This is a genomic window from Clostridium thermobutyricum DSM 4928, from assembly GCF_002050515.1.
GTDB lineage: Bacteria > Bacillota > Clostridia > Clostridiales > Clostridiaceae > Clostridium > Clostridium thermobutyricum.
Genome location: NZ_LTAY01000022.1, coordinates 1 through 57,671, shown reverse-complemented (window position 1 = coordinate 57,671; position 57,671 = coordinate 1). Strand labels below are relative to the sequence as shown.

58 protein-coding genes, 1 tRNA gene and 1 other RNA gene (1 of these 60 running past the window's edge) are annotated in these 57,671 nt (G+C 26.1%); 8 read left to right on the top strand and 52 right to left on the bottom strand.

Features of this window, described 5'->3' with window-relative positions:
* The 10 genes from CLTHE_RS02980 to glsA all read right to left on the bottom strand — a co-directional run.
* Nucleotides 1-234: the beginning of a type IA DNA topoisomerase gene (locus tag CLTHE_RS02980; RefSeq protein ID WP_080021928.1), read on the bottom strand. 1,959 nt of this gene lie to the left of the window's left edge; only the first 234 of its 2,193 coding nucleotides appear in the window; it begins with the start codon at nucleotides 232-234; its stop codon lies off the left edge, out of view.
* A gap of 103 nt (nucleotides 235-337) precedes the next feature.
* Nucleotides 338-841 (bottom strand): TspO/MBR family protein, encoded by a 504-nt coding sequence (locus CLTHE_RS02975; protein WP_080021927.1) that lies wholly within the window; start codon nucleotides 839-841, stop codon nucleotides 338-340.
* 61 nt (nucleotides 842-902) lie between these two features.
* Complete coding sequence (locus tag CLTHE_RS02970; RefSeq protein WP_080021926.1) at nucleotides 903-2,825, bottom strand: sensor histidine kinase; 1,923 nt, start codon at nucleotides 2,823-2,825, stop codon at nucleotides 903-905.
* A 4-nt stretch (nucleotides 2,826-2,829) separates the two neighbouring features.
* Nucleotides 2,830-4,704, bottom strand: coding sequence for a sensor histidine kinase (locus CLTHE_RS02965; RefSeq protein ID WP_080021925.1), 1,875 nt, complete (start codon nucleotides 4,702-4,704; stop codon nucleotides 2,830-2,832).
* A gap of 111 nt (nucleotides 4,705-4,815) precedes the next feature.
* Nucleotides 4,816-6,966 (bottom strand): YhgE/Pip domain-containing protein, encoded by a 2,151-nt coding sequence (locus CLTHE_RS02960; protein WP_080021924.1) that lies wholly within the window; start codon nucleotides 6,964-6,966, stop codon nucleotides 4,816-4,818.
* Nucleotides 6,967-7,136: 170 nt separating this feature from the next.
* Nucleotides 7,137-8,270, bottom strand: coding sequence for a glycosyl hydrolase family 8 (locus CLTHE_RS02955; RefSeq protein WP_080021923.1), 1,134 nt, complete (start codon nucleotides 8,268-8,270; stop codon nucleotides 7,137-7,139).
* Between the two features lie 86 nt (nucleotides 8,271-8,356).
* Nucleotides 8,357-8,902, bottom strand: a complete 546-nt coding sequence (locus tag CLTHE_RS02950; RefSeq protein WP_080021922.1) for a lytic transglycosylase domain-containing protein — start codon at nucleotides 8,900-8,902, stop codon at nucleotides 8,357-8,359.
* Between the two features lie 17 nt (nucleotides 8,903-8,919).
* Nucleotides 8,920-9,519 (bottom strand): dephospho-CoA kinase, encoded by a 600-nt coding sequence (gene coaE / locus CLTHE_RS02945; RefSeq protein ID WP_080021921.1) that lies wholly within the window; start codon nucleotides 9,517-9,519, stop codon nucleotides 8,920-8,922.
* Nucleotides 9,520-9,534: 15 nt separating this feature from the next.
* The gene (polA, locus tag CLTHE_RS02940) at nucleotides 9,535-12,120 is read right to left on the bottom strand and encodes a DNA polymerase I (protein WP_080021920.1); all 2,586 of its coding nucleotides are present in this window, start codon (nucleotides 12,118-12,120) and stop codon (nucleotides 9,535-9,537) included.
* 113 nt (nucleotides 12,121-12,233) lie between these two features.
* Nucleotides 12,234-13,151, bottom strand: coding sequence for a glutaminase A (glsA, locus tag CLTHE_RS02935; RefSeq protein WP_080021919.1), 918 nt, complete (start codon nucleotides 13,149-13,151; stop codon nucleotides 12,234-12,236).
* Nucleotides 13,152-13,322: 171 nt separating this feature from the next.
* On the opposite strand from glsA, the gene CLTHE_RS02930 reads away from it, so the two are divergent.
* Nucleotides 13,323-14,561, top strand: a complete 1,239-nt coding sequence (locus CLTHE_RS02930) for an aminopeptidase (protein WP_143324021.1) — start codon at nucleotides 13,323-13,325, stop codon at nucleotides 14,559-14,561.
* Between the two features lie 34 nt (nucleotides 14,562-14,595).
* Here CLTHE_RS02930 and CLTHE_RS02925 read toward each other — a convergent pair whose 3' ends face one another.
* From CLTHE_RS02925 to CLTHE_RS02855, 15 genes are all read right to left on the bottom strand, one after another.
* Nucleotides 14,596-15,126, bottom strand: a complete 531-nt coding sequence (locus tag CLTHE_RS02925) for a DUF3284 domain-containing protein (RefSeq protein ID WP_080021918.1) — start codon at nucleotides 15,124-15,126, stop codon at nucleotides 14,596-14,598.
* 207 nt (nucleotides 15,127-15,333) lie between these two features.
* Complete coding sequence (locus CLTHE_RS02920; protein WP_158082648.1) at nucleotides 15,334-16,686, bottom strand: PTS sugar transporter subunit IIC; 1,353 nt, start codon at nucleotides 16,684-16,686, stop codon at nucleotides 15,334-15,336.
* Nucleotides 16,687-16,850: 164 nt separating this feature from the next.
* Nucleotides 16,851-17,162 (bottom strand): hypothetical protein, encoded by a 312-nt coding sequence (locus tag CLTHE_RS02915; RefSeq protein WP_080021916.1) that lies wholly within the window; start codon nucleotides 17,160-17,162, stop codon nucleotides 16,851-16,853.
* Between the two features lie 12 nt (nucleotides 17,163-17,174).
* Complete coding sequence (locus tag CLTHE_RS02910; RefSeq protein ID WP_080021915.1) at nucleotides 17,175-17,486, bottom strand: hypothetical protein; 312 nt, start codon at nucleotides 17,484-17,486, stop codon at nucleotides 17,175-17,177.
* A gap of 344 nt (nucleotides 17,487-17,830) precedes the next feature.
* The gene (locus CLTHE_RS02905; RefSeq protein WP_080021914.1) at nucleotides 17,831-19,039 is read right to left on the bottom strand and encodes an NADP-dependent isocitrate dehydrogenase; all 1,209 of its coding nucleotides are present in this window, start codon (nucleotides 19,037-19,039) and stop codon (nucleotides 17,831-17,833) included.
* 77 nt (nucleotides 19,040-19,116) lie between these two features.
* Nucleotides 19,117-19,548: an MOSC domain-containing protein gene (locus CLTHE_RS02900; RefSeq protein WP_080021913.1), complete on the bottom strand. Its 432-nt coding sequence runs from the start codon at nucleotides 19,546-19,548 to the stop codon at nucleotides 19,117-19,119.
* Nucleotide 19,549: 1 nt separating this feature from the next.
* A complete protein-coding gene (gene moaA / locus CLTHE_RS02895) occupies nucleotides 19,550-20,518 on the bottom strand; it encodes a GTP 3',8-cyclase MoaA (protein WP_080021912.1) in 969 nt (322 codons plus the stop codon).
* 15 nt (nucleotides 20,519-20,533) lie between these two features.
* Nucleotides 20,534-21,010, bottom strand: a complete 477-nt coding sequence (gene moaC, locus CLTHE_RS02890; protein ID WP_080021911.1) for a cyclic pyranopterin monophosphate synthase MoaC — start codon at nucleotides 21,008-21,010, stop codon at nucleotides 20,534-20,536.
* 1 nt (nucleotide 21,011) lies between these two features.
* A complete protein-coding gene (locus CLTHE_RS02885) occupies nucleotides 21,012-22,031 on the bottom strand; it encodes a molybdopterin-binding protein (protein ID WP_080021910.1) in 1,020 nt (339 codons plus the stop codon).
* 10 nt (nucleotides 22,032-22,041) lie between these two features.
* A complete protein-coding gene (gene modB, locus CLTHE_RS02880; protein ID WP_080021909.1) occupies nucleotides 22,042-22,698 on the bottom strand; it encodes a molybdate ABC transporter permease subunit in 657 nt (218 codons plus the stop codon).
* Nucleotides 22,699-23,418, bottom strand: a complete 720-nt coding sequence (gene modA, locus CLTHE_RS02875; RefSeq protein WP_242945608.1) for a molybdate ABC transporter substrate-binding protein — start codon at nucleotides 23,416-23,418, stop codon at nucleotides 22,699-22,701.
* A gap of 38 nt (nucleotides 23,419-23,456) precedes the next feature.
* Nucleotides 23,457-23,948 carry a MogA/MoaB family molybdenum cofactor biosynthesis protein gene (locus CLTHE_RS02870; RefSeq protein WP_002597091.1) on the bottom strand — a complete coding sequence of 164 codons (492 nt, stop codon included), beginning with the start codon at nucleotides 23,946-23,948 and terminating at the stop codon, nucleotides 23,457-23,459.
* 3 nt (nucleotides 23,949-23,951) lie between these two features.
* Nucleotides 23,952-24,443, bottom strand: coding sequence for a molybdopterin-guanine dinucleotide biosynthesis protein B (gene mobB, locus CLTHE_RS02865; RefSeq protein ID WP_080021907.1), 492 nt, complete (start codon nucleotides 24,441-24,443; stop codon nucleotides 23,952-23,954).
* On the bottom strand, nucleotides 24,444-25,013 hold the full coding sequence (locus CLTHE_RS02860) for a molybdenum cofactor guanylyltransferase (RefSeq protein ID WP_080021906.1): 570 nt from the start codon (nucleotides 25,011-25,013) through the stop codon (nucleotides 24,444-24,446).
* A gap of 2 nt (nucleotides 25,014-25,015) precedes the next feature.
* Nucleotides 25,016-26,203 carry a molybdopterin molybdotransferase MoeA gene (locus CLTHE_RS02855; protein WP_080021905.1) on the bottom strand — a complete coding sequence of 396 codons (1,188 nt, stop codon included), beginning with the start codon at nucleotides 26,201-26,203 and terminating at the stop codon, nucleotides 25,016-25,018.
* 599 nt (nucleotides 26,204-26,802) lie between these two features.
* Here CLTHE_RS02855 and CLTHE_RS02850 point away from each other — a divergent pair.
* Nucleotides 26,803-27,765, top strand: coding sequence for a TDT family transporter (locus CLTHE_RS02850; protein WP_080021904.1), 963 nt, complete (start codon nucleotides 26,803-26,805; stop codon nucleotides 27,763-27,765).
* Nucleotides 27,766-27,861: 96 nt separating this feature from the next.
* On the opposite strand, the gene CLTHE_RS02845 is transcribed toward CLTHE_RS02850, so the two are convergent.
* From CLTHE_RS02845 to CLTHE_RS02815, 7 genes are all read right to left on the bottom strand, one after another.
* Nucleotides 27,862-28,728, bottom strand: a complete 867-nt coding sequence (locus CLTHE_RS02845) for a LysR family transcriptional regulator (protein WP_080021903.1) — start codon at nucleotides 28,726-28,728, stop codon at nucleotides 27,862-27,864.
* 82 nt (nucleotides 28,729-28,810) lie between these two features.
* The gene (locus CLTHE_RS02840; protein WP_080021902.1) at nucleotides 28,811-29,110 is read right to left on the bottom strand and encodes a hypothetical protein; all 300 of its coding nucleotides are present in this window, start codon (nucleotides 29,108-29,110) and stop codon (nucleotides 28,811-28,813) included.
* Between the two features lie 278 nt (nucleotides 29,111-29,388).
* Nucleotides 29,389-30,822, bottom strand: a complete 1,434-nt coding sequence (locus tag CLTHE_RS02835; protein ID WP_080021901.1) for an amino acid permease — start codon at nucleotides 30,820-30,822, stop codon at nucleotides 29,389-29,391.
* A 249-nt stretch (nucleotides 30,823-31,071) separates the two neighbouring features.
* On the bottom strand, nucleotides 31,072-32,397 hold the full coding sequence (locus CLTHE_RS02830; RefSeq protein ID WP_080021900.1) for an NCS2 family permease: 1,326 nt from the start codon (nucleotides 32,395-32,397) through the stop codon (nucleotides 31,072-31,074).
* 172 nt (nucleotides 32,398-32,569) lie between these two features.
* Nucleotides 32,570-33,877, bottom strand: a complete 1,308-nt coding sequence (locus tag CLTHE_RS02825) for a hemolysin family protein (RefSeq protein WP_080021899.1) — start codon at nucleotides 33,875-33,877, stop codon at nucleotides 32,570-32,572.
* A 101-nt stretch (nucleotides 33,878-33,978) separates the two neighbouring features.
* A complete protein-coding gene (locus CLTHE_RS02820; RefSeq protein ID WP_080021898.1) occupies nucleotides 33,979-34,980 on the bottom strand; it encodes a GGGtGRT protein in 1,002 nt (333 codons plus the stop codon).
* Between the two features lie 31 nt (nucleotides 34,981-35,011).
* Nucleotides 35,012-35,704 (bottom strand): iron-sulfur cluster assembly scaffold protein, encoded by a 693-nt coding sequence (locus tag CLTHE_RS02815; protein WP_002597079.1) that lies wholly within the window; start codon nucleotides 35,702-35,704, stop codon nucleotides 35,012-35,014.
* 237 nt (nucleotides 35,705-35,941) lie between these two features.
* Here CLTHE_RS02815 and CLTHE_RS02810 point away from each other — a divergent pair.
* From CLTHE_RS02810 to CLTHE_RS02800, 3 genes are all read left to right on the top strand, one after another.
* A tRNA-Leu gene (locus CLTHE_RS02810) sits at nucleotides 35,942-36,025 on the top strand.
* A gap of 195 nt (nucleotides 36,026-36,220) precedes the next feature.
* The gene (locus CLTHE_RS02805; RefSeq protein WP_080021897.1) at nucleotides 36,221-36,550 is read left to right on the top strand and encodes a hypothetical protein; all 330 of its coding nucleotides are present in this window, start codon (nucleotides 36,221-36,223) and stop codon (nucleotides 36,548-36,550) included.
* A gap of 186 nt (nucleotides 36,551-36,736) precedes the next feature.
* The gene (locus CLTHE_RS02800; protein ID WP_080021896.1) at nucleotides 36,737-37,687 is read left to right on the top strand and encodes a polysaccharide deacetylase family protein; all 951 of its coding nucleotides are present in this window, start codon (nucleotides 36,737-36,739) and stop codon (nucleotides 37,685-37,687) included.
* Between the two features lie 120 nt (nucleotides 37,688-37,807).
* Here the strand turns inward: CLTHE_RS02800 and CLTHE_RS02795 are convergent, their stop codons facing one another.
* The 3 genes from CLTHE_RS02795 to CLTHE_RS02785 all read right to left on the bottom strand — a co-directional run bounded on the left by CLTHE_RS02795 (nucleotide 37,808) and on the right by CLTHE_RS02785 (nucleotide 41,650).
* Nucleotides 37,808-39,865: a methyl-accepting chemotaxis protein gene (locus CLTHE_RS02795; RefSeq protein WP_158082647.1), complete on the bottom strand. Its 2,058-nt coding sequence runs from the start codon at nucleotides 39,863-39,865 to the stop codon at nucleotides 37,808-37,810.
* 235 nt (nucleotides 39,866-40,100) lie between these two features.
* Nucleotides 40,101-41,120, bottom strand: a complete 1,020-nt coding sequence (locus CLTHE_RS02790; protein ID WP_080021894.1) for a pyruvate kinase — start codon at nucleotides 41,118-41,120, stop codon at nucleotides 40,101-40,103.
* Between the two features lie 74 nt (nucleotides 41,121-41,194).
* Nucleotides 41,195-41,650 carry an N-acetylmuramoyl-L-alanine amidase CwlD gene (locus CLTHE_RS02785; protein WP_158082646.1) on the bottom strand — a complete coding sequence of 152 codons (456 nt, stop codon included), beginning with the start codon at nucleotides 41,648-41,650 and terminating at the stop codon, nucleotides 41,195-41,197.
* A 109-nt stretch (nucleotides 41,651-41,759) separates the two neighbouring features.
* On the opposite strand from CLTHE_RS02785, the gene CLTHE_RS02780 reads away from it, so the two are divergent.
* The gene (locus CLTHE_RS02780) at nucleotides 41,760-42,242 is read left to right on the top strand and encodes a DUF4883 family protein (RefSeq protein WP_080021892.1); all 483 of its coding nucleotides are present in this window, start codon (nucleotides 41,760-41,762) and stop codon (nucleotides 42,240-42,242) included.
* Between the two features lie 9 nt (nucleotides 42,243-42,251).
* Here CLTHE_RS02780 and folK read toward each other — a convergent pair whose 3' ends face one another.
* Genes folK through CLTHE_RS02745 form a run of 7 tightly spaced genes read right to left on the bottom strand, consistent with a single transcriptional unit; the run spans nucleotide 42,252 to nucleotide 47,624 of the window.
* Nucleotides 42,252-43,067: a 2-amino-4-hydroxy-6-hydroxymethyldihydropteridine diphosphokinase gene (gene folK, locus CLTHE_RS02775; RefSeq protein ID WP_002597058.1), complete on the bottom strand. Its 816-nt coding sequence runs from the start codon at nucleotides 43,065-43,067 to the stop codon at nucleotides 42,252-42,254.
* Nucleotides 43,068-43,074: 7 nt separating this feature from the next.
* Nucleotides 43,075-43,884, bottom strand: coding sequence for a dihydropteroate synthase (gene folP, locus CLTHE_RS02770; RefSeq protein ID WP_080021891.1), 810 nt, complete (start codon nucleotides 43,882-43,884; stop codon nucleotides 43,075-43,077).
* A 20-nt stretch (nucleotides 43,885-43,904) separates the two neighbouring features.
* Nucleotides 43,905-44,381 (bottom strand): HD domain-containing protein, encoded by a 477-nt coding sequence (locus CLTHE_RS02765; RefSeq protein ID WP_080021890.1) that lies wholly within the window; start codon nucleotides 44,379-44,381, stop codon nucleotides 43,905-43,907.
* Between the two features lie 7 nt (nucleotides 44,382-44,388).
* The gene (gene folE / locus CLTHE_RS02760; protein ID WP_080021889.1) at nucleotides 44,389-44,940 is read right to left on the bottom strand and encodes a GTP cyclohydrolase I FolE; all 552 of its coding nucleotides are present in this window, start codon (nucleotides 44,938-44,940) and stop codon (nucleotides 44,389-44,391) included.
* Nucleotides 44,941-44,947: 7 nt separating this feature from the next.
* Nucleotides 44,948-45,688: an aminotransferase class IV gene (locus tag CLTHE_RS02755; protein WP_080021888.1), complete on the bottom strand. Its 741-nt coding sequence runs from the start codon at nucleotides 45,686-45,688 to the stop codon at nucleotides 44,948-44,950.
* Complete coding sequence (gene pabB / locus CLTHE_RS02750) at nucleotides 45,685-47,040, bottom strand: aminodeoxychorismate synthase component I (protein WP_080021887.1); 1,356 nt, start codon at nucleotides 47,038-47,040, stop codon at nucleotides 45,685-45,687. The genes CLTHE_RS02755 and pabB overlap by 4 nt, the downstream gene beginning before the upstream one ends.
* 5 nt (nucleotides 47,041-47,045) lie before the next feature.
* Nucleotides 47,046-47,624: an anthranilate synthase component II gene (locus tag CLTHE_RS02745; protein ID WP_080021886.1), complete on the bottom strand. Its 579-nt coding sequence runs from the start codon at nucleotides 47,622-47,624 to the stop codon at nucleotides 47,046-47,048.
* 156 nt (nucleotides 47,625-47,780) lie between these two features.
* Here CLTHE_RS02745 and CLTHE_RS02740 point away from each other — a divergent pair, with 156 nt between their 5' ends.
* Entirely contained in the window at nucleotides 47,781-48,614 is an 834-nt protein-coding gene (locus tag CLTHE_RS02740; protein WP_080021885.1) for a PHP domain-containing protein, read from the top strand.
* Between the two features lie 28 nt (nucleotides 48,615-48,642).
* Here CLTHE_RS02740 and CLTHE_RS02735 read toward each other — a convergent pair whose 3' ends face one another.
* The 4 genes from CLTHE_RS02735 to CLTHE_RS02720 all read right to left on the bottom strand — a co-directional run bounded on the left by CLTHE_RS02735 (nucleotide 48,643) and on the right by CLTHE_RS02720 (nucleotide 51,591).
* Nucleotides 48,643-48,867 (bottom strand): phage holin, encoded by a 225-nt coding sequence (locus tag CLTHE_RS02735; RefSeq protein ID WP_080021884.1) that lies wholly within the window; start codon nucleotides 48,865-48,867, stop codon nucleotides 48,643-48,645.
* A 153-nt stretch (nucleotides 48,868-49,020) separates the two neighbouring features.
* Nucleotides 49,021-50,400: an aminopeptidase gene (locus CLTHE_RS02730; RefSeq protein WP_080021883.1), complete on the bottom strand. Its 1,380-nt coding sequence runs from the start codon at nucleotides 50,398-50,400 to the stop codon at nucleotides 49,021-49,023.
* A gap of 59 nt (nucleotides 50,401-50,459) precedes the next feature.
* Nucleotides 50,460-51,371, bottom strand: a complete 912-nt coding sequence (gene hprK / locus CLTHE_RS02725; protein WP_002597048.1) for an HPr(Ser) kinase/phosphatase — start codon at nucleotides 51,369-51,371, stop codon at nucleotides 50,460-50,462.
* 13 nt (nucleotides 51,372-51,384) lie between these two features.
* Entirely contained in the window at nucleotides 51,385-51,591 is a 207-nt protein-coding gene (locus CLTHE_RS02720; RefSeq protein WP_002597047.1) for a DUF896 domain-containing protein, read from the bottom strand.
* A 294-nt stretch (nucleotides 51,592-51,885) separates the two neighbouring features.
* On the opposite strand from CLTHE_RS02720, the gene CLTHE_RS02715 reads away from it, so the two are divergent.
* Nucleotides 51,886-52,092, top strand: coding sequence for a hypothetical protein (locus tag CLTHE_RS02715; RefSeq protein WP_002597046.1), 207 nt, complete (start codon nucleotides 51,886-51,888; stop codon nucleotides 52,090-52,092).
* 124 nt (nucleotides 52,093-52,216) lie between these two features.
* On the opposite strand, the gene ssrS is transcribed toward CLTHE_RS02715, so the two are convergent.
* The 6 genes from ssrS to CLTHE_RS02685 form a co-directional block, all read right to left on the bottom strand.
* Nucleotides 52,217-52,414: non-coding RNA, 6S RNA (ssrS, locus tag CLTHE_RS02710), on the bottom strand.
* A gap of 67 nt (nucleotides 52,415-52,481) precedes the next feature.
* Nucleotides 52,482-52,877, bottom strand: a complete 396-nt coding sequence (locus tag CLTHE_RS02705) for a hypothetical protein (protein WP_002597045.1) — start codon at nucleotides 52,875-52,877, stop codon at nucleotides 52,482-52,484.
* Nucleotides 52,878-52,888: 11 nt separating this feature from the next.
* Nucleotides 52,889-53,137 (bottom strand): DUF1292 domain-containing protein, encoded by a 249-nt coding sequence (locus CLTHE_RS02700; protein WP_002597044.1) that lies wholly within the window; start codon nucleotides 53,135-53,137, stop codon nucleotides 52,889-52,891.
* Between the two features lie 184 nt (nucleotides 53,138-53,321).
* Nucleotides 53,322-55,610 carry an RNA polymerase recycling motor HelD gene (helD, locus tag CLTHE_RS02695; protein WP_080021882.1) on the bottom strand — a complete coding sequence of 763 codons (2,289 nt, stop codon included), beginning with the start codon at nucleotides 55,608-55,610 and terminating at the stop codon, nucleotides 53,322-53,324.
* Between the two features lie 125 nt (nucleotides 55,611-55,735).
* Nucleotides 55,736-56,284, bottom strand: a complete 549-nt coding sequence (locus tag CLTHE_RS02690; protein WP_080021881.1) for an ECF transporter S component — start codon at nucleotides 56,282-56,284, stop codon at nucleotides 55,736-55,738.
* 112 nt (nucleotides 56,285-56,396) lie between these two features.
* Complete coding sequence (locus CLTHE_RS02685; protein ID WP_080021880.1) at nucleotides 56,397-57,470, bottom strand: pyridoxal phosphate-dependent aminotransferase; 1,074 nt, start codon at nucleotides 57,468-57,470, stop codon at nucleotides 56,397-56,399.
* Nucleotides 57,471-57,671: the final 201 nt, after the last annotated feature.

Sequence of the window (57,671 nt, the reverse complement as noted above, 5' to 3'; positions counted from 1 at the left end):
ACTTTTTATTTTATACATAAATGTATCTGGTATAAAAGGGAACTTCTCCATTCTCCATCCCTTCATATTTTCATCATAGTCTTTTGCATCATAAAGTTGCAAAAGATGACCAAATGCCCAAGTTATTATGTAATCTTCACCTTCAAAATATCCATCTTTACGTCCTTTTATTTTAAAGGCATCTGCAATATTTTTAGCTACTGATGGTTTTTCTGCTATTATAACTTTCTTCAAATTATCAGCTCCTAAATATTTTTCAAAAAATAAGGCCCTCTTAAAACTTAGAGGGTCTTATTAAAATTATACTATTATTTTTTTAAAATTCCAAATCTATTGATTACATTTCATTTAAAAACCATACTCCAAAGTTTAAATATCCTGCAAAAATAGTCCAAAGTAAATATGGCAATAATAATAATCCTGCTAATTTATCAACTTTATAAAATTTAATTGTTGTAATTATTATAAAAATAAATAATATTATTAGCTCTATAAATGCTATTCCATATAATCTTAACCCGAAAAATAATATTGGCCAAAGTAAATTTAACAATAGTTGAATTCCGTATATAAAAATACTATTGCTACCTTTTCCAGTTATCTCTTCTTTCATGTAAACTCTATAACAAGCTATTCCCATTAATAAATACAGAATTAGCCAAACTACCGCAAAAATCCATTCTGGTGGTGATAAAGGTGGCCTTTTCAAAGTAGAATAGAATTCTCCCATGTTACCGCCACTTATAAGTATTGATAATCCTGCACCTATAAAGGGAATTAATATTGATATTAATAATGGTTTTAATTTAAATTTTCCTTCAACTTTAAATATGTTAGTCATTTTTTCTCCCTAAAACAATTACTTACATATTATTCTATACGTTTTTTCTTTAAATTATTCTTTAAATAACATCAGAAAATTCAATATTAACTTTTTCTTTTAAATCATTTATTGAATAACCACTTTTATAGTCAACAGTTAATCCTTCCTCTATAGGAAGTTCTATTATAAAAATATTATTAGCTTTATCTTTAGAATAAAATCTTAATGCTCCAGAATGAGCAAATAACAATTTTTTTGATAAATATAAACCTAATCCACTTCCCTCATTTTCTCTAGTTAAGCTCTTATTTATCTTCGTAAACTCGTCAAATAAATATCCTTCCTCTATTTTATTTATTCTTTGTCCATTATTAGCAACTATTATTTCAACATTTTTATCTGTTTTCCTTATATCAACCTTTATTTGCCCATCATCTCTATTTTTATTTCTATGTTTAACACTATTTGATAATAAATTTAGAATTACTCTTTCAATGGCATCTCTATCTATATTTAATGGAATTTCTTCATGTGTTGAATCAAAAATAATATTCATATTATTTGCCTCTATAGAATCTATACAATGTGTAACAACATTCTCTACAACTTCAACAATATTAAAAATACCTTTATTTATCTTAAAATAACCTTCTGAAAATTTATTTGCATCTATAAAATTATTTATAGTTCTTATAAGTCTTAAACAATTTTTTTTAATTTTTTTATTATTCTCTTTGACTTTATCGAATTCATTTTTTTCTATATCTATTTTATTTAATTCTAAAGCTACATTTATTATATTTATTGGTGTTCTAAGTTCATGCGAAATATTAGTAAAAAACTCATTTTGAATATCTTCATATCTTAAACATGATTCATATTCTCTTATTTTTTCTTCATATATTTTTATCTCAGTAATATCTTTCATATATATCATAAAAACATTGTCACTAATTTTAACTGTATATATTTCTATATATATCCAATTATTTTCTACATATATTTTAGCTCTTCGCTTATTTCTCTCAACCCATTGTATTTTTTTAAAAAAGTTTTTTTCAGAAAAATTTTTATTATCTTCTATTCCTAACATAAATGCAGCACTTTTATTAGCATATCTTATTTTTTCTCCATATAATATTATTCCATCATTAAAATCATCAATTAAGTTATAATATCTTGTTTCTTCATTGCTTTTTTTTATATCAAGCATGTCCATTATATATAATCTTTTCTGTAATTCCTCTAATATTATTCCTTCTTCTTTTTTATTATCTTTAATTTCATTTTTCATACTAGATATTTCTAAAGAATATATATTTTTTGCTATTGCTTCATAAATTACAAAATAAGCAATAGTTTGCAAGCAATTTGGTAAAATATATGCATAATTATTAAATATTAACATTCCTAATGTAATAATTCTAACCGCTGCAATAATTATTAAGTATATATTTATATATTTATTTTCAATATTATCTTCTTTTCTAATCAAAAAAAATAAAAATATAACTAATGCAATATTTAATATTAATACTATATATTTAATCTCGAACTTTCTAATAAAATATATAAATCCCCAAGTTATTAACATAACACTTAAATATCCCATAAAGGCTTTGAAATTAGAAAATTTATTTTTCATAAAAAACATTGCTGCTATAACTATTAATAATTCTAAAGTTAATAAGCAACTGGTTGTATATAAAAATAAATCTGCTTTTATATCTCTATATACATATGTTCCTAAAAATATCTTTGAATATTCTAATATCCCAATTGATATAAACCCAATTCCTAAATATTTATAAAAACTAAAGTTTTTTCTAAATATAGTTAATAAACTTAAAACTACTGCAATAGATCCACAAAAAATATCTGTTAGCTTAATATATAACCATACTCTTTCATTAAAATTAGAGATTATAATAAATATCAAATGAATAATAAAAACTATACCTCCAATAAAAAATATTCTTTTATACTCTCTTAACCAATTCATTTATTTAGTTCTCCCTAATAAATCTCATAACTATTTCAGTTCCTACCCCTTCTTCACTCTCTATAAAAATTTGTCCGTTTTGTGCTTCTATTAAATTTTTTACAACATACATTCCTATGCCACTACTCTTTAATATTGCTTTTTTTGTTTTCTTATCTTTTGAATATCTTTCAAATATCTTATCTAAAAATTCTTTTTTTATTCCAATTCCAGTATCTCTAATAATTATATATACATAATTATTTTCACTTTTTATATCTACAAAAATTTTTCCTATCTCTTTATTATATTTAATTGAATTAGATATTAAATTTATTATTATTCTTTCCATAAAATCATTATTAAATTTAATATAGATCTCTTCTTCTTCTGTATCAAATTGCATTTCTATATTTTCTTCTTTTGCATAACTTACAAGACTTGAAAATACATCTTCTACAAAATATACTATATTCCCTTTTTTTAAATTACATTTTAAAGCTCCTGAATCTATTTTACCGACATCAATTATATTATTAGTTAATCTCTTTAATACCAAATAATTTTGTTTAGAAATATTCATATGATTCTCTAATTCTTTTTTATTTCTATTATTTATAAATATATCCTGAACTTGTGCAGAAGAATATATTACATTTATAGGAGTTTTTAAATCATGACTAATATTAGATAAAAAGCTTCTTTTTATATCTTCTTGAAGTTTTTTTTCTATTATTCTATTTTCTATATTTATATATTTTGTTCTCGATGTCATATCAGTTAATATAATTATAGCTTCCCCTTGTTCTAAACTTCTATCTTTTACTTCTATAGTAACCTTTTTATTATTTTTCTTAATTATACCTATGTTACCTTTTTCGTCTAAATAATTTATGTTTTTATCATCAATTATTTCTATTAATTTATAAAAATTTACCCCAACTAAATCTAAAAATTTTTCCTCATCAAATAAATCTAAACACTGTTTATTTGCATAAACTATATTATTTTTATTCAAGTTTAATATTAATGTTGGAACTGGTATATTTCTAAATAAATTTTTAAATGTTTTTTCTATATCTTTTATAAACATTCTGTTTGATATAATTTTTTGATTTGTTAATTTTAAATCTTCATTTAGATAGCTTACTGATTCTACTGCTTCTTTAAGTTCATTTTCTATTTTCCCATAAGGTAAATTTATTATTTTATATATTAAGCAAAATATAAGTGTTGATTCTGTTAAAATAGTAAAATAAATTAATAAATACGATATAAATTCATTATTTTTATATATAATACTTAAAATTAATACTATCTGTCTAATCAAAAATAAAGTTATATAAATATATATATAGTTTATACTATAATTATTTTTCAATTTTGGTATTTGTGATTTTACTTTAAGAGCATAAAATATACTTATTAATAAAAAAAATAATATAAACTTATATTTTTTTAAAAATACTAGGCAAATAAAAACAGCTAACATTTTTAATACATTATTTTTCTTACTATTTTTTGAATTTATAAAATTAATTACAATATCTACTCCTAATAATATAATCGAAATACGCATTGCATCAATAAAAAAACTATTAGTTAACTCCCAGATATCTTCTAATATAATTTTATAAATATTAGTAGCAGATATTATCATAAATACAATAGCTATATACTTATAATATTTATGCTTATATACATTTTTCATTGAAAAAACTAATAGTATTAATACTAAACTAATTATTAAATAATATATTTCTGATATGTCGTATATATCTATTTTTATATAGTATAAAGAACTTATAATAGTTGATAATATACATAAACAGAATATAACCTTAAAAAAATAAATTTTATTAATATAAATTAATTCAACTCTCTCAATATTCTTTTTCATACAACCCTCCTTCTATAATTTTACTTTATTTTACTTTATTTGTGAAGTTTGCAATTAAATGTTGGTATATAAAATAAAAAAAGAAGTTACTTCTTGTAACTTCTTTTCATTTTAATGTTCTACTATTTCACTTTCAGCTAATTTTTTTATAAATTTCTCACTTGCTTTATTAAGTGGCTTTTTAAGTATAGCTCCAATTACAATACAAGGTATAATTAAAGCTGCTAAAATAGCTAGATCTTTCATAAATAAATCTTGAACTCCACCTGCAACTAAATATCTCATTCCATCTATAGCATATTTAAATGGTAAGAAAGGATTTATTCCTTTAAAGAATCCTGACATAACTTGAACTGGGAATGTTCCTCCTGATGCTGCAACTTGAAGTACTAAGAATATTATACATATTGCTTTACCTATATTTCCAAATACCGATACTATACTATAAATTATTGTTATAAATACTAAACTTATAAACATACCTAAGAGTACAAAGCCAAATTTATTTAAAACATAAGTTTTCAGTATAAATATATCTCCCATTGTTACTACAAATCCTTGCAATATTCCAATAGATATAAATGTTAAATATTTTCCAAAGAATACTTCATGAGGTTTTATATTTTCTTTTTCTTTGTCTATTCCTTTAACTGATACAGTTAAAATAGAAACAAGTATTAATCCTCCAACCCACAATGAAAGTGTAGTATAGAATGGAGACATAGCTGATCCGTAATTAGGAATTTTAAATAATCTATTTTCTTTTATATTTACTGGATTTCCTAAGAAATTACTTTCACTTTCCCAGTTATTAGTTAAAAGACTTAATATACTATCTACATTATCCCCTTTATCAACTTCTTTTATTTTTCCTACTATTTTACTTAAACTTTTTTGCATTTCTGGATAATTATCTTTTAATTTCTTAAGCTCAGTATTAGATAAAGCTGTTCCTTTTTTCAATAATCCTAATGTTTCTTTTACTTTAGGAAGAGCTTCTTTTGTTTTTTGAATTGTTTCTTCTCCATTATTAGCTAAAGTTATTAAGCTATCCATACTTTCATTTATTTTTGGTAGTATTGTGCTGTCATAACTATTTAAAATTTCATTTATTCCACTTGAAACATTTTTAAGCTTAGTTTTTAATTGTTGTATATCAGCTGCATTTATTACTCCATTTCCATTTAGAGTATTTTCTATACTATTTATCACATTCATAGTATTATTTATTCTATCTTTTAAGTTATTTAATTTTCCTATAGTTCCATCTAATTTTCCATTTTGATTTATATTATTTAGTAAATTAGATAAAGTACTCACTATATTATTTGCTGAATTTAATCTATCTTTTATTAAACTTAAATTTTTTATTATTGTATCTTTATCTACATTACTTTCAATTGAATCACTAATTGTCAAAGTACCATCAATAAACTTTTTAGCTAATCCTAAATCTTCTTTTACCATTGGTGATATTTTATTTATAGCTTGCTTAGAATTATTTAAGAATGTTTCACTGCTATTTAAAACATTATCTGCATTATTAAGAGTTTTTTCTAAGCTTGGTACAATAGCATTTACTTTATCTATCATTTGATTTACTGTTATTGTTCCGTTATAAGCTTTATTTATTAAATCTCCAATTTTATCTGAATTATCATTTAAATTATAAAGAAGTTTAACTGCATCTTGTATTTTAGGTCTTTCATTTATATATCCAAATCCTATTTCATTAAATATTTTAAATATTATTCCATTTACAGTTTTAACAATTGTACTATCTACATTTTGCTTTAAGGTTTCTACACCCTTATCTGTTATCTTTGGAGCTATTGCATTAGCTGCCTCATTTACTGTATAAACTAAATCTGGTCTTTTTATGTCTTTTGAAGTTAAAGAAATTATATCTTGTGAGAAATCTTTAGGAATAGTTATACTCGCAAAATATTCTCCTCTTTCCACCCCATATTTAGCCTCTTCACTTGTAACGAAATTCCATCCTAAGTTATCATTTTTCTTAAGTTCATTTACAAGTTCATCACCAACATTTATATTTTTATCTTTATAACTTGCTCCTGTATCTTCATTTACTATAGCAACCTTTATCCCCTTTGTATTTCCATAAGGGTCCCATGATGATTTTATATTAAACCATGCATATAATGAAGGAAGAATTATCAAACCTATTACAACTACTAGAGCAACCCAATTGGTAAATATTTTGACTAAATCTTTTTTATAAATTTTAAAAATATTTTTCATTTATTGTTTCCTCCCCATAATCTATGAACTTATTATAACATTTTTATGACCAAAAGTCATTTATTTTTTATAAATTTTTATTCATCTTAAATTTATAAAAATATTTTTTACATAATAAAAAAATCTATATTAAAGACTTCTATAAATAGAATCTTCAATATAGATACATTTTATTCTACATCTCTATAAGCAAGTAATGCATTTAAATTATCAAATGAATATACTTGCATTGTTTTTTTATCTCCATATCCACCATAAAGCTTACTCTTTTTATCTAAAACTTGATAAGCATTAAGTTTTCTTAGAGCTAGAGTGTAAAGTTCTTTATTATTTTCTATTTCTGCTATTTGTAATAAATTTGCATATATTGATGTTGATTGAATATCAGATGTCTTTTCTCCTGTAGCATCATTATAAGAAACATAAATTGCTCCATCTGTTTTAAATTTATCTATTATCCAATTTAAACTTTCAGAAATATTTTGGCCTACTTCTGCTTTATCTAATAATATTATTGTATTTAAAAGCATATCTACATTTTCATCATTATCATATTTTTTAGTTTTTATATCATAATATTTTCTGTATAGAGGTACTTTATTACTTATAAATCCTCCATTTAGTATTTTCTCTGATTCAACTCTAATACTTTTCCATTTAAAATCTATATTATTTAAATATTGTAAAGCTTCTAAATCAATATAGCAAAGAGTTACTTTATCACTATTAGTTTGACCATCATTAAAATCAACAAGAAGATTTTCTGTTCTTAATTTTCTATATACTCCATTTGCCATTTCTATAGCATAATATCTGTATTTTAAATTATTCCACTTTTCTCCTCCCATAATAAGAGCCTTAATTATTCTTAAATCATCTATGGTTGCTGAGACATCAGATTTTTTATCTCCATCAACTCTCCAACTTATAAGCCCATTTGATAAAAGCATATTATTCTTTATATACTCAAATGTCTTATTAAATCCTTCTTTATCATCCCTTTCAAGATAATATAAAAGCATTAATCCTTCTGATTCAGATAAAACAGAATCTCCTTTTGTTATATCCCCATCATTTTTTTCATTAAGATAATTAGTTTTTATTCCTCCATTAACTGTAGTCATATGATTTTGTATAAAATCATATAAAATCTCTTCTCTACTAGTTGGAGCTCCATTTCCCCAAGTTTGTACTATCTTTACTGGAATAAAATATGGAAGTAATGCTTTTACCCCTATAAGTACTATTAATATTAAGGCTAATCCTAATCCTACTCCTAGTTTTATCCCCATTTTCTTACCCATTATATTTTGCTTTACCCTCTAATAATAACCTATTTATTAAAAGGTAACAGCTTCACCTCCTCTATATAAAGCACATACTATATTTACTAATTATATAGTTTTTTATATATTTTATAATAAATATTTACTTTATCTACATAATTTTTAGTTTCTTTAAAAGGAATATAAGTTAACTTTTTACCATCATCTGAATATTCATTATTCTTAAGCCATTTATTAACATTTCCTCTTCCTGCATTATAAGCAGATACAATTAAATCTCTATCCCCATCAAATTCTTTAGATAAATTATTTAAATACCAACAACCCATTTCTATATTAGTATTTTCATTATATAAGTCATTTACATTAAAATTTTCCATTTTCATTTGTTCTGCTATCCAAGTACCAGTTTCCTTAGTTATTTGCATTAAACCTACTGCATTTTTATGAGAAGTTGCATCAGGATTAAATCCGCTTTCTGCTTTCATAACAGAGAGAACAAATAATGGATCTAAATTATATTCCTTACTATATTTAATTACCGCATCTTTATGGGCATATGGAAAGAAATAATCTTTTATAAGGATTCTCCCACCTATAATAACAATAACTAATACAACTATTGCTATTATCCATTTTTTTAATTTCATTAGTCTTCCCTCATCCTTTACAACATTTCCTTAAAAAATGTAATTATATCTTCTACTTGAACTCTTGTATTTTCTAAATCTTTATTATTATCTATAATTATGTTAGAAAATTCACGTTTTTTTTCTAAAGACATTTGTGCATTTATTCTATTCAAGGCATCATTATTAGCCAATCCATCTCTAGATTTTATTCTTTGTATTTGAGTTTGTGTATCCGCACTTACTAAAACAACATAATCCATTTCTTCATGTAACCCAGTTTCTATTAATATTGGTGCATCAACTATTATTAATTTATTATCTTCTTTTTCTAATCTTTCTATTTCATTGTGTATTTCCTTTTTTATATAAGGCATTACTATTGATTCATACTTTATACGTTGCTTTGGAAATTTAAAAATATGGTTCCCAAATTCTTTACGTCTAAAGTCACCTCTCCAATCAAAAAAACCTTCTCCAAATTCTACTCTTACTTTATTTAATATTTCAGGATATTTTTCAAGAACTTCTCTTGCTATTATATCTGCATCAACTATTTCTATCCCATGCTCTCTAAATATAGCAGAAACAGTTGATTTTCCTGTTCCTATTCCACCTGTAAGCCCTATCTTAAGCACTTTTAAGTCTCCTCTCTACTTCGTATTATACCATGTACTTCCAGTATTAGAATCAACTTCTAATGGAACTTTTAACTCTAATACATTTTCCATTTCTTCTTTTACAAGACTTTTTACTTTTTCTAACTCATCTTTTTTTACATTTAAAATAAGTTCATCATGTACTTGTAAAATTAATTCACTATTAAGTTTTTCAGCCTTTATTCTATTATAGACATTTATCATTGCAATTTTTATTATATCTGCTGCACTTCCTTGAATAGGTGCATTCATTGCAAGTCTTTCTCCTAAAGCTTTAACTATTCTATTAGAAGATTTAATTTCTGGTATAAATCTTTTTCTATTTAAAATAGTTTTTGCTATACCAGTTTCTTTTGCTTCTTCAACTACATTATTAAGATAATCTTTTATCTTTGGATATCTATTAAAATATATTTCCATATAGTTGCTTGCTTCTTTTTTTGTTATTTTTAAGTCTTGAGCAAGTGAAAAATCACTTATTCCATAAACTATACCAAAGTTTACAGCTTTAGCTCTTGATCTCATAAGACTTGTAACTTCTCCTATAGGAACATTAAATACCTCTGAAGCTGTCTTTGTATGGATATCACTATGGTGTTTAAATGAATCTATCATATTTTCATCATCACTAATATGAGCTAAAACTCTAAGCTCTATTTGTGAATAATCAAGAGATAATAATATGTCATCTTTCTCTTGAGGTATAAATATCTTTCTTATTTCTCTTCCCATGTCGTATCTTATTGGAATATTTTGAAGGTTTGGTTCTGTACTTGAAAGTCTTCCTGTTGTAGTAACAGTTTGATTAAAGTTTGTATGAATTCTTCCATCATGATCTATTAATGCCTTCATTCCTTCCACATAAGTTGAATATATTTTACTTATTTGTCTATAGTAAATTATTTTTTCTATTATAGGATGGTCATCTTTAAGTTTATTTAAAACATCAACATTTGTTGAATATCCTGTTTTAGTCTTTTTTATTACTCTTAAATCAAGCTTTTCAAAAAGAATAACTCCTAATTGTTTTGGAGAGTTTATATTAAACTTCTCTTCTGCTAAATCATATATCTCTTCTTCAGTTTTATCTAATTCAGCTTTAAATTTAACTTGAAGTGAATCTAAAACATCTCTATCTATTTTAAATCCTACATTTTCCATATCAGCTAATACAAACATTAATGGATGTTCTATATTATAGTAAAGTTCTTCCATTCCTTCTTTAGCAATTTTATCTTTTAAATCCTTTTCTATTGCTTTTAAATATGATACTCCATTTAAAAGTCTATCTTCTGGTGTTTCACCTTTTATTTCTTCAAAGATTGTAAAAGCTGCAACTTTATCAATAGAATAATCACCTTTTGAAGAATCTATTATATACGCTCCAATTGCTGTATCAAAATTAAATCCTTCTATTTTTATTCCATTATTATCAAGAATTTTTATTAATGCCTTTCCGTCATGAATAACTTTTTCAATATTCTTATCCTCAAAGAAGTCTTTTAACCACTCTAATTCTACTGAATTATTTAATTTTACTACTTTATCTTCTGCAAATAGATATAAGTTATTTATCTTTCTTTCAGAATTTAAAGGAGTATGAATTTCAGAGTAAGTTATATAATATTTATTATATTTTTTTAAGAAGTCTTTAATTTCTTTTTCTTCTTTTAACTCTAAAACTTCAATTTCTTTCTCTTCTTTTTCTTCTTCTTGAACTAATTTATTTATTATATTTCTATTCATACCAAGTTTTAATAAAAGTTCTTTTGCCATATGGTTATTAGGTTCTTTTTCAGCTGTTATTGCGTCCATTATCCCTGTTATAGGAGCATTAATTTCTATTGTAGCTAATCTTTTACTAAAAATCGCTTGCTCTCTATTTTCTTCTAAGTTTTCTTTCAATTTTTTTCCTGCTATATTAGGTATATTTTCTAAAACAGCTTCAATAGAACCATATTCTTTAATTAATTTAAATGCTGTTTTTTCTCCTACACCAGGAACTCCTGGTATATTATCTGACTTATCTCCCATAAGCCCTTTTACATCTATAAATTGTGTTGGAGTAACTCCAAATTCATCAATGAATGCTTTTTCATTATATATTGCTACTTCTGAAACACCTTTTTTAGTTATAACTACATTTATGTTATCTTCAGCTAATTGAAGAGCATCCTTATCTCCTGTAACAACAAATACTTCTATTCCATTTCTACATGCTTCCTTAGCTATAGTTCCTATTAAATCATCAGCCTCAAAACCATCTAATTCATAACAATCTATTCCTAAATAATCTAAAAGTTCTTTTATAATTGGAAATTGTTCATAAAGTTCTGGAGCCATTTTTTTTCTTCCTGCTTTATAATCTTTATATTCCTTATGTCTAAAAGTAGGCGCTTTTTTATCAAAAGTTGCAATTATATAATTAGGATTTATGTCTTCCTTCATTTTTATTAGCATATTTATAAATCCATAAATAGCATTTGTATGTATTCCTTCGCTATTTGTTAATGTCTGTGGAATCGCAAAAAATGCCCTATTCATAAGTGAATTTGAATCTAATATCAATAATTTTTCCATTTTTTCCTCCAGTTATTTTTCTCTCTTTTCATAATTATAACATTTTATAATTAAATTTAGTAACGTATAGTTTACAATAGTTAGTTATATTTCCATATGTACTAAACTTTATTTTAAAATATACTTAAATCTAATTCATTTGATAAATCTTTTAAAAGCTCTATTCCTGCTATACTATTTCCTTTTTCATCTAATGCAGGTCCATAAACACCTATTCCCATTCTTTTTGGAACTGCACCTAAAATTCCTCCACCAACTCCACTTTTAGCTGGTATCCCTATTTTTACAGCAAATTCTCCTGAAGCATCATACATTCCGCAAGTTACCATTATAGTTTTTGCTATTCTACAAATTTCTTTTTCTATTAATATTTCGCCACTCCACGGTATAACTCCATCATTTGCAAGAACAGCCCCCAATCTAGCCAAATCTCTAGCACTTCCTTCTATTGAACACTGTCTAAAATATAAATCTAAAATTTCTTCTATATTACCTTCTAATATTCCATTACTTTTCATGTAATATGCTAAAGCTCTATTTCTGTCACCAGTTAATTTTTCTGAAACATAAACTTCTTCGTTAATTCCTATATTTTCATTGTTCGTTGCTTTTTTCATAAAATCAATTAATTTTTTTAATTTTTCTTCTTCTGTTTTTCCCTTTATTAAAGAAGTTGTTACTATAGCTCCTGCATTTATCATTGGATTATATGGTCTTTTAGTATCTTTTGTCTCTAAGTTAACTATTGAATTAAACCCTTCCCCTGTTGGCTCTACGTTAACCTTTTCTAAAACTTTTTTGTAGCCATTATCTTTTATAGCTAACATTAAGCTAATTACTTTAGATATACTTTGTATTGTAAAAACTTTATCACTTTTTCCTGCTGAAAATTCTTCTCCATTAAGATCTACGATAACTATTCCTAAATCTTCTTTGTTTGCTTTTAAAAGTGCTGGTATATATGAAGCTAATTTTCCTTTATTCCCATATACTTTATTTTTTTCTATTAATTCAGTTAATAGCTTATTCAAATTTAGCACCTCATTTCTATTAATTAAAACATTATTATTAAGTAAATATATTATATTACTTATTATGTACGCATACAATAAATATGTTTTCAAGTTGTTTAAACTTTGTTATCCATTTACTTTACTATATATGGTAAAATAATTTTATTATATTAATTTGGAGGTATTGACATGATTAATAATTTTGACAATATGATAGAAAAATATGCAGATTTAATTGTAAAAAAAGGACTTAATATTCAAAAAGATGGTTTATTATTTATAAATTCTCCAATCGAATGTGCTAGCTTTGCTAGAAAAGTTTCAGAAAAAGCATATAAAGCTGGAGCTAAAGATGTTTATATAAATTATGGAGATGAAAACTTTTCTAAAATAAGATTTGAAAATGCTTCTATGGAAACATTAAAAAATGTTCCATCATTTGAAGTTGAAAAATATCTTTATTATCAAAGAGAAGGTGCGTCATTTCTTTCAATCTCTGCAAGTAATCCTGAACTTCTTAAAGATATAGATTCAAAAAAAGTAGCAGCATTTTCTCAAAGTAGAAGCATAGCTTTAAAAGATTACTATGCAAAAGTTATGAATAATGAAAATGCATGGTGTGTTGTTTCCTTACCAACAGTAGCTTGGGCTAAAAAAGTATTCCCAGATTTATCTGAAGAAAAAGCAGTTGAAGCTTTATGGGAAGCTATATTTAAAATTGTTAGAGTTGATCTAGAAGATCCTAATACTGAATGGACAAATCACTCAAATAACTTAAAAGAAAAAATTAAATCTTTCAAAAAATATAATTTTAAAACTCTTAAATATTCAAACAGTTTAGGTACAGACTTAGAAATTGAATTACCAGAAGGACATATTTGGTGTGGAGGTTCTGATTTTACTTCTAAAGGATTAGAATTTATAGCTAATATCCCTACAGAAGAAATATTTACTTTACCTAAAAAGACTGGTGTTAATGGAATTGTTTATTCAACTAAACCATTAAATCATAGTGGAACTTTAATAACTGATTTTTCTCTTACTTTTAAAGATGGAAAAATAGTAGATTTTGCTGCAAAAGAAGGCTATGATGCTTTAAAAGAATTAATAGAAACTGATGAAGGTTCACACTATTTAGGAGAAGTTGCTCTTGTTCCTTATGATTCTCCTATATCAAATTCAAATATTCTTTTCTATAATACACTATTTGATGAAAATGCTTCATGCCACCTTGCTATTGGTCGTGCATATGGAAGCTGTATTGAAGGTGGAGAGCAAATGAGTGAAGAAGAATTAGAAAAACATGGTGTTAATGATTCTTTACAGCATGTTGATTTTATGGTTGGTTCTAAAGATTTAAATATAATAGGAATAACTCACTCCGGAGAAGAAATTCAAGTATTTAAAGATGGAAACTTTGCTTTTTAAAACAAAAATGATGTGAGATTATCTCACATCATTTTTATTTTGCTTCTATATTTTCTAATTGTGCACTTTCCTTTTCAATAGCAATCTCTTCTTCTGAGTTTTCTGATACTTTTTTAGGTTGTGCCTTTAAAACTTTTTCTCTATGCTTTTCAATCTCACTTTCAAGACCATTTATAAAAGTTCCAAATCTTCGTCTTACAGTTTTCTTAAAAAGTACTTTTTGTATTATAGTATTAATAATTTGAAATGCTCCTGGAGTTTCTTCAGTCTCCTCAAGAGTTATTTTTGTTCTATCTTCTCCATCTTTTTCAAAAGAATAAGTTGAAATATACATCATTTTATCTCTTACACTTGTTATTTGATATTTTTCATTTAATTTATAATCAGTTATCTCAATTCTAAGAGTTCCTGTTTTAGCTGAATATGTTCCTACTTGTTTTATAACAGCACTTCCTATAGGATCTTTTTCATTAAATTTTGGAAAATCTCTTTTTGCAGTTCTTATAAAAACTTTAAAAACCTCTTCTACCGGATAATCTACTACAGTTGAATTTATAAATCCCACCTATAATCCCTCCTATTATTTCCTATTACATAATTATTTTAACATATAAAGGTATTCGTTTTCTATATTTTTAAAACTTTATGTTTTTATTATAATCTATGTAATATATTTATATAATTTTCTTTTTACATATAATTATTTTACTCAAAATATAAGGGATATAAGTTCTACTTATATCCCTTTCAAATTTATATAATTAATTTTTAATTATTCTTCATTTCCTATTCTGTTAGCAGCTATAACGAATGGAGTCCAGATTAATACTGAAAGAAGTAATAATGCTGCTGCAAGTATACCTGCTTTTATATCTCCATTTGTAGCTAGTACAGCATGGAACACTGGTGGTGTAACCCATGGAAGTTCTGCACAAATTCTAGATACAAGTCCTGCTTCCGTTGCCATATAAGCTATTGCTATACAGATTGGTGGTGTAATTATAAATGGTATAAAGTAAATTGGGTTTAATACTAATGGTAAACCAAATATTACTGGCTCATTAATATTGAAACATCCTGGTGCTATAGCTAATTTAGCAAGTTCTCTTGATTCTTGTCTCTTAGAAAATATGAATATAGCTATTAATAGTGCTAGAGTACCTCCAGATCCTCCTGGCATTGCATATACGTCAACAAAGTTTCTTGTTAATGTATTAATTGCTTCTCCTCCAGCTGTTACAGCATCAATGTTATCATATAATGCTGGTTTATATAAAGTATTTAATGCTGGTTCTACCATGTTTAATCCATGTAATCCAAAGAACCATAATAATTGTGATAATAAAATTAATATTATATAAGTTATTGGTGATTGTCCAAGTGCCATTAAAGGTTCTTGAATTGTTTTTTCGATAAATACCTTGAAGTCCATTCCTGTAAATGCTAAAGATAATGAATGTACTAATCCTGCTAATCCTATTACAACGATTGCTGGTATAACAGCTGCGAATGCTTTTGATACAGCTGGTGGCACTTGCTCAGGCATTTTAATAACAATTCCTTTTTTAGTAAGATAAATAAATAATTGCCCTCCTAATAATGCTACAAGCATTGCTGTAAACATGGCAGTTGAGTTAAATGAACTATAGTTTATAAGTCCCCATGCTGATCCTGTAACTTCTGCAGCTCCTTCTGGTTGTAGTGTTACATTAGTTGAATCTGGTACTAATGTTAAAAATGCTCCTAATGAAACTAAAGCTGTTGCAAATGGGTCAACATCATAAGCTCTTCCTAATGAATAAGCGATAGCTAATACTATAAATAATGACGTTAATGCAATAGTTCCCCACCACATGTTACCAAGTATAGGTTGAATATACTTTGTTAAAAATGGTTGAATATTTTGTGCGTATGCATCAATTTTGTTTAATTTTTCACCAAATACTGATGTGTCTCTTACAAGTGCGTTTAAAAATAATGACCCCATGGCTCCTGCCATTGCCACTGGTAATGTTGCTATAAATCCATCTCTTAAAGCACATAATTGCTTTTGGCGACCTAGCTTTTCAGCTATTGGCATAAGAAATTTTTCTAAGCCAGCCGCTAATTTGTCCATAAATTTCATTTTAGTTCCCCCTATATACATTTATTTATATGATTATCCTTTACATTGAGAAAGTGCCGTTCTCTTTTTATAAAAGATATACATACCCCTTTTTATTTATTCTCAATCTTTAGTTAAAATTAATTTAAGCTATCCCCTTAAAATTATACTAATGACTTTGACCATTAAATCTTAGTATAATCTAACTTAAGTAAATTTTTACTAAAAATATATAAATATGAGAATAAATACTTGAAACCTGTTAAATTATTTTTACATGTTAACCTAACCGTTTCCTTATTTTTTATATTTATATTTAAAATATTACTTTTAGCACCAAGTGCTCTAATATATATTTCATGATTACCTTCTTTTAGCTTTAATACCTTTCTAGTATCATCCCTTATAAAGTTAACCTTTTTTCCATCCACGTAAATTCCATAGTCAAGTAATCTAAACATTTCTCTTCCAGGTCTAGTTAGTATAATGTCTCCCATATGTCACCTTTATTATTTTATATAAGGTTTTAATTGTGGCATTATCTTTTCCATATTTTTAAGTCCAAAATCAACTGGTTTTATTGTTATATATGGAATTTCAACTGTTTCTAATTCAGCTTGAAGCTTTTTCTCAACTAACATTAATTCTGGTGATATAATTGCAACAGTAATATCACCTTTTGAAATAGCTTCTCCCATTGTAGCTTCAGTTGCAAAAATCCATTCAACTGGATCATTATTTTTTTCTGTATATGCCATAGCTGCTCTTTCGAAAGCTTTAGCTTGTCCAGTTCCTTTTGATAATACTAATACTTTATTCATATTCCCATCTCCCTTTAAATTACATCTATTTGAATTATATGTTTTAAAAAAGTTTTCATGAATACTTTGTTAAACTTATTACAATATTATCACATATTTTCCATTTTGTACATATTTTGCATTTTATTGTTTTGAACTTATAAATACGAAATCATTTACAATTTAGTTAATTTTTGTTTACATTTATATTCTATAATACTTTCCTATAAATGTAAACAATTTTATTAACATTTTTTTGATCTTTTTCTTTTTTTTATATATTTCCAAAAAAAGAATTTGACCTCATTAAAAATATTATATACACTTCTTAATGAGGTCAAATTAAAACCTTATTTTTTATGACTTTATAGTATTTTTTCTAATTCATTCCTTATTTCCTTTATAAATTGAAAACTATCTAATACAATTGGATTTTTATAACTTGTTATTAAAGCTAAATCTTTTGTCATCTTACCATCTTCTATTACTTTAATTGAAGCTTTTTCTAATTTATTAGCAAATATTATTAATTCTTCATTATCATCTAATTCTCCACGTTTTCTTAAAGCTCCAGTCCATGCAAATATTGTAGCAATTGAATTAGTAGATGTATCTCCTCCTTTTAAATATCTATAGTAATGCCTTTGAACTGTTCCATGAGCTGCTTCATATTCATAATTCCCTTCTGGAGATACTAAAACAGATGTCATCATTGCTAAAGATCCAAATGTAGTTGCTATCATATCACTCATAACATCTCCATCATAATTTTTACATGCCCAAATCATTCCTCCATTAGATTTAATAACTCTTGCTACAGCATCATCTATTAAAGTATAAAAATATTTAATTCCTAATTTTTCAAATTTCTCTTTATATTCTTTATTATATATATCTTCAAAAATATCCTTAAAAGTATGATCATATTTTTTAGAAATAGTATCTTTACTTGAAAACCATAAATCTTCTTTTATATCTAAAGCATAATTAAAACAGCTTCTTGCAAAACTTTCTATAGATGAATTTAAATTATGCATTCCTAAAACTACACCTTGACCATTAAAATTATGAATTAATTCTCTAGCTTCTTTTCCATTTTCATCAGTGAATACTAGCTCACACTTTCCTTTTCCTTCTATTTTCATTTCAACATCTTTATATATATCTCCATAAGCATGTCTAGCAATTGTTATAGGTTTCTCCCAATTATTAACGTATGGTTTTATATTATTAATTAATATTGGTGATCTAAAAACTGTCCCATCCAAAATAGCTCTAATAGTTCCATTTGGACTTTTCCACATTTCTTTTAAATTATATTCTTTTACTCTATCTGCATTTGCAGTTATTGTAGCACATTTTACCCCTACTCCATATTTTTTTATTGCTTCTGCTGCCTCTATTGTTACTTTATCTAATGTTTCATCTCTATGTTTTAGCCCCAAATCATAATATTCTGTTTTTAATTCTATAAAAGGTTCTAATAAATCTTCTTTTATGCTCTTCCATAGAATTCTTGTCATTTCATCTCCATCCATTTCAACTAATGGTGTTTTCATTTTAATTTTAACCATAAAAAATACCCCCAAATCTTTTAATAAATTTAGGGATATTATACATTAATTGTTAATTTTTTTCAATTTTATATATTTTATTTTATTAATTCAATATCTAGGCCTTCTTCTATATGTCCACTTTTTATAACACGTGCAAAAGTTCCATACACTGGCATTATACATCTTCCTACTCTATGGAAAATTTCACATTCATTGTGGCATTTTTTTCCTATTTGAGTTACTTCTAAAATAGCATCACCTACTTGTAGCTTTTGTCCAATTGGTAATTTATCTACTTCTATTCCTTCTATAACAAGATTTTCTCCAAAATCTCCAAAAACTACATTTCCGCCTTCTTTATTGAAGTCATTTATTTTTTGAACATCTAATAAGCTAACTTGTCTATGCCAATTTCCACCATGGGCATCTCCTTCTAAGCCAAAGTTTTCAATTAAATTTATTTCATCTATTCTTTTCTTAGCTGTTCCTTTTTTTTCACTTTTGCATATTGCTACTATTTTTCCCATACTATCCTCCAATTTCGTTCATATTTCTATTTTCTTCATTAGCATCTTGTTTGTTAAATAAATACATTTTAGGTTTATTGTAGATTCCATTTTTTATTGTTTCTAATAGTTTTTCTTCTTTACCTTCTCTAATAACTTTTTTTAAATTTATATCGCTTTTCCAATTTAAACATTTTTTAAGCATTCCATCAGTAGTAATTCTTATTCTATTACAGTCCTCACAAAAACAGTTACTCATTGCACTTATGAATCCAATTTTCCCTTTATAATCTTTTATTTTTATATATTTTGCAGGACCATCTTTTTTATTTCTTTCTAAAATTACAGTTTCTAAATTATTATCTTCTATAATTTTAATTATTTCTTCATTAGAAACACCTTTGAATTTTTTACCTTCTCCTATTGGCATAAGCTCTATAAATCTCAATGAAATATCTCTATCTTTAGTAAAATTTATTAAATCTATAATCTCATTTTTATTTATATCTTCTATAACAACAGTATTTATTTTTATTTTTATGCCTAATTTTAAACCTTTTTCTATACTTCTAAATACTTTATGTATATCTCCTCCACGAGTTATATACTTAAACTTTTCTTCATTTAAAGTATCTAAACTTATATTTAAACTTTTTACTCCATGACTATGTAAGAATTCTAATCTTTCTTCTAAAAGCATACCATTAGTAGTTAATGCTATCTCTTCAATTCCATCTATTGAATATATTTTCTCTATTAGCTCATTTATATCTTTTCTAACTAATGGTTCTCCACCTGTCAATCTAACTTTTCTTATTCCAAGTTTAGCACTTTCTTTAACTATTTTATATATTTCATCATTATTTAAATTTTCTTCTTTTTCAAAAAAACTATTTCCATCACTAGGCATACAGTAAATACATCTTAAATTACATTTATCTGTAAGTGATATTCTTATATAATCTACTGTTCTACCATACTTATCTTTCAAAAAATTCACCTCTTATTAGTAAAAAAAGTCTCCACTTTTTCCACCTGTTTTACTTTTTAAGTGTACATCTGAAATTGTTATTCTTTTATCTACAGCTTTACACATATCATAAATAGTTAATGCTGCTATAGTAACTCCTGTTAAGGCTTCCATTTCAACACCTGTTTTTTCACTTATTTTAGCCATTCCTTCTATTATAATAGAATTATTTTCATCATCTATTTCAAAATTTATTGAACAACCATTGATCATTATTGGATGGCACATAGGAATTAAATCTGATGTTCTTTTCATTCCCATAATCCCAGCAACTCTAGCTACTCCTAGAACATCTCCTTTTCCTATTTTACCTTCTTTTATTAATTCTAAAGTTTCCTTACTTACATTTACTTTTCCTGTTGCTATTGCAACTCTTTTAGTTTCTTTTTTATCTGTAACATCAACCATTACAGCATTGCCCTCATTATCAAAATGAGTAAATTTACCTTCCAAATTAAACACCCTTTCCAAATGAACAATGTGGGAATGTACAAACCTTACAATCTAAACATTGACCTCCATGTCCAAGCTCACTAATATCTCTTCTTTTTAATTTTTCATCTGCTAATATTCTAGGAAGAACTATATCAAATATTGTTCTTTTTGAATACATTACACAGCCTGGAAGACCTACTATTGGTATATCTCCATAATAAGCTAAAAGAAACATAGCTCCTGGAAGAACTGGTGCACCATATGTTACTAGTTCTGCTCCACATTCTTTTATTGCTGTTGGAGTTATATCATCTGGATCTACTGACATTCCTCCTGTACAAACTATAAATTCTGCTCCAGCATCCAAAGCTTTATGTATTTCTCTTATTATATCTTCTTTTTTATCATCTACAATTGCTTGATTTACTAATTCACAACCATAATATTCTACTTTTCTTTTAACTGCTGGTCCAAAAGCATCTTTTATTCTTCCATGAAAAACTTCGCTTCCAGTAGTTATCATGTGAACTTTCTTTCCTTTTATTTCTTTTACTTCTATTATCTTTTCATTTATAAGATTTTCTGCTTCTATTATTTTCTTTTCATCTATAACAAGAGGAATAACTCTAGTTCCCCCTAATAATTCTCCTTCTTTAACTGGAGTATTATTATGAATTGTCGCTATTATTATTTCTCCTAAATCATTTATGTCTAAAAGCTTTTCTTTATTTATCTTTAGAAGTCCATTTCTTTCTGCTATAAAATTTATTTTTCCTTCTTTTATTTCTCCAAATTTTATTCCTTCACCGCATACTAAATTTTTTATTCTTTCTGCTGCATCATTTTCATGTAACATACCTTCTTCTGCTTCCCAAACATAAATATGTTCTTTTCCTATTGAAAGAAGTTCATCTATATCTTCTTCTCTTATTATATGCCCTTTTTTAAAGGCTCTTCCTTTAAATTCTCCTGGAACTATCTTCGTTATATCATGACAAAGAACCATTCCTATTGCATCTTTAACATATACTTTTTTCACTTTTAATCCCTCATTTCATTCTTTTAAGTATAAAATTATAAGATAAAGTTAAAGCAACAGATATTATAACTATACAAATTAAAATAATTGTGGCAATCTCTCTATTATCATTTTCAATAGCATAATACATTGCCATTGGAACAGTTTGTGTTTCTCCTGGTATATTTCCTGCTACAAGTATAGTAGCTCCAAATTCTCCAAATACTCTAGCTATAGAAAGTATTACTCCAGTTAAAATTCCTTTTTTACTGAGTGGCAAACTTATTTTTCTATATATTTGTGCTTTTGAAGCTCCCATCTCACTAGCTGCCCATTTTATATCCATATCAACTCCTAAAAGAGAAGTTTTTATACTTTGATACATTATAGGCAATGAAACAATTATTCCTACTATAATTGCTCCAATTATAGTAAATATCACTGATACATTAAAGCTTTCAGAAAGAAACTCTCCTATTACTCCACTTTTGCCAAATACTATAAGAACTATATATCCTATAGCTGATGGCGGTAAAAACATAGGAAATATTATTAAAGTTTCTAATAAGCTTTTCCCCCTACTTCTTTTTTCAATTAATACATAATTCAATAAGATACCTAATAAAAGGCTTATTGAAACTGCTACAAATACAACCTTTAAAGAAACTATAAAAGCATTTAAAATCAATTAATTTTCCTTAAATCCGTATTGCTCAAATACTTTTTTAGCTTCTGGGCTTTGTAAAAATTCTAGTAAGGATGTATCATCTTTTTTATTTTCGCTATTCTTTAAAATAACTAAATTATATTCTATTTTCTTATGCATATTATCATTTATTTCATAAACTATTTTTCCATTTTTTAATTTATAAGCATCAGTTTTATATACAAAACCATATTCAGCATCTCCACTTTCAACATAGTTTTTTACACTTGTTACACTTTTTGCATAAACAAGTTTATTATCTACTAAGTTCCATGAATTTGCTTTTTCTAGTGCTTCTTTTGCATATGAACCTGCTGGTACTGTATTTATTTCTCCAATTGCTATCTTTCCTTTTGCATCTTTAAGCTCATTTAAATTATTTAATTTTTTTGTATCTTTTCCGCCGATTACTACTAAAGAATTTTCTAGGAAATTATAGCTTTTATTTTCATAAACAAATCCTTTATCTATTAATTTATCTGTGTTATCTTTATTTGCTGAGAAAAACATATCAACTTTTGCTCCATTAGATATTTGTTTTTCTAATGTTCCTGAACCGCCTACATTTAATTTAATCTCTATACCAGTTTTATCATAAAATAATCCTTGTATTGTTTTCATAGGCTCTTCTAAACTAGCTGCAACACTCATTGTGATTACTTTTTTATTATCATTTTTTTCACCACATGCAACTAGCCCCATAACAGCGCCCCCTAATACTATTATGGAAATAAGTAGTTTTATTTTCTTGCGCATTCTCCTGTTCTTCCCTTCATTATGTCTATTCCATGCTTTATATCTTCTATTATATAATCCATTATTTCTCTACATGCCTTTGGACTTCCTGGCATATTTATTATTAATGTTTCACCTCTTATACCAGCTGTTGCTCTTGAAAGCATTGCTCTCTTAGTTAAAGTTAAGCTATATGCTCTTATTGCCTCTGGTATTCCTAATGCTTCTCTTTCTATAACTTCTTTTGTAGCTTCTGGTGTTATATCTCTCTTGCTAAAACCAGTTCCCCCTGTTGTTAATACAAGTTCTAATTTTAAATTATCACTCATATTTATCATTTCTTCTTTTAACATTTCCTTCTCATCAGGAAGCATTACATATCTTTCTACTTTAAAACCATGTTCTTTTCCAATCTCTTCAATTACTTTTCCGCTTAAATCCTCTCTTCCTCCTTTATATCCTGTGTCACTACTAGTTATTATTCCAAGTGTATACATAATCTAAACAACTCCCTCCTTAAAGGCTATTATAATATCAGCTAACTTTTTATAATCATTTCTATCTATAACCTTTATGTTATCTATATTAAGCTCTATATCTGAGGCTACACATATTAAATTTTCTTTTTTAGTTATAATTTTAGTACTTAATTTTGAATTATATACTTCAATTTTTTTTAAATTACTATTTTTATAACCTTCTACTATTATAAAATCCTTATGTTTAAATAAGCTAATTACCTCTTCTAAATTGAGCTCTCTTTCAATAAATATTGCTGTTCTTCCTTCTGAAGTTATACAAACTTCTTCTGCTCCTGCCTCTCTATGTTTATATGTATCTTTACCTTTTTTGTCTAAATCTAACTTATGGCTATGATGTTTTATAGTTCCTACACTAAATCCTCTAGACTTCAATTCTTTTATTATTCCAACTATAAGAGTAGTTTTACCTACATTAGAACATTCTCCTACTACATTTATTACATTTGCCATTTATTTATCCTCTTTCAGTAAATTATTATAATCTTCTACAGTATTTATATTTATAAAATTATTATTGTCTTCTATACAAATAAACTTTACATTTAATGTTTTTATAAATCTTCTTAGACTATAATTTCCATCGTCTATATTTTTTCTAATATCTTCTAAAATTTTCTTTTTATAAATTCCACAAAAAGGCTCTATTTCTCCATTAACAAGTGGAATTAAGCAATCTTCTTCAAAATTTATACTTCCTAATTTATTTAAAATATCTCTATTTAAAAATGGCATATCACATGAAACAATAATACTTTTTTCTTCCTTTATCTCATTTAAACAAGAATAAAAACCTCCCATTGGCCCAATATCTTTTATTATATCCTTTATAATATGGAAACTTTTATATTCATTATTTATCCTCTCATCATTAGAAGATATTATTATTTCACTAAAATCCTTTAATGCTTCAATTTCTCTATCTATAAATTTTTTATCTTTAAATTTTAACAATCCTTTTGGATTATAATTCATTCTACTGCTTTTTCCACCTGCTAATATTATTGCTGAACATTTAATCATAACTAAATTAAAACTGAAACTTTAGTCCCTGCTTCTAATGTTTCATTTTCCTTTACTTCTAAAATTGCGTTACTATTTATCATAGTGTGAACTTGCCCAGGACTTTGATAAATATTATTAATTGTAACATTATCATTATTATCTATATTTACTCTTAAAAATCTTCTTTTTTTACTTTTCTTCTTAAAATCTTCTAATAAGATACCTTTATGCTCTTTTAACATATCTTCAGTACAATTTATCATTTTCAATAAAGCATCACGACAAAGAAGTTCAAAAGTTGTTGCACTTGCAACTGGTGTTCCTGAAAGTCCTATATATAATTTTTCTCCTTTTTTACCCACAAAAAGTGGAGAACCCGGCTTTATATTTACCTTCCAAAATAAAATCTCATACCCTAAATCTTTAACAACTTTTTGTACTATATCTTTTTCTCCAACAGATACTCCTCCAGTAGAAATTATGATATCTGTTTCTTTTTCTAAATTTTCTATTCCATTCTTTAAGCTTTCTTCATTATCTAAAAGATTATCATTAAGCTTTGCTATAATATTTAACTCATTTATTCTTGAAGCTAAAAATGGACCATTGCAATTATATACTTTTCCTTCCTTTAATGCTTCTCCTGAATTTTGAATTTCGTCTCCAGTATTTATAATTCCAACAACAGGTCTTTTATAAACTTTGACTTTTTCAATTCCAAGAGATGATATTGCCATTATTTCTGAAGCTTTTAATTTTGTTCCTCCCTTTAAAATTATATCATCTTTTTTAAAATCTTCACCTTCATAAATATAATTATCAAAAGCTTTATGTTTTTTGAATATTTTAACAACCCCATCTTTTTCTTCTGTATCTTCTTGCCTTACAACACAATTACATCCATTTGGAATTTTTGCTCCAGTCATTATTCTTATACATTGACCTTTACCTACATTTTTTTTAGATACCATTCCTGCAAATATTTTATCTATAACTTCAAACTCTTTATAATCAATTAAATCTTCTAATTCTTCCCCATTTAAAGCATACCCATCTAAAGGTGATTTTGGAAAAGGAGGATTATTTATTGGTGAAATTACATCATCATATAAAGTCCTATTTAAAGCTTCATATAAAAAAACTTCTTCTGAATCCTTTTCCTTTATATTATCTAAAATTATTTTTTTTGCCTCTTCTAAAGAAATCATTAACTTCCCTCCTATTTTTAATAAAGCTGTATTACATAACCTAATATAATACAGCTTTATTTCTTATTTATTTTATTGTTATACGTTTATAAAATAGATATATTTAAATATTTAGCAAATAAAACCTCTCAAATTACCAAAATTCTATATTACTTTATAAAAATTATTTATTAATTTTTTTACATCATATCCTAACAATTTTATCATTATATAATTTAATTTACAAATTTTATTTAAATTATAAAATAACCAAAAAAATAATTAGTTTATTTAATAATCATAATTTATATTGTTTAAATTTTAATAAACGTTATCTTAATATTACTATCTTTAATATCCATTAAATGTGATATAAATCACATTTTATTTAAATTTCTTATACATTTTGTAAACAAGTGTGATAATCATCACATTATAAACCTTCTTAAAATTGTTATAATTATCACAAGCTTATTAAAGAAAGGATGTGTTTTTTTTGGATTCTATCTCAAAAAGACCTAAAGCTAGTGGAACTGTTAAAATATTAGCCTTGTGTGGTTTTGTATTTTCACTATTTATTCTTTATTTAATTAATATACTTTAATATGAGGTGATTTCTTTTGAAAAATGGATTTTTTAACATTGAATTAAAAGACTATCCTATCGGATTTGTTGGGACATGTCTTGGAGCCGTTAGCTTATCCAGTGTTTTTGCTAAACATGGTTTTCCAATTATACAAAGCATATTTGTATACATAGGTTGCTTAGCTTTAATTGTAGCTTTAGCTAAGGTAATTCGTCATCCAAAAACAGTTTGGAGCGAAATGAACAATACTATTTTAATGGCATTATATCCTACATCAACAATGCTTTTAATGAATATAGGTGTTTACTTTTTAAAATTTAATTATTCATTAGGACATAGTATTTGGATGTTTGGACTTTTACTTAATGTCTTTTTTGTAGTTTTCTTTTTAATAAGACACGTAATTATAAAATTTGATATAAATACAGTATTACCTTGTTGGTATGTTTTACTTGTTGGTATTTCAGTATCTTGTACTACAAGTGTACCAATGCACGCTACTAAATTAGTAAAACCAGTTTTTTATTTTGTAGTAATGTCATTTTTAACATACTTACCTGTGGTAATTTATAGACTTTGTACCGTAGAAGTTCCAGATAACCAGTACCCTTTAATTGCAATATTTGCTGCACCTGGATCACTTTGTACAATTAGTTATATAACATTATATAAAAACCCTAATATATACATAGTAAGCTTTTTCTTTGGATTAACTTTACTTGCAACTTTATATGATTATATAAACTGTCCTAAGTTTTTCTCTATAAAGTTCAATCCAACTTTTGCAGCTCTTACCTTCCCATTGGCTATATCCCTTGTAGCTTCTGTAAAGGTTAATGAATATCTAGTTAAATTTGGATATACAACTTATGCAAATATAGTTAAGGGAATAGCCGGAATAGAGTTTTTTGTTACTACAGCAATAATAGCTTTTGTATTCTACAACTTTATATTTAATTTTTTCTTTAATATACCAAAAGCTAAATTTACAAAATAGACTTTTAAATTAAATAAACTCTACACTCCTTTGAAAGCGTAGAGCTTTAAATATTATATATATACAAAAAGAGATGCTTCTTAAAGCACCTCTTTTTTATTTATATAATTTAGCTTCCTTAATAAATATACTCATATTATTATTTATAAATTTATCTCTATGACAAATGAATAATAAGTCCCTTCTTATATCTATTCCTTTAACAGATATTTTCTTTAATATTCCATATTTTAATTCTCGTTTTATACACCTTTCAGAAACACATCCTATTCCCATTCCACTTTCTACACTTCTTTTAATAGCTTCTGTGCTTCCAAGCTCCATAAATATATCAAATGGTATATTCTCTTTAATCAATTTATTTTCTATTATTTCTCTAGTTCCACTACCTTTTTCTCTCATTATTATAGATAATTTCTTACCATCTTCTATTGTTTCTATATTACTTTTATTTTCACATATGAAAACAAGATTATCTTCCCAAAATTTTTCAACATTAATTTCATCAGAATGAACATTTCCTTCAACAAACGCAAAATCAATTTCATTTTTTAAAATTAAATTTTCAATATTTTCAGTATTATCAATAATTAAAGAAATTTTTATATCATTATATTTATTATGAAATTTTTTTATTATTTTAGGCAAAACATAAATTCCTATAGTAGTACTTGCCCCAATCTTTATTTCTCCACTCCTACTTTCCCTTATACTTTTTATTTTATCTACACCTTCTTCATAAATATTAAGTATTCTTCTTACATAATTTAAATAAACCTCACCTTCATTAGTAAGTTTTATTTTTTTTCCTATTCTATCAAATAACTTAACATCTAATTCAGCTTCTAGCTCCTGAATTGCTTGACTAACTGAAGGTTGACTAATATATAATTTCTTTCCTACTTTTGTCATATTAAGTTCCATTGCTGTTTCATAAAATATTCTAAGCTTTCTAAAGTTCATATGTCCCTCCTAATATTCTAAAATATGAATAAAGGTGAATAGACTAATTTCTCTATTCACCTTTTTAATATAAAAGATAATCTTATTTATTATCTACATCTTCATAATCAACATCAATAGCATTACTTGTATCAAAATCTTCATCTTCTTCATAAGAGTCTACATTGGAATAAGTTTGATTATTGTAGCTATCTTTATTATAATAATTTTCTTCTCTATATTCACTTGTCTTATTAGTCTTCTTTTTAAATTTAAAAATAAGCCATACTATAAATCCAATTACTAAAAAATATGGAAGTAATCTTATTAAAAATCTAACAATTAGAATAATTATCAATATTGTAATTACAGCGTATAAAGCTCCTTTAAAGTTCTTATTCATATTCTCATTCCTTTATTATGTAATATATTATTATTATACAATAAAATAAAGTTCTATTCAAAACATCTAATCTTTTATTATATTTAATACCTTCATTAAAGTTATTGTATAACTCTTTTGTTTTATACATATTACACCTATATATAAATTTTGTCAATAAAAATAAATTTATTTTAATAATAATTAAAATAAGTCCTTTTTCAATTTGAAAAAGGACTTTTTAGTAGTTTTAACTCTACTATATTTACTAATTGTAAAACTTTTTATTATAACTTTAATTAAGCTCTTTTCTTTTTTCTTCTTGCTATAATTGGAAGTATAAAACCAAGCCCAATTAATATAAATGGTGTTATTACATTTAATATAAGTTGGAACCACCATCCTGAAGTATACACTGGTATTCCAGAAGGAACCATTCCAAATATACATGCAAATGCTGTAAATGCGAAACACCAAACACCAACTATTAATCCTATAGTATGATTTTTAATAAATTTATATTGTGAATCATATTTTCCAACAGCCTTCTTAATAGCAATATATGCTAAGAATACCCATAAATATCTAAGTGGCATAACTACTGCATTAAGTCTTAATAACCAATTGAATAATTCATTCATATTTCCAATTCCTAAAGCTGGAACTATTATTAATATACCAACTAATATAGCTGTCATTAAGTAACCTCTTATAGGTGCTCCATGTTTATTTACTACAGTTAATCCTTTTGGTACAAACTCATCATCTGTATCTGCAAGTAAAACTTTTAGAGGAGCATCAATTGAGAATATTAATGCTGAAACTTGTGCAAGAACATTTGCTATTGCATAAATTATCATAAGTACATTTCCAACACCATAATATTGACCTAATAATTTAAATGCGTAATATTGCCCATTCATCATAAGATCTTTTGGAATATTATTTGCATCAAACATCATTCCCATTGCAACTGAACCTAATATTGCAGTTACTCCAACCATTATAGCTAATAAAATCATTCCTAATGGGAATTCTTTACTAGGATTTTTTGTATTATTTACATATGGTGAAATTTTTTCTGAACCACCTACTGCAAATACAAGCATTGAAATAGTTGTTAAGTACATAAAGTTAAACTTAGGCATAACTGTATGAACAGAAACATCAGTAGTTGCTGGATGTATTCCTCTTATAAAAGGTGCTCCAAGCATTAATAGTATATATAAAATACCCATTACAAAAGTAGCTGTTCCTGCTATTGTTCCAATCTTCTTTAATGAATTCATTCCTCTTGAAGCAATCCATAAGAATAATAAGAATATTGCTAAAGATATTAATTGGGCAACTAAAGGATTCATACTACTATAGAATGTACCATCACCTTTAAATACCCATCCTAAAGCAACTAAAACATATTGTGGCTTTTGTGCTAAATAAGGAATATGTACAACCCAGTATGTCCATCCTGCAAAATATGCAAGTCTTCTTCCCATTGTATTCCCTATCCAACTACTTACTCCTGCTTTACTATCTTTAAATACAGAACCAAGCTCTCCAACCATTAACGCATATGGTATAAAATATAATGCTAATATAAGAATCCATGATACTATAACTTCTAATCCTTGATTCGCAAAATTGTTAACAACATTACCAAAACCAAATACCATTACGAAAGCCATGAATGCCAAATTATACCATCTTAATTTCTTTTCTTCATTGTCTATCATTTATTTGTCCCACTTTCTTTTGTATATATTCATTTATCCTTAATATTATTTTATCAATTTCTACACAATTCAGCAACATTTTGTTAATATATAAATTATTTTTGCTTATTTTAAATTTTATTCGAATTATATCTTAATTTTTTTAATTTACCCCTATTCTTTTTATCATTATATTAACTCTGATCATTTTATTACTTATTAAAAAAATAATAAACACAAAATCTTTACAGATTTTGTGTTTATTCACATCTATTTTATAAAAAATTTCAGAATAAAAATAACTCCAATTATTACAGTTGTGAGCGTAACTTGTTTCGCTTTTCCAGTCCCTACTTTTAAAACTATATATGATATAACTCCAAATATTATTCCATCTGAAATACTATATGAAAAAGGCATCATTATTATAGTTAAAAAAGCTGGAATTGATTCTGTAAAATCTTCTAAGTTTATTTCTCTGATTGGTTCAATCATAAAAAGACCAACTAATATTAATGTTGAAGCAGTAACTGCTGAAGTTATAACACCAAATATAGGGAAGAAAAATAATGAAATTATAAACATAATTCCTGTAGTAACTGCTGTTAATCCAGTTCTTCCACCTTCTGCTACTCCTGATGCACTTTCTACAAAAGTACTTACAGTACTTGTTCCAAGACATGCTCCGATTGTTGTTCCAATAGCATCTGATAAAAGTGCCTTTTTAATATTTGGTACTCGTCCATTTTCATCAATCATTTTAGCTTTTGTAGCAACTCCAACAAGAGTTCCTATTGTATCAAATAAATCCATAAATAATAAAGTAAATAGTACAACTACCATATTCATTGATAATACATCATGCCATTGAAAATTAAATAAGCTATGTGTAATTGAAGGTGGTGTACTAACTATAGCTGTAGGAACTTTAGTAATACCAAAAGGAATTCCTATTATGGCTGTTAAAAGCATTCCAATAAATAATGCTCCTTTTATTCTTCTTGCTAAAAGAATTCCTGTTATTAATAATCCAATAATAGCTAAAAGTCCAGGTCCTTTAACCACATTTCCTAAGGCAAGAATTGTTCCACCATCTTTTGGATGAACAACTATTCCTGCTCCTTCAAGTCCAAGAAGTGCTATAAATAATCCAATCCCTACTGATATTCCTTTTTTTATACAATCAGGTATTGAATTAACTATAGCTTCTCTTACGTTAAATAAAGTTAAAAGGATAAATATTATTCCTTCTATGAAAACAGCTGTTAAAGCAAATTCATATGAATATCCCATTTGTAAAACTATAGTGTAAGCAAAAAATGCATTTAATCCCATTCCTGGTGCCTGAGCAAATGGTAATTTTGCATAAAATCCCATAATTAAAGTTGCTATAACTGCAGAAACAGCTGTTGAAGTAAATACTGCTCCACTATTCATTCCCGCTTCTGAAAGTATTGCTGGATTTACTATTAAAATATAAGCCATTGTCATAAAAGTAGTTACCCCAGCTAATATTTCAGTTTTAGTATTAGAACCATTCTTAGTAATTTCAAAATAGTTATCTAATAATCCATCTTTTCTAAAAAATTTTTTCATCATATCACTCTTTCAAATTTAGTACTAATCTATAATAAACTATTTTTCTTCATATTTCTACACTTATCCGAATATTTTTTCTAATTTTATTTAGAATATTTACTAGAAATTTAAAAAATCCGTATATTATATATGTATATACCAACTAATTATACGGATTTGTAATAGTTTTTTATTTAATTGTAACTTTTACTTTTTCTATTCTTCTTTCTTTAATTTCTATAGCTTCTAAAATAAATGAATCCATATCTAATACTACTTCTTTATCATAATCAGGAATTTCTCCTATTTTTGTTATCATAAATCCATTTATAGTATCATAATCTCCTTCTTCTAACTCTACATCAAAAAATTCATTAAACTCATGAATAGTATATGTACCTTTAACTATATAATTTTTTTCATCTATTTTTCGTATATTAGGTTCTTCTAAATCATATTCATCTTCAATATCACCCATTATTTCTTCAATCAAATCTTCCATAGTAACTATTCCTGAAAAACCTCCATATTCATCTATAAGTATAGCCATATGATTTCTAGTTTTTTTAAGTTCTTTGAAAAGTTCATTTGTTCTTTTATTTTCCGGAATAAATTTAGGTGCTTGAAGTATTTTTCTTATATCTATATTATCAAATCCAACTCTTTTAGCTTCAACTAAAAAATCTTTTAAGTAAAGTATGCCTATTATATTATCTATTTTTCCTTCATATACAGGAATTCTAGAATATTGGAGATTAAAAATTTGCTCCATATATTCTTCATATGTATCTTCAATATTTATCATATAAGTGTCTTTTCTTGAAGTCATTATTTCTTTTGCCATAATGTCATTAAACTCAAAAACACTATCTATCATTTCTCTTTCTTCTTCCTTTATTGTTCCATATTCTTCACCTTCTGAAAGCATGGCTCTTATTTCCTCTTCAGAAACTTTTTCTTCAATACCCTCTTCATCATTTTTTGTTAGCTTTAAAACAACTAAAGCTGAAAAAGAAAGAATTTTTATAAATGGTTTTGCAATTACAGAAACAAAATAAATAATTCTAGCAGATGAAAGAGCTTTTTTTTCTGATTTTTTTAAAGCAATTCTCTTTGGTACTAATTCACCAAAAACTAATGTAATATAAGACAATATAATTGTAACTCCAATTAAAGAAATCTGATTTATATATGGAATATTATATCTACTTAATATTTTAGATATTTCTGCTGATACTCCTGTAGCTGCTGATGCACTAGAGAAGAAACTTGCAAAAGTTATTCCTACTTGTATAGTAGCTAAAAAACTACTTGGTTCATTCATTAATTTTTCTAAAAGCTTTGCTCTCTTATCGCCTTCTTCACTTAACAATTTAATTTTTGTTTTATTAACTGAAACTATTGCCATTTCAGCTGATGAAAAGAAAGCATTTATTCCTGTTAATATAGCTATCAATACCAAATCGGGAATAATACTTGTTAAAGCAGATGAAGTCATATATTTTCCTCCTAAAAATCATATAAAAAAATACCTTGTATACACTAATAGTATATACAAGGTTACTATATTTAAACTATAAAAGTTTTATTCAATATAGATTATTTGTTCATTGCTTCTTCGATAGCAACTGCAACTGCAACAGTAGCTCCTACCATTGGGTTATTCCCCATTCCGATAAGACCCATCATTTCAACGTGAGCTGGAACTGATGATGATCCTGCGAATTGTGCATCTGAGTGCATTCTTCCCATAGTATCTGTCATACCGTATGAAGCTGGTCCAGCAGCCATGTTATCTGGGTGAAGAGTTCTTCCTGTTCCACCACCTGATGCAACTGAGAAGTATTTCTTACCTTCGTTGAAACATTCTTTTTTGTATGTTCCAGCAACTGGGTGTTGGAATCTTGTTGGGTTAGTTGAGTTACCAGTGATTGATACGTCAACTCCTTCAGCGTGCATTATAGCAACACCTTCTCTAACGTCATTAGCTCCATAACATCTTACTTTAGCTCTTTCTCCGTTTGAGTAAGCTTTTTCTTTAACTACTTTTAATTCTGAAGTATAGAAATCAAACTCAGTTTGAACATAAGTGAATCCATTGATTCTTGATATTATTTGAGCAGCATCTTTTCCAAGACCGTTTAAGATTACTCTTAATGGCTCTTTTCTAACTTTGTTTGCTTTTTCAGCTATTTTGATAGCTCCTTCAGCAGCAGCGAAACTTTCGTGTCCAGCTAAGAATGCGAAACATTTAGTTTCTTCTCTTAAAAGCATTGCTCCTAAGTTTCCGTGTCCTAAACCAACTTTTCTGTCATCAGCAACTGAACCTGGGATACAGAATGCTTGTAATCCTTCTCCGATTGCTTCTGCAGCATCAGCAGCTTTTTTACATCCTTTTTTAATTGCTATAGCAGCACCTAAAGTATAAGCCCATCCAGCATTTTCAAATGCGATTGGTTGAGTTTCTTTAACTATAGTGTATGGGTCAATCCCTGCTTCAGCACATACAGCTTTAGCATCTTCTATTTTTTCCATCCCATATTTCTTAAGAACAGGAACGATTTGATCTATTCTTCTTTCATAACTTTCAAATAATGCCATGATAAAATTCCTCCTTACAATCTCAATTTAATTATTCGTGTCTTGGATCTACTAATCTAGCAGCATCAGCAACTCTTCCGTATTGTCCAGATGCTTTTTCCATAGCTTCGTTAGCGCTCATTCCTTTAGCAACGAACTCCATCATTTTTCCTAAGTGTACAAACTTATATCCAATGATTTCATTATCTTCATCTAAAGCAATTTTTGTTACGTAACCTTCAGCCATTTCAAGGTATCTTGGTCCTTTAGCAAGAGTTCCGTACATAGTACCAACTTGTGATCTTAACCCTTTTCCTAAGTCTTCAAGACCAGCTCCGATTGGTAATCCTCCTTCTGAGAATGCAGTTTGAGATCTTCCGTATACTATTTGTAAGAATAATTCTCTCATTGCAGTGTTTATAGCATCACAAACTAAGTCTGTGTTTAATGCTTCTAATATAGTTTTTCCTGGTAATATTTCTGAAGCCATAGCAGCAGAGTGAGTCATACCTGAACATCCTATTGTTTCTACTAATGCCTCTTCTATTATACCATCTTTAACATTTAAAGTAAGTTTACAAGCTCCTTGTTGAGGTGCACACCAGCCCACTCCATGAGTTAAACCTGATATATCTTTTACTTCTTTTGCTAGAACCCATTTCCCTTCTACAGGAATTGGTGCTGGACCATGGTTAGGACCTTTAGCGATTACACACATTTCTTGAACTTCTGTTGAATACATCATATTCTTTTTCTCCTCCCTATTATTAGATTAATAGACCTTTTTAAAATCTATATTTCTATCTAGGTCAAAAATTGCCCCACCGGGTAATTTTATCCTACACTCATTTTATCAAAAGTAGTAGAATCAAACAACCTTATTTTAAAAATTTATAAATATTTGTTTTTAATTATTTGTATTTTTATTTGAATTAACTTATTTATTCTGATATAATATTTTAGTAAGTTATTTATATATTAAGCCACCATGGCGGAACTGGCAGACGCACATGACTCAAAATCATGCGGTTTTACCGTGTGGGTTCGATTCCCACTGGTGGCACCATAATTTTATAAAAGTTTTTTACTCTATCAATATATATTGATAGAGTTTTTTATTTTAAACTATTAAAATTACTCCTTTTTATATAAATTTATCAATTTACCCTAACTATTGACATTAACTAATAGCTTAATTTAATATAAATTTTGTATCTATATAATATATATATACATTTTTACAATTAGGGGGAAAAATATTATGATTATTTGGAGTAGATATGGCATATTAGCACCTATAGCTGCTATTTTAAGTCTTGCTTTAACTGAAGTTTTAGTTAATTTATCTCTTAAAGATGAATTATACTATCAATCACATGGATGGCCTAAGTTTGTGGCACTTGCCATTGCAGGATTAATATGCTTTTTCTTAGGACGCATTCTTAATAAAGAGTCAAAAACATATATAGAAAAATCAACTGGAAAAGAAGTAGTATTAAAAAAATCTCACACATTCTTTTTCATAGATATAAAATATTGGTCTTACATATTTCCTATATTAGGAATAGTATATTGGATTACAAATAACTAAAATTATATTTAATATAAAAGAGCTATTGCAAAATTAATTTTAATATTGCAATAGCTCTTTTATTGTCTATAAATAATTAAATATCTGATTTTTAAAATCCATTAGTTTTATTTAAAAATATTTGTATGTAAATTTTTTAACAACAAATAATATAAATAAAATTATTTATTATTAACGGAGGATAAAATGAAAGATTTAAAAAGAAAAAATTTAATAATTACTGTATTAGCTATTTTATTCTTATTTATATCAATACTCGTCTTACTAAATTTTAAATATAATATCAATAAAGACAAACCTTTAGAAACTTATAATATTGATACTAGTTCTACTGATTTAAAAAACTCAAACAAAAAACAGGATACATCTAACTCAAATGAAACTAAGCAAAATAGAGAAGATATTATAGATATCAATAAATCAAATATAATCCCAAATGCTATAAGTTATTCTGTGCCTGCTAATCAAGTAGCTAAAATGTTAGCTTCAGGAAGTAAAAATAATCCTGAAAAAGAAATATTCTTAACTATTGATGATGGTCCAAGCAAAAACACTCCTAAAATATTAGAAATTCTTAAAAATAATGGAGTACATGCTACCTTTTTTATTTTAGGTAGTAACTTAAAAGATTCAGAGGAAAATCAAAACTTTTTAAAAGAAATATATAATACCGGAAATGCAATAGGAAATCATACATATTCTCATGATCTAAAAAAGATATATCCTAAAAATAACGTTGATACAGAAGTTTTTATAAATGAAATAAAAAAAGCTAATGATGTAATGAATAATATTTTAGGTAACAATTTCTGTACTAAAGTGTTAAGAATGCCAGGTGGCTATATGTCAAGGGTTTATTATAAAGACAAAAACTTGAATATTCTAGATGAGGACTTATCAAAATACGGAATTATATCAGTTGATTGGAATGCAGATTCAGAAGATGCTATAACTAAAAATATATCAGCTAATAAAATATTAGATAATGTCATTAAGGAATCTGTTAATAAATCAAAAGTAGTTGTATTAATTCATGATTTACCTGAAAAAACTGTAACATTAGAAGCATTACCAAAAATAATAGAATATTTTAAAGATAAAGGTTATAGCTTTAAAGTAATATCTAATCCAAATTAACTTAAGTTTATTATTAATAATTTTATTTAATATTATATTTTTAATTTTATTATGCATTTCTTAATATTATCTTTATTTAATCTAAAAAAGATGCACCTTTTAATGATGCATCTTTCTAATCTATTCTTGTTGTTCAGCTTTAGTTTCTTTGAATTCCATTATTTCTTCCATGTCTTTTATTTTAAATATTTCAAGTCCTGTTTTCATATCTGTTGTAAGTGCATTTAAACTTTCTGCAGCTCCAGCTACTTCTTGACTTGCAGAATTTAATTCTTGAGATGATGCTGTAACTTCTTCTGAAGTTGCAGATATTTCTTGAGAAATAGCTGACACATTATCTACTCTTTCTAATATTTCGCTTTTCTCTTTTATTATTTTTCTAAATGCCTCTGTCATAGCTTCTATTTTAGGTACTACTTCATTAAGAGATAATGAAATATCTTCAAATACCTTAATAGAACTTTCTATTGTTTTTGTTTGTCTTGAAAGCTCATCATCCATAACAGCAGTTCTCTCAACTAATGAATCAGTGTTTTTTAATATTACTTTTACTGTATTGCAAATATCTGCTGTAGATTCTTTACTCATTTCTGCAAGTTTTCTTATTTCTTCAGCAACTACTGCAAATCCTCTACCAGCTTCTCCTGCTCTTGCTGCTTCAATTGCTGCATTTAATGCTAATAGATTAGTTTGTTCAGATATATTGTTTATTAAATCTGTCATTTCATTTATATTTCTTATTTTATTTGAAGTAATATTTATAGCATTATTAAATCCATCAAACTCTTCTTTAAAGTTTTCTATATTTTTAGTTAATATAGCTAACTCTTTATTACTATTTTTAGATTTATTATTTATTCTTTCTGACATATTTGAAATTTCAGATATATCTTTACTTACTTTTTCAATATTTTCACCAAAAGATAGCATAGACATAGATATCTCTGATAAATCTGTTGCTTGACTTGTTGTCCCCTCAGTTACATCTGCAATAGCTAAAACTATTCCTTCTGTCAATTTTGAAAGTTCATGTGCAATTTCTGAAAGTCCCATTGCATTCATATCTATAGCTTCTGCATTAAATTTAACATTATTTATTATATCTCCTACAGAATGTTGAGTTTCTATTACACTATTATACATTTCAGATATTTCTACTAATTCTTTTTCATCTACAACTATATTTTCTTTAAAATCTCCTTCTGCAAATCTACGCACTTCTTCTTTAAAATCTACTATTGGCTTTGTTAATTTATTTCCTGTCTTAGTTATTATTTTTATAATAATTATTAAAGCTACTATTAAACATATAATAGTTCCTAATATAACACTTGTTAAATCTTTTATTAATGCTGAATTACTAATTTTGATTCCTATAAATAAGTCTGTAGATTCAATAGGTGCATATACTAAATAATTTTTTTCAAATCCTTTTCCACCATATTTTATATTACCTGATTTTCCTGTTTCTAAATCATTTAGCACTGTTGCTCTTATATTACTATCTTCTGTTTCTTCCATTTCAGTAAAAATATTATGTTCTTCTTTTACATTTGAACTATTTTCTGATCCTACAGCTAGTCCATTTTTATCAAATACATATATATCTCCAATTTCACTTATACCCATATCTTTTAATATGTATTCAAAATCATAAGCATTTTTTTCTGCTATTATCCCACCTCTAATTTTCCCATTTCTTACAATTGGTGTTCCTACAACAATAGGTAATTCTTCTTTTTCAACATTATTTTCCGTAGTAATTAAGAAATTATCACCTTTCATTAAATCTTTAAAATACTTTTCATTTTTTATATTTCCTGATTTTCCTTTAGCTGAAATTATAGTTCCATCAGCCCATACAAAAGCTAAATCTAAATATCCTAACTTTTTATTTTCTTTTTTTAGGTAATCTAACTTTTCTTTCATATTTGAGTCATTTGTAAAAATTTCTTCACTCCCCACTAGCTTAGTATCATTTTTCATTTGATTTACAGTTGTTTCTATTCTTATTGCAGTTAACATACTAATTTTATTTAAATAATTTCTACTATTAGTAATTAATGAATTTCTAGAAATAAAATAAATTATTCCAACTGAAACTACTATAGTTACAATAATCATTGGAACTAAGCTTCTTATCATATTATTCTTTATACTCAACTTACCCTTTTTCATTATTATACCTCCAAACATTATTAACTTTTAGTTAATATTGTTAATAAATATTGTAATATATTTTGGAATTACAAACAATATTTTGAAAAAAAATAAACATCTAGAAAAAAAGATGTTTATCTTTATCTTAAAATAGTTCTCTATATACATGAATTAATAAATATATAAGTAAAATACCTACAAAAATCCACATTATTTTAACTAAAACTCTAAGCTTTCCTATTCCATTTTGCATTTATTTAATTATCCCACTATACATACGAATCAATCCTTTAAGAAATTTAACTGTTTCTACTGGTGCTTTTCCTATAGATGTTTCACCTGATAATAGAAATCCGTTTACATTTTTATTTATTAAATTATAAATAGAATCAACTTCTGAAAATTCTGGTCTTCTTCCTTGTTTCATACTATTTAAAATATGCGTTCCTATTATTATATCTTTTACTTTTCTATCTTCATTTATTTTTTTTAAAAGTTTATCTTGATATATAGGAGCACTTAAAAGATTGGTTTCAGGAATTAAGTCACCCCTTCCTATTACTATTCCATCTACTTCTTTTTCTATTTCTTTTGTATTTTTTATTCCTCTTGGAGTTTCTATCTTTCCCCAAATCTTAGGATTATATTCATCTGATTTATTTTCTATATATTCTTTTACTACTTTTATGTCTTCTACTTCCTCAACAAATGATTGGCATATTATTTCTATTTTTTCTTCTATACACCAATCTAAATATACTTTATCTCTCTCTGTTATAATTCCTTTCTCTCGCTCTAAACTTTTTATATTGCAACCTTTTCCGCCTCTTACTATTCCTCCTCGCTTAACAATAGCTTTAATTCCTTTTTCTGTATATTCTATTATCTTGAAATGCATAGTATTATCTTTCATTGATATGTTTTTTATATTTTTTTTATTTATTAAATCTGAATTTAAGTTTAGTGGTATAAGTTTTCTTTTATTATAATTAGGTACTTTATATTTATCTTCTCCACAAATTAATATTTCTTCTCCATTGTATATTTTATATATATAAGGCAGTCTATCAGATATTCTCACTTTTCCACCTGACAAATCTCCCATTATATGTATTTTTTCATTTAATTCTTTTATTATTTTTTTTATATTAGTAAAATCCTTCAAATTTCCATGTGAAAAATTAAATCTAAAAATATCAACTCCATTATTTATTAATTCTTTTATTACATTTTTACTTATACAGCTTGGCCCTATTGTTGCGATTATATGCATATTATCCCTCCTTTAAATAAATTTAGGCTGTCTTTTTCTTATTTTTAAGACAGCCTTATTTAAAATTTTCCATATTAATTCCAATTCTCCATTTCAAAAATATTCTTTATAACCCTTTTTAAACTTTCTTGAAATCTAACTTTCTCTATTAAATTTCCTTTAATTATTAAACTTGGAGTTTTTATATTTTTTAATAAATAAAAGCTCTCTCCTTTTTTTAAGCTTAATATTTCTTTTCCATACTCTAAACCTAAGCTATCATAAATATAATTTGAAAAATATTCTCCTAAAAAAGTATCATCATAAAAAATAGATAACTCTTCTTTTTTCTCCGTATTGTTTTTAAAATAAATTCCTATAAATAAATCTAGCCTAGTTGCATTTGCTAACATTGTTTTTTTATATATTTCATAACCTTCATTTTTATGTTTATCTATTGACATATCAATTAAAAAAAAATTTTCTTCTCGTATTTTTTTAACTATAGATTTAGCGAATTCTCTATTATTGCTATCTAATCCTATCTTCAAAGTAATCCCTCCAGGATTTTGATTAATATACTATATTCAAAACTTTGTAAAAAGGTTCTATTCTAAGAAAAAAAAGAATATTAATTAATGTATAAAAGGGGGTGTCTTTTTGAAAAAGTTATTTTGCTCTTTATTTTTCATAATAATTATTTCTCTTCAAGGGTGTAGTGCTGATTTTACTAGATACATAAATTTAAAAGATAATACTAGTAAAAATTATTACTATAATGAAATTATAAAAAAGTTTTCTTCAAATGAACCTTTTGAAGTAGAAGTTTTTGATAATAATTTCTATAAGACTTTTAAAGTTGAAGATGAATATAAAAATATAATTACTGGATTTTTCAATTCTTTAACTTCAGATAACTTCATAGATCCTATAGAAAAAAAAGCTGATGAAAAATTATTTGAAATAGTTATTAAATTTAAGTATAAAACTTATTACGTAACTATTATTGATGAAAATTCAATTTATATATCTCCTTATGATGGATATATTAAAAGTGATTTTATAGATATGTCTAAAATTGATAAGAACTATAATCTTTATAGTTTTTGCAAGTTTATAACAAATAAAAAAGAGCCTTTATAAGGCTCTTTTTTATTTATTTACTTCTTCTAAAAGCTTAAATACTCTTTTTTTAAGTATTGGATGTAACTTATTTGGAGCTATTTCATTTAAAGGTTCTAAAACAAAGCTTCTTTCTTCCATTCTTGGATGAGGTAAAATACAATATTCATCATCTGATATTAAATCATCAAAGAATATAATATCTATATCTATTATTCTTGGACCCCATCTCATTTCTCTTTTTCTCTTCATCTTAAGCTCAATTTCTAATAACTTTTCCATAAGTTCTTTTGGTGAAAGAATAGTTTTTATTTTTAAAGCTCCGTTTAAAAATTCTTCTTGATCTAAAAATCCCCATGGCTCTGTTTTTATAAATGTTGAAACTTTTTCTACAAAAACTCCATCTAATTCATCTATCATTTTTACTGCTTTATTTAGGTTTGCTTCTTTATCACCTATATTGCTCCCTATTGAAAGATAGCTTTCACTCCATTTTCTATTTACTTCTATTGCAGCATATTTTAAATGTCTTCCTATAGGTGCCCAAGGTTTTTTAACTTTAACTTTTACTTCCTTAACCATTCTATATTTATAAAGTATATGTTCACTTACTTTTTCACCTAATGTTTCTATTAAATCAAAACATTCTTCAACACAAATCTTTTCTATTTCATGACAAAGCTCACCATAATGAACTGAAGCTGTTAAATCATTTTCTTTTCCTGCTTTTGATAAATCTAAACTTAATTCTATGTCAAATATAAACTTTTGTCCTAATACTTTTTCTTCCTTAAAAACTCCATGATTACCAAATATCTCAACGTCTTTTAAATATATTTTATCCATATCATCCCTACTTACTTTTTAAAATTGAATCTGTCATAACACAAACTCTTTTATTCTCTTTTATATCATGAACTCTAATAAATTCGCAACCTTTTGTTATTCCTAAAACTGTTGTTGCTAATGTTCCTTCTAATCTTTCATCTTTTGGTAAGTTTAGAGTTAAACCGATCATTGATTTTCTAGAAGTTCCTAAAAGTATTGGAAAACCTAATTCCTTTATCTTTTCTATATTATTCATAACCTTTAAGTTTTCTTCTAAACTTTTTGCAAAACCTATTCCTGGGTCTAATATTATATTTTCTCTTTTGACTCCTGCATCAAGAGCAATATTTATACTCTCAATTAAATCTTGCTTCATATCCTTCATTATATCTGTATACTCAGCATTATCTCTATTATGCATTAAGATACATGGAACATTTTTTTCAGCACAAAGCTTTGCCATACCTTTATCTTTTTTAAATCCCCAAATATCATTTATAATATCCGCTCCTGCTTCTATTGCAGCTTTTGCAGTTTCACTTTTATAAGTATCTATAGATATTGGAATATCAAATTTTTCTTTTATTGCTTTTATAACAGGAACAACTCTATTTATCTCTTCTTCTGCTTCTACAACTTCAAATCCTGGTCTTGTAGATTCTCCTCCAATATCAATAATATCAGCACCTTCTTCTATCATTTCTTGGACTCTTTTTAATGCTTTTCCTAACTCATTAAATTTACCACCATCTGAAAATGAATCTGGAGTTATATTTAAAATTCCCATTACATATGTTCTTTCTTTTAAATCAAATTCCTTATTTCCAATTTTCATTATACATCTCTCCTTTGATTTTAATATTTTATAATCATATTCTTTTTTTCTTTATTCCAATAACATTCTTTTTCAGCTTTGCAACTAAAGCACTCTCTAGAAAGTTTATCACTTTTATATATTATTTCTATAAGCTCATCTTGTTCTTTCTCACTTCTATGAGCTTCTATACATTTATAAATTAAACTTTTTTCTTCTTCTGTATAGCTAGTTTCTTTTAAAATATCTTCACTTAAAATTAAACTTCCTTTATGATGTGGGATTCCTTGTTTATATTCCAGTACTCTTCCTATATCATGTAAAAGACCTATTGCATAAATAACATCTTTAGACACATTTAAGTTATTTTCTAATGCCTTTATATATGCAATCCTAGACATACTTAAAAAATGCTCTAAATTATGTTTGCAAAATTTTCTGTCTTTTTCTATCTCTTCTAATTCCTTTAATAAATTTTTATATTTTTTACTATTAAAAATTTCATTTATCTTGTCCATATTTTCCCTACTTCATAAGCTCTAACGCTTCTTTTCTAAGGTCCTTATCTTCCTTTAATATTCCTCTATATGTTGTAGTTATAGTTTTTGTTCCTGGCTTTTTAACTCCTCTCATAGTCATACACATATGCTCACCTTCAATCATTACAATAACTCCTTTTGCATTTAAATATTTCATTATATCATCAGCAATTTCAGAAGTTAACTTCTCTTGAATTTGTGGTTTTTTTGAATGTATTTCAACACATCTAGCAAGTTTAGAAAGTCCTGCAACTCTTCCATTTGGAATATATGCTATATGAGCCTTTCCAAAGAAAGGAACTATATGATGCTCACACATAGAATAAAAAGTTATATCTTTCTCTATTACTAAATCATCATTTTCAACTTTAAATGTCTTTTCAAAATATTCTTTTGAATCTTTATTTATTCCTGAAAAAATTTCTTCATACATTCTATATACTCTTTCAGGAGTTTCTATAAGTCCTTCTCTTTCAGGATCTTCTCCTATACCTTGTAAAATTAATTTTACACCTTCTATTATTTGTTCTTTATTCATCTTTTGACTACACTCTCCTTATTCTCTCAATATATTTTTTTAAAACTAAGCTTGTTATCTTTTCATGACTAAAAGTATAATCATCTATCTTTTTTATTTTCATTATCCCTATTATACTATTTGTCATGAAAATTTCATCATAATTTTTTAAATCTTCTACCTTAATATTTTTTAATTTTACGTCAAATTCTTTTAAAATAAAATCTCTTATAGTCCCATTTAATAACCCCTCTTTTAAATCTGGAGTATATATTTTTTCATCTTTAACAAAAAAAATATTTCCTGTTGATGTCTCACAAACATTTCCTTTTTCATTTATAAATAAACAATCATTAAATCCTTTTTCTAAAGCTTTTTCTCTTTCTAATACATTTTCAAGATAATTTAAAGATTTTATCTTATGTATTATAGAAGTAGAATTTCTAAAAACATTGCTTATAGTTAAATTAAATCCTTTTTCATAATCTTCTTTTTTATAAGGAATATTTCTAGTTGTAAATATTATATTCTCTTCAGTTACTACAATTTTAAGAACACAGTTTTTTAAATTTTGACTTTCTATAAGTTCCTCTAAATTTTCTTCTAAAGGTGAAAGCTTTATTTTATTTAATCCTTCTTTAAGCCTATTTATATGAAATTTTAAGAATTCTGGTTTTTCTTTAATTAAAATTGTTTCAAAAAGTCCTCTTCCAAAAAAAATTCCTGAATCTTTAATAAACTTTTCTCCTTGATATATTATTTTTCTCATCTTAAAGCCTCCATTAAAGCTTTTGCCTTTTGAAGAGTTTCATAATATTCATCTTCTTCTAAAGATTCATAAGTTACTCCTCCCCCTACTCCAAAATAAGCAATATCATCTTTTTTAACTATTGTTCTAATTACTATATTAAAATCACTATTTCCTCTTAAGTCAAAATAACCTATTGAGCCTGTATAAAGATTTCTCTTAAGTCCTTCTAACTCCTCTATAACTTCCATTGCTCTTATTTTAGGTGCTCCAGTTATAGAACCTCCTGGGAAACACTCCTTTATACATCTTACAGAGCTAACACCTTCTTTTAATCTTCCTTCTATCGTAGAAACTAAATGAAATACTGTTTCATATTCTTCTATTTTAAAAAGTTCAGTTACATTAACACTTCCATTTTCACAAACTTTACTTAAATCATTTCTCTCTAAATCTACTATCATTAAAAGCTCTGACTTATCTTTTTCACTATTTATCAATTCATTTCTATAAAAATCATCCTCTTCTTTGTTTTTTCCTCTAGGCCTTGTTCCTTTAATTGGTCTTGTATGAACTAATCCTTCTTTAACTTGTATAAATCGTTCTGGTGAAGAGCTTATAATTTCAAAATCTCCATAATTAACATATGTAGAAAAAGGAGCTCCATTTATACTTCTTAAATTCTTATAAATAGAAAATCCATCTTTATTACAATTGCTCATATATCTTTGAGTCATATTTGCAATATAAATATCCCCTTCTCTTATATAATCTCTCATTTTTTTAACAGTTTTTATATAACTCTCTTTAGTAAAATTACTTTTAAACTCTATACTTTCTTTAGTGCTTTTATAATTTTCAAGATTAATACTTTTAAATATTTTTTCCTCTAAGTCATTTAAACTCTTATTTATTCCAATTTCATTTTCTCCAATTGCTGTAATAAATATTTTTTCATTTAAATGATCAAATATAACTATATTTTCATAAAGATAAAATCTCATATTAGGTATATCTATATCTTGCGTACTTTTATCAATTATTTTTTCTAAAATTCTCCCAGTATCATATGAAATATAACCTATATAACCTCCAATTAACGGTATGTCACTTTTTATATCTATTTTATGTATTTTAATTCTTTTTTCTAATTCTTCAAAAGGATTTTTTTCAGCTATTTTATCATCATTTATATAAGATTTTTCTCCTATAACCTCAAATTTTTCTATAATATTTAAACCTATAAAGGAATACTTTGATAAATTTTCATCTTGCTTTGAGCTATCTAGAAATATAGCTCCCTCTTCTTTTAATTTCTCAAAAACTTCTATAGAGCTTAAATATTTATCTAACTCTTTTATCTTAATTTTCATTTAAGCTACTCCCCTTCTTTACATATTTCTATAAACTCTTTCAATACTGTATGTCCTTCTTCTGTAAGAACAGCTTCTGGATGATATTGAACTCCATATATTTTAAATTTTTTATGTTGTATACCCATAATAACTCCATCTTCAGTTTCAGCTGTTATTTTTAAACAAGATGGCAATGTCTCCTTATCAATTATTAAAGAATGATATCTAGTTACATTAAATTCTCTTTTTGTATTTTTAAAAATTCCTTCTCCAGTATTTTTTATTTTAGATATTTTTCCATGCATAGGTATTTTTCCTTTTATTATATCTCCTCCAAAAGAATATCCTATACATTGATGTCCTAAACAAACTCCTAAAATTGGTTTTTCATCTTTAAAACTATTAATTATTTCTATTATTTCTTTTGAATCCTTTGGGGCTTTTGGTCCTGGAGAAATAACTATTCCATCTGGATTTAAATCTCTTATTTCTTTTATACTTATTTCATCTCTTCTAAAAATTTTAATCTCTTCATTTAATTCTTCAAAATACCTAACTAAGTTATATACAAAGGAATCATAATTATCTATCATTATTAACATTTAAACTCTCCTTTATTTTATATTTTCAAAAATTATACCATACTATAATTTCATTATTTATAAATATTTTTTATAAATAAATATATTTACATAATTTATGATAAAATATTCTTAATATCTAAATTATATCACTTGATTAAAGAAAGGAGACTTTAAATGTTAAAATCAGATTTTCATGTACATACTACATCTTCTGATGGGGTCTTATCTCCTACAGAAGTAGTAAGAAGAGCTGCTAAGAACGGAGTTAAATATTTAGCAATAACTGACCATGATACTGTTTTAGGCATAGAGGAAGCTTTAAAAGAAGCAAAAAAATATTCAATTACTATAATACCTGGTATAGAACTTTCAACTAATTTCAAAAATGAAAGTATTCATGTTTTAGGATTTTTCAAAGATGAATCTTATAAAAATCCAGAACTTATAGAAATATTAAATGAAATAAAAACTAGAAGAATTAAACGTGCTAAAGAAATGGTTAAAAAATTAGAGGAGCATTTTAAAATTAAAATATCTTTTGATAATGTTTTAAAAAGAGGAAAAGATGTTGTAGCTAGACCTCATATTGCAAAAGAAATAATTGATTCTGGTTATGATTATTCTTTTGACCATATATTTGATAACTTTATTGGAAAAGATATGCCTGCATATGTTCCTACTAATAAATTAAGTACTGAAGATGGAGTAAAACTTCTTCATAAATTTAATGCAATTGCTATTTTAGCTCATCCAGTTTTAATAAAAAACTCTAATATAGAAGAATTTTTACCTTTTGAACTAGATGGAATAGAAGCTATTTATTATCAAAATAAATCAGAAGATGAAAAATACTTTTTAGAATTTGCTAAAATGCATAACTTATTAATTACTGCTGGTTCAGATTGCCATGGAGATTTTAAAAATGATGCTAGACATGGTGATATTGGAGATATGAAATTGCCAGAAAAAGACTTAGAAAAAATATTAAACATATTAAATTTATTATAAATTAAAAGGTGCTAATGCACCTTTCTTTTTATTCTATTTCTTTTTTATTTTTTATATTATCATCTAAAAATCCTTTATTTTCAGTAGTTGGATTATTTAAAATTCCTGCCAGTACTAATATACTTAAAATAGCAGTAGTAATTTGAGTATACTCTTCTGGTATTATATAAATTCCAAATTGTTTTAATATTAATGGAATAAGTGCTAATATAGCTACCCAAAGCCCATAATTTTTTAAACGTGACCAATCCATATATATCACTCCTTTTTAGTATAATATATGAATATACATAATATTCTGTGTAAAAAAATAAAGAGATAAATATATGAATTTTTACAAGTTTATAAAAAAATCCAATCAAAAGCTATCCTTTAAAAATTTAGCATTTGATTGGATTTTATAATTTTATGCTTCTTTTAAGAAAGCAACATATCCTTTTTTAGTTTCATATATATCAACTTTTGAAGCAATTTCCCATGGAGCATGCATGTTTTGAAGAGCAACACCACAGTCTATAACTTCCATTCCATATTCAGCTAAAATATAAGCGATAGTTCCACCGCCTCCTTGGTCAACTTTACCAAGTTCTGCTGTTTGGAATGTAACATCATGTTTTTCCATCATTGCTCTAAGAGCTGCCATATATTCTGCATTAGCATCATTACATCCACCTTTTCCTCTAGCACCAGTATATTTATTAAATACTAATCCTTTTCCGAAGAAAGCACTATTTTTTCTTTCCATAACGCCTGGATAGTTTGGATCAAATGCTGCACTTACATCTGATGAAAGCATTCTTGAACTTGAAAGACATCTTCTCATTTTTAATTCTGAATATCCTTCTGTTCTATCCATTACTTCTGCAACCATATTTTCAAAGAATTTTGAATGCATTCCTGTAGCACCAATACTTCCAACCTCTTCTTTATCTACAAGAAGACATACAGCTGTTCTATCTAAATTTTCTACTTCTAAAAGAGCTAATAAAGATGTATATGAACATACTCTATCATCATGACCATAAGCCATTACCATACTTCTGTCTAATCCATAATCTCTAGCTTTTCCTGCTGGAACTACTTCTAATTCTGCTGATAAGAAATCTTCTTCTTCAAAATCATATTTTTCTTTTAATAATTTTAAAACATTAGCTTTAACAGCATTTTTTTCTTCATCTTTTAGTGGCATGCTTCCAACTAAAACATTTAAATCTTCACCTTCAATAACTTTTGCAGCAGTTTTTCCAAGTTGGTCAGCTGATAAGTGAATTAAAAGATCTGATATTCCTACTACAGGATCACTATCATCTTCTCCTATTACAACATCTATTTTGCTACCATCTTTTTTAGCTACAACTCCATGGATTGCTAAAGGTAATGTTACCCATTGATATTTTTTAACTCCACCATAATAGTGAGTTTCTAAAAGTGCTAATTCTGAATCTTCATATAAAGGATTTTGTTTTAAATCTAATCTTGGTGAATCTATGTGAGCACCTAATATTTTTAATCCTTTTTCAAGAGGCTCAGTTCCTATTACAAAAAGCGCTAAAGCTTTGTCCATATTATTTGCATAAACTTTATCTCCAGCCTTTAATCTCTTTCCACTATTAATAACTTCTTTTAAATCAACAAAGCCGTGTTTTTCTGCTATCTCTATTGATTCTTTAACACATTCTCTTTCTGTTTTACACTTTGACATAAAGTCTTTGTATCCTTCACAAAATGAGAATATTTCTTTTATTCCATTTTCATCATACTTATTCCAAGCATTCTTTATTTCCATTTTCTTTCCTCCTTAAACTTACATTTTATAAGGGTATTATATATTATAAGCATCTGTCATTAATTATCACTAATTAAATTCATTCTGCTTTCTATTATATCTACTGGAGTTTCTTTAGACATTAATGTATATCTAAAGTTAACTGCTGCTGCTTCAACTATAACTGCTATATTTCTACCTGGTCTGATTGGAACAGTTAGCTTTCTAACTGGAACTCCTAATATATCCATATATTCGCAGTTAGTTCCTAATCTGTCATAATCTCCATCATCTTTCCAATGCTCAAAGTGCATAACAAGTTTTATGTCTTTTTCTTGAAGAACAGAACTTAATCCATATAAAGAAGATACATCAATTATTCCTATTCCTCTAACTTCTAACATTCCTATTGTAATTTTAGGTGAATATCCAGTTAGTTCTCCATCTATTTCTTTTATATCAACAGCATCATCAGTTACTAATCTATGTCCTCTTTTTATAAGTTCTAAAGCAACTTCACTTTTACCTATTCCACTTTCTCCTGTTATTAAAATACCTATTCCATAGACATCTACAAGAACTCCGTGTAATCTAGTTTCTGGGGCAAGTTTAGCAGACATATATACAGTTAATTTACTAATAAATTTAGTTGTTACTAAAGAACTTCTTAAAATCCAAACTTTTTTTTCTCTTGCATATTTTAAAAATTCTTCATGTGGTTCTAGATCTCTAGTTATTATTATGCATTTTACATCAAAACTAAAATATTTTTTTAAACGTTTTTTTCTAATCTCTACTTGCATATCATCTAAAAAGCTCCATTCAGCTTTTCCAATAACTTGTATTCGTTCTGGAGTAAAATAATTGTAGAATCCTGATAATTGAAGTCCTGGTCTGTTTATATCACTTACATTTATAACTTCATCTTTGCCCCCTTCAACAATTACTTCTAACTCAAAATCATTTATTAGCTTCTTTACAGTTACAGCCATATAGATCCCCCCTCTATTTTTTCTTATATTCTATTCCACTTAACTGTGCTCTTAAATTTCCCTTTACCGCGTCTATATATCTTTTTCTTAATTCTCCTTGAAGCTCTTTTTCTTCTTCAGATAATCCTTCTTCTTTACTTTTTTTATATAATTCATTTATTTTTATTGTTACTTCATCTATAGATAGATTTTTAATATCTTCTATTTTAATATCTTTCATAAAAATTCCTCACTTTTCTTTACATTGATTATATTTTACCTATATTTACTTATATAATCAACTCAATAGTATTTCTATAAATTTATATTTTTTTTAATTTTTAATTTTTTTCGACAGTTAATATTCATAATTTACAATTATCACCCTATTATCTACATGTTTCCCTCTGTTTTAGACTATCATTTGCTATTATTTGTAATATAAAGGAGAACGATAAACCTTCACTTTTCCCCATTTGTTGTTATAATATGACTATAACGTTAATTTTTCCCTAAGAGGTGGAGGTATAATTGTATGACTATTAAGAAATTAAGGCGAAAAATGAAATTCAAAAAAACACTTTTAAACAAATTACTTCTTTTCATTAATCCAACTAATAAATTTATTGTCTATCTTTCTGAAAGCCTAGATAAAGATGTTTCAAAATATCAAAGACATATATATAAATATTATAAACGTCATAATAGAAGATTTGTTAGAAAACGTAGACTTGTAGCTTAATAATTACTCTTTATTTTAGGGCTTCAATTTTATATTGAAGCCCTTTTTTTAATTTAATATTTAACTTATTTTTTCCCTTATATATAAAAAAAATACCCCATATGAGGTATTGCTTTTTTAATATTAAATTCCCAAATATGCCGTTTGCCTATATATTCAAGACCTGCCTCTCGCAGGTGGGTTCTGCTCAATTTACCTTCTGCCTTCTTCTGCATAATATGAAGCTAAAAGCTTTGAAGCCCGACATATTTAAACCTGTTGCAAATCCCGAAAATATAATGTAGGTTGAATATTATAAGCTTGGCGAACATCTCAGGAATGTTATGATTTTATTATATCACAATTTTTTTTGAATTCAAGAGATTGTTTTTACCAATATAAGGCTATTTCTATAAGTAATCGTTTAATAAGCTTTCTATATCTCCTTCATAATCCTCTATACAAAAAGCTACTCTAAATTTTATATAATCAAGTGTATTAGCATCAATATCTAATTCTTCTGCTTTACCCTCAATACCTAATTCTTCACAAATTTCTTCTACTATGCTCTCTATATTATCTTTAGCAATATCTAATAAATAAGGTATATAGTAGTCTGTTCTCCACTCTTCACTTTCTTCTTCTAAATCGCTTTCTTCATTTGCATATGCTTTAGCACCTTCGATTTCATCTCTATCAAAATCATAGAAAAATTCTAAAACACATTTTTCTTCATCTACTAGTAATTCTGTTATTTCTGATAATCTATTTTCTTCAAGCATTTCTACTATATTCGCTATATTCATTTTTACCCCTCCTAATATAAAAGCTTTTTGTATTCTTTTTTAACTGCTAAAAACTCTTTATCATCTTCTACTAAATTTAATTCTTCTTTTTCATCTACAACATCTATTCTAAACATATACATATCATCTGCATCATCTTCTACTGATGTTAATAGTAAATATTCTTTTTTTGTTTCTTCTAGAAATATCTTTGCAACAACTTCAAAATCTACTTTGTTACCGTCTTCATCTTTAAAAGACATTATTTCATTTACTTCCATTATTTACTCCTCCTTCGTTTTGCTATAAACATTATAATTTCTTCTTATTATAAATTCAAATAAAAATTTATTTATTTTTTAAATTTTTATAATTATAATTTATGTATTTTAATATAATTTATTATAGCTAGGTAGATATTTTTAAAATAAACTTTAAAAATTTCTCCTAGCTATATACTTTTTACTATTCTTTTATAAGTTCTGTTAAGCTATCTATTTGTATAACATATTCACTATGAAGTGCTCTAGTTAAAGATACATATAATAATCTTTGATCTAAAATATTATTTGCATAAACATCTTTACTTGGATTAAATATGATACTACAATCAAACTCTAACCCCTTAGTTAAATAAGAAGGTATTATAATGAAATCTTCAGTAGTTTCTTTTTCTTTTCCTTTTATTCTTTGGAATTTGTTTTTACTGTTTTTCTTTAATATCTTTTCTACTTTTTCTGCCTCTGTTCCATCTTTTGTTATTATAGCAACAACATTTTTTCCAGCATTTTTTACTTTTTCTATTATTCTATCTATTGTTTCACTAATTTCTTTCTGTTCATTACATTGTATAATTTCTGGCTTATCTCCATGTCTTAAAACTGGTTTTGCATCTTTTAACCCTATATTTTGTGCTTCTAAAGCTCCTTTTGCAAAATCTATTATTTCAACTGTTGAACGATAACTTTGACTTAAGCTTATATATGTTGCATTTCCTTTAAACAATCCTTCAGTGACATCTTTCCAATCTTTAAGACCTTTATAATAATAAATTCCTTGAGCTATATCACCAACAAGAGTTAATGAATTTCCTTTAGCAATTTCATTTATTAAATATATTTGGAATGGACTATAATCTTGTGCTTCATCTACAACTATATGCTTAAACTTCTCTTCATCAGTTATTCCTTCTAATAAAACTCGTATATATAAAAGTGCTGCCAAATCATCTTCATCTATAAGCCCTTTTTCTTCTTTTTCTTTATACTCTTTTTTCATAAAGTCTGCTAATGCTTTTGGAATTTTATCATCAGTTGCTATGCTAAATAAATCTTCATCTTCAAAAAATCCTTTATATACACTACTTGAATCTATTCCTCTCCATTCCTTAAAGTACTCATTTAATGCATTTTTAGAATTTTTCTTTATACTTTCTTTTATTCTGTCTCTTTCATCATAACTTTCTACAAGTAATTTTCTTCTTTCCTCTTTGTCCTCAACATTTCTTTTTATTTCATTTATTTTAGTTTCCCATCTAGTATCAAAGCTTACAACTAAATTAGCTGTTCTTTCTTTTAACTTTAATCCTAAATATCTTTTTATTTCATCTTTTCTTTTATTTATTGGATATGATTTTAAATCTTTTAAGTAAAGTCTTAATATTTCTTTTCTTGTAAATAAAACTTCACCTTCTATTTCTACATCTTCTATATCAAATGATTTGCTTTCAATAAGAGTTATATATCTGTCTATCATTGTTTTAAAAGCTAAAGAACCTCTTATTTTCGCAGAATTTACTATAAGCTTCTTCTCATTTTCATCTTTTGATTCAAGAATAGATTTAAGTTTTTCATCTTTATTATAAATTTTACCTTTAAGCTTAGCTCTCTTCTTTACTAACTCTTCAAAAGTGCTTTGAGTTACTTCATGTGCTCCTAAATTTGGCAGTATATCTGATATATAATCTAAGAATAATTTATTTGGTGCTAAAACTAAAATATCTTGTCCACTCATTGTTTCTTTATATCTGTATATAAGGTAAGCAAGTCTATGAAGTGCTATTGTAGTTTTTCCTGAACCTGCTGAACCTTGAACTATTATTGGCAGATTTCTTGGCCATCTAATAATATCATTTTGCTCTTTCTGAATAGTTGCAACAACTTCCTTAAGTTTTTTTCCTCTACTTTCTTCTAAGTTTATCTTAAGAAATTCATCAACAAGCTCTTGACCTTCTTCTCCATTTATCATAAGCTCATTTAAACCTTCATCAAATACTCTTTCAAGCTCTCCTTCAGAATCAAATAAGAATTTTCTCTTTAATGAAAGTTCTCCATCTATTATTCCTATTGGAGCTTTATAGCTAGCATCTCCACCTGTTCCACTATAATAAAGATCAGCAACTGGAGCTCTCCAGTCTACTACTATTTCATCACCATTTTCACTATCTGTTACTCCATGTTTTCCTATGTATATTTTTTCAACATTAATAGTTTTTTTCTCTCTAAAATCTACTCTTCCAAAATAAGGTGAATTGTATGATTCTTCGTATTTCATTATATCTTTTTTAGCTAAATCCATAGCTTTTTCAGTAGTAACTTTTTCAAAATTATATTTACCTTTTAATTCTTTGCTTAAGCTTATAAATTTTTCCGTTATACTATTTTCATATTCTTCTTTTAATTTAAGCTCCTTTTCAATTAAAACTCTTTTTTCTTCTAGTATTTTTCTTTCTTCAATTAAAGATTTATTTTCCATATCATTCACCTCTTTAAACTAAATTTTTTTCCAAAAACATATCTTTAATAATATCCTTTTATGAATAAGTTTGCAAATAAAATAAAAAAGCTTGTCTCAATTCCTTGAGATAAGCTTTTTTATTTTTATCTTATAACTTCTTTATTTTCTATACGTTCTTCTTGTGATTTAAAAATTGTATATATAGTCTTCTTTCTTCCCTTTGCCATAGCATTTACAATTCCATAAGATATGCCACTATCAACTAAATGATGTATAGCGCCTCCAACTCCAGTAACTATTAAAAGTTGGAATATATCTAATCCTATAAAAGGAATTACTACTAAAGCCTCTGCTCCCCCATGAATAATAGCTGTTATAAAACTCATCTTTCCATAAGAAATATTTTTTTCTATAAATTTTGCCCCTATAAATCCAACTAAAATATGAGTAGCAGCTCTAAATACTACTGGCATTGGCATACCTGCTAATAAAAATCCTAAAGTTGATCCTATTCCAACCACAACTGCAACCATTGGTGATATAAGCATTCCTATAAACATTGGCACATGAGCTGCAAGAGTTGCTGAAAAAGGTGGTATATAAACCTTTAAAAATCCAAATTGAATTGGAATAATAATTGCAAGCGCTGTCAAAAGTGCTGCATAAACTAATTGTTTTGTTTTATCTCTCATAATATTCCCCCTAAGTGTATATACACTAGAATATATCAAATGTATATTTTTGTAAATGCTTTTTATAAAAAAATAAACTCTTTAATGCAATTTACATTAAAGAGCTTATTTTTTAAAGATTTATTTTCTTCATTTCATCTATTAATTTTTTATTATCCTCAGTTTTTAATATACATACTCTAAAGAAATTTTCACCTAATCCTTCAAATGAAGCACAATCTCTTATAATCATTCCTTTTTTTAATAGAATATCATAAAGTTCCTTAGCTTTCTTACCACTACTTATTTCACAAAGAATAAAGTTTCCTTTAGTTTCATAAACCTTTATATAATCTATTGTATTTAAATTTTCCACAAGATTTTTTATTTCTTTTTTAACATGAACTAAAGTAGTTTCTATAAATTCTTTATCTCTAAACATAACTTCACCCATTACTGTAGCAAATATGTTTATATTCCATAATGGAATTTTCTTTAATATTTCTTTTTTTATATCAACATTAGAAATAAGTCCATACCCAAGTCTTATTCCTGGAGTACTAAAGAATTTTGATGTCCCTCTTATAAGAAAAATATTTTCATATTTATCTACCAAACTTGCAGATGAATATTCTTTTTTATCTGCAAATTCTATGTAAGTTTCATCTAACATTACTGCTGATTTTGTACTTTTTAAAATATCTTCTATCTCTTCTCTTTTAAAACAGAAACCTGTAGGATTATTTGGATTACAGATTATTACTAAATCGTAATTTTCTTTATTTATTTCCTTTTTAAAATCTTCTAAATCTACTTTAAAATTATTTTCTTTTTTTGCAAAATATTTATGTACTTCACAATTAATTTTATTTAGTTCTTTTTCATATTCTGAATATGAAGGATATAATATAATTGCTTTTTTAGGATTTATAATGCTTATATATGAAGATATAAGTTCTGTTGCACCTTCTCCTAAAACAATATTATCCATATTACATTCTGCATATTCTCCAATAGCCCTTCTAAGGTCTCTATATTCTGGGTCTGGATAAATTGATACTTGTTCTATTTTTTCTATTACTGCTTTTTTTGCTTTGTTTGAAGCTCCAAAAGGATTGATATTTGAACTAAAATCTAAAATCTCTTCTTTTTCTAATCCAAGTTTTTCTGCTAGCTCAAATAAATTTGCTCCATGAGTTATGCTCATAACTATTCACTCCTTATTCTATTATAATTATTATAATACTACATATTAGTACATTTTATTTGTTTATAAAATTTCTTTTCAAAAATATATTATAAATAATAGAAAAATAAAATAATTTAACTACTAACTTACATTATAATTCAAATATATCTTTTTTTAAATTGAATAGAAAAATATAGATTAAATTAAGCTTTATAAATA

Bases quoted from the DNA above. Each gene is read 5' to 3' on its own strand.
- CLTHE_RS02795 (WP_158082647.1), bottom strand. From the start codon at position 39,865: ATGAAAAAGGGTAAGTTGAGTATAAAGAATAATATGATAAGAAGCTTA.
- helD (WP_080021882.1), bottom strand. From the start codon at position 55,610: ATGGAAAATAAATCTTTAATTGAAGAAAGAAAAATACTAGAAGAAAAA.
- CLTHE_RS02905 (WP_080021914.1), bottom strand. From the start codon at position 19,039: ATGGTTAAAATTAAAATGAAAACACCATTAGTTGAAATGGATGGAGAT.
- folK (WP_002597058.1), bottom strand. From the start codon at position 43,067: ATGGATAAAATATATTTAAAAGACGTTGAGATATTTGGTAATCATGGA.
- CLTHE_RS02840 (WP_080021902.1), bottom strand. From the start codon at position 29,110: ATGAATAAGAACTTTAAAGGAGCTTTATACGCTGTAATTACAATATTG.
- folP (WP_080021891.1), bottom strand. From the start codon at position 43,884: ATGAAAATTGGAAATAAGGAATTTGATTTAAAAGAAAGAACATATGTA.
- CLTHE_RS02870 (WP_002597091.1), bottom strand. From the start codon at position 23,948: ATGTATACACTTGGAATAATAACTAGTAGTGACACAGGATATAAAGGA.
- folE (WP_080021889.1), bottom strand. From the start codon at position 44,940: ATGAATAAAGAACAAATAATAGAAGGTGTAAAATTAATTTTACAAGGT.
- CLTHE_RS02735 (WP_080021884.1), bottom strand. From the start codon at position 48,867: ATGGATTGGTCACGTTTAAAAAATTATGGGCTTTGGGTAGCTATATTA.
- CLTHE_RS02685 (WP_080021880.1), bottom strand. From the start codon at position 57,470: ATGAGCATAACTCATGGAGCAAATTTATTTGAGCTAGCAGAAAAACTT.
- CLTHE_RS02820 (WP_080021898.1), bottom strand. From the start codon at position 34,980: ATGGCATTATTTGAAAGTTATGAAAGAAGAATAGATCAAATCGTTCCT.
- CLTHE_RS02705 (WP_002597045.1), bottom strand. From the start codon at position 52,877: ATGAATATAGCGAATATAGTAGAAATGCTTGAAGAAAATAGATTATCA.
- CLTHE_RS02690 (WP_080021881.1), bottom strand. From the start codon at position 56,284: ATGAGAGATAAAACAAAACAATTAGTTTATGCAGCACTTTTGACAGCG.
- CLTHE_RS02715 (WP_002597046.1), top strand. From the start codon at position 51,886: ATGACTATTAAGAAATTAAGGCGAAAAATGAAATTCAAAAAAACACTT.
- CLTHE_RS02755 (WP_080021888.1), bottom strand. From the start codon at position 45,688: ATGAGAAAAATAATATATCAAGGAGAAAAGTTTATTAAAGATTCAGGA.
- CLTHE_RS02805 (WP_080021897.1), top strand. From the start codon at position 36,221: ATGATTATTTGGAGTAGATATGGCATATTAGCACCTATAGCTGCTATT.
- CLTHE_RS02910 (WP_080021915.1), bottom strand. From the start codon at position 17,486: ATGAATAAAGTATTAGTATTATCAAAAGGAACTGGACAAGCTAAAGCT.
- CLTHE_RS02800 (WP_080021896.1), top strand. From the start codon at position 36,737: ATGAAAGATTTAAAAAGAAAAAATTTAATAATTACTGTATTAGCTATT.
- CLTHE_RS02815 (WP_002597079.1), bottom strand. From the start codon at position 35,704: ATGATGTATTCAACAGAAGTTCAAGAAATGTGTGTAATCGCTAAAGGT.
- CLTHE_RS02920 (WP_158082648.1), bottom strand. From the start codon at position 16,686: ATGAAATTTATGGACAAATTAGCGGCTGGCTTAGAAAAATTTCTTATG.
- CLTHE_RS02845 (WP_080021903.1), bottom strand. From the start codon at position 28,728: ATGAACTTTAGAAAGCTTAGAATATTTTATGAAACAGCAATGGAACTT.
- CLTHE_RS02860 (WP_080021906.1), bottom strand. From the start codon at position 25,013: ATGATTAAATGTTCAGCAATAATATTAGCAGGTGGAAAAAGCAGTAGA.
- CLTHE_RS02830 (WP_080021900.1), bottom strand. From the start codon at position 32,397: ATGAAAAAATTTTTTAGAAAAGATGGATTATTAGATAACTATTTTGAA.
- pabB (WP_080021887.1), bottom strand. From the start codon at position 47,040: ATGAAAATTAAGATAAAAGAGTTAGATAAATATTTAAGCTCTATAGAA.
- CLTHE_RS02970 (WP_080021926.1), bottom strand. From the start codon at position 2,825: ATGAATTGGTTAAGAGAGTATAAAAGAATATTTTTTATTGGAGGTATA.
- CLTHE_RS02855 (WP_080021905.1), bottom strand. From the start codon at position 26,203: ATGATTTCTTTAGAAGAGGCAAAAAAAATAATTTTAGATAATATAAAG.
- CLTHE_RS02720 (WP_002597047.1), bottom strand. From the start codon at position 51,591: ATGAAAGATATTAAAATAGAAGATATTAAAAATCTATCTATAGATGAA.
- CLTHE_RS02915 (WP_080021916.1), bottom strand. From the start codon at position 17,162: ATGGGAGACATTATACTAACTAGACCTGGAAGAGAAATGTTTAGATTA.
- CLTHE_RS02835 (WP_080021901.1), bottom strand. From the start codon at position 30,822: ATGATAGACAATGAAGAAAAGAAATTAAGATGGTATAATTTGGCATTC.
- CLTHE_RS02790 (WP_080021894.1), bottom strand. From the start codon at position 41,120: ATGCATATAATCGCAACAATAGGGCCAAGCTGTATAAGTAAAAATGTA.
- polA (WP_080021920.1), bottom strand. From the start codon at position 12,120: ATGGAAAAATTATTGATATTAGATTCAAATTCACTTATGAATAGGGCA.
- CLTHE_RS02700 (WP_002597044.1), bottom strand. From the start codon at position 53,137: ATGGAAGTAAATGAAATAATGTCTTTTAAAGATGAAGACGGTAACAAA.
- CLTHE_RS02960 (WP_080021924.1), bottom strand. From the start codon at position 6,966: ATGAAAAATATTTTTAAAATTTATAAAAAAGATTTAGTCAAAATATTT.
- CLTHE_RS02745 (WP_080021886.1), bottom strand. From the start codon at position 47,624: ATGTTAATAATGATAGATAATTATGATTCCTTTGTATATAACTTAGTT.
- CLTHE_RS02900 (WP_080021913.1), bottom strand. From the start codon at position 19,548: ATGGGAAAAATAGTAGCAATATGCAAAAGTGAAAAAAAAGGAACAGCT.
- CLTHE_RS02965 (WP_080021925.1), bottom strand. From the start codon at position 4,704: ATGAAAAAGAATATTGAGAGAGTTGAATTAATTTATATTAATAAAATT.
- CLTHE_RS02955 (WP_080021923.1), bottom strand. From the start codon at position 8,270: ATGGGTAAGAAAATGGGGATAAAACTAGGAGTAGGATTAGGATTAGCC.
- CLTHE_RS02975 (WP_080021927.1), bottom strand. From the start codon at position 841: ATGACTAACATATTTAAAGTTGAAGGAAAATTTAAATTAAAACCATTA.
- CLTHE_RS02825 (WP_080021899.1), bottom strand. From the start codon at position 33,877: ATGACTTCATCTGCTTTAACAAGTATTATTCCCGATTTGGTATTGATA.
- mobB (WP_080021907.1), bottom strand. From the start codon at position 24,443: ATGGCAAATGTAATAAATGTAGTAGGAGAATGTTCTAATGTAGGTAAA.
- CLTHE_RS02765 (WP_080021890.1), bottom strand. From the start codon at position 44,381: ATGGACAAGATAAATGAAATTTTTAATAGTAAAAAATATAAAAATTTA.
- modA (WP_242945608.1), bottom strand. From the start codon at position 23,418: ATGGGGCTAGTTGCATGTGGTGAAAAAAATGATAATAAAAAAGTAATC.
- CLTHE_RS02950 (WP_080021922.1), bottom strand. From the start codon at position 8,902: ATGAAATTAAAAAAATGGATAATAGCAATAGTTGTATTAGTTATTGTT.
- CLTHE_RS02730 (WP_080021883.1), bottom strand. From the start codon at position 50,400: ATGGAAATAAAGAATGCTTGGAATAAGTATGATGAAAATGGAATAAAA.
- CLTHE_RS02930 (WP_143324021.1), top strand. From the start codon at position 13,323: ATGATTAATAATTTTGACAATATGATAGAAAAATATGCAGATTTAATT.
- hprK (WP_002597048.1), bottom strand. From the start codon at position 51,371: ATGGCTGTAACTGTAAAGAAGCTAATAAATGATTTTGAGTTAGAAGTA.
- CLTHE_RS02740 (WP_080021885.1), top strand. From the start codon at position 47,781: ATGTTAAAATCAGATTTTCATGTACATACTACATCTTCTGATGGGGTC.